Raw genomic sequence first — 56598 nt, 5'->3', positions numbered from 1 at the left:
AGTCGGCGCCGAGCAGCAGCTGCACGCCGTCGACGTCTCCGACCTGGACGACGACCTGGATGCCGAGCTCTGCGGCGAGCGCCTGCGCCGTCTGCTGGGCGTCAGGGGTGTCTGCGGCCGTGATGGTCGTGAGGTCGACCGGGTCGGCATTGGCGATGCCGGCGACGGTGTATCCGTAGCCCGTCGCGTCATCGGAGACGCGGGACGCCAGACCGCTGACACCGGCACCGTTGAGGATCTGCACGGGCGCGGTGCGCACCGGCGCCTCGGGCTGCACCTCGTCGGTGGTGAGCACGATCGGCACGTCGTCGATCAGCGCCCGGAAGATGACGTCGGCGTCCGCGGTCGGCACGACGCGATTGGGGTCCTCCGGGGCCTCGGTCGTCGGCATGGTGAGGAATGTGACGCTGCTGAGCGGAACATTCGCGACCCGCGCGGCGAGGCCGGCGAGATCGGTCAGGGCTCCGAGACCGGGGTCGACGGTCATCGACGACGTCACGGCATCGAGGAACGCGTAGAGCCGGTCGGGGCGCACGAGCACGGCGGACTTGGTGGCCTTCTGCACGATCGCCGAGAGCACCATCTGCTGGTGCCCGAGGCGGGCGATGTCGCTCTCCTGGGCGAGCGCATGGCGCGTGCGAGCGAGTGCGAGTGCCTGGTCGCCGTTGATCGACTGGGGGCCGGCGGGCAGGTCGAGGCGTGCGTGCCCGTCCTGCAGCGGCTCCGGCAGGCACACGTCGATGCCGCCCATCGCGTCGACCATGCCGATGAACCCCTCGAAGTCCATCTGCACGAAGTGGTCTATCGCGAGACCGGTCAGCTGCTCGACCGCCGCGACGGAGCAGGCCGGTCCGTACTGCAGTGCCGAGTTCAGCATCCCCCAGCCGCCGCCATACGACCCGCGCCCGTTGTCGTCGCACGCCGGCAGGTCGCCGACGGTGTCGCGCGGAAGCTGCACGGCGTCGATGCGGGTGTTGTCACTCGAGATGTGAGCGATCACCATCGCGTCGCTGCGCTCGGTGCCGTCGTCTTCGCCGAAGCCCTCGGACTCGAGAGCCCGGGAATCGGACCCGAGCAGGAGGATGTTCAGATCGCCCGTCGCGAGCTCAGGCTCGCTCTCACCGTCGTCCGAGCGGATGGGCGCCGTGGTGACGTTGCCCTGCAGCTGCCCGTAGGCGATGGCGCCCACGGCGACAAGGGCGGCCACGACGGCGACGCTGATCCAGCCGATCACTCGACCGCGCCGACGACGCGGTCGAGACGCGGGTTCGGAGCCTGACGTGACGTCGTTCTGGTCGTCGCTGTGGGGGGAAGCTGGCGATCTCACCTGCTCACACCATCACGAGTGGGGCCTGAGCGCCAACACGTGGAGGCGGCGAGTCCTGCGAGGGTGCTGTGAGCCCGGTCGCTCACACCGTGACATACCCCCGGGAGGAGTCGTCGTGGATGAGGCGGTAGTCGGGCGTGGTGCCCCGCCGGTCGGCCAGGCTCCACACCCGGGTCGCTCGCCCGTCGCCGGCGGACGACGCGCCGTACTCGAGCACGAGCGCGCTCGGCATCGCCCCGTCGCGGTACTCCCCGACGAAGTAGCGCGGGCTGCCGAGACCACCCGAGTCCACCCGCCCGACGAAACGACCCGAGTCGGTCAGTCGAGGAGGAGTGGCGAGCAGGTCGGCGGGTGTGATGCGCTGGACGGCCTCGTGCTGTGCGAAAGCAGACAGGGAGAGAGGCGTGATCGAGTCGATTCGCATCTCAGACCGCCTCCGCCTTCTGATCGCTGCGCGACGATCGTTCGCGAAGGCTCTGAGCCCAGTCCTTCGTGTCGGTGAACCGGTGCTCGTCGAGGTAGGCGCGGATGACGTCGTGCACGAGGCGGATCTGTGACTCCGTCCCCATCGCCGCCTGCATCATGTCGACCGTCGGCGCGGGCGCCCCGTCGATGCGCTCGAGCGCCTGGCGGATGATGCGCTCGCGCCCCTCCCGTCCGAGGGACTTCTCCATGGAGGGCGTCTGGCGTGGGTACTCTGGGGCGTGTTCGTGACTCATGCGAGCCTCCTCAGTCGGGGATGGTGGTGTCTCACGGACAGTGGTGCCGGGGCTGCAACCCCGGCACCACGTCGTCTCCCCACCGTATCTTATTTTTAGTCATTCAAAATAAGCGAGGGTTCTCGGCGCGTCGGCCGCACACCGTGAGTAGCCTTCATCCATGAGCTTCCACATCGAGCACACCCTCGACGGCCGTCGGGCGAGCGCCGGCGCCTACGACTCCCTCGGCGAGGCGGTGATGGCGGCGTTGGGCGTGAAGCGCCCGCCCGTTCTCGTCGTCGACGACTCCGCCGACAGTGGCGCCGACGCCGTCGCCGCCGTCCTGAAGAAGGGCGAGGTGCTCACCGCGACACCTGAGCCTGAGTGGTGGGGTCGGGTGAAGAAGGCGTCGCAGGACAAGCTGCTCGCCGGAGGCCGGCTCGACGCCGCCGTGGTGACGGATCTCACCGATGCCGGTGGTGCAGTGGCAGCGACGGCATGGGAGAGCGGCCCCGTCGAGGAGTGGGAGCTGACGCCGGCATCCGACCACGACTGGGTGCGCTTCGAAGCCGCTCGGCGGTCGATCCGAGGCTGACGCCCCGCCGACACCTCTGCCGATGCATGAGAAAGGCCCGGCTTCCTCGAAAGGAACCGGGCCTGTCTCTCATTCACTGCTCGCTGTGCGCGAGGGGGGACTTGAACCCCCACGTCCATAAGGACACTGGCACCTGAAGCCAGCGCGTCTACCATTCCGCCACTCGCGCGAGTATGTCGGGCTCCGAAGAACTCAACTTCCCAAAGATATCACGCGTTTCGCCCATCGATGAAACCGGCGCCGCCGCGGTCTGCAGGAGTCGGGCACGGATGCCGGACGAGAGGATGTTCTTCGGTCCTGCAGACGTGCCGAGGTCCTGCATCCGGCGCATCCCACTCCCCCACTCCCCCGGAATCTCGGCGTTTTCCCGCCTCGCGAGGGCGTTCACCCAGCACACCTCGCTACGATGTGCCTACCGGTCGGCATGCCAGAGGAGCCCAGTGGGACTACTTGACAGCTTTGAGAAGGGTCTCGAGCGCGCTGTGAACAGCGCCTTCGCGAAGACCTTCCGCAGCGGCATCCAGCCCGTGGAGATCGCTTCCGCCCTTCGGCGCGAAGCGGACACCAAAGCGGCTGTGGTGAGCAGGGACCGCATCATCGCGCCCAATAACTTCGTCGTGCGCCTCAGCACCGACGACGCCGAGCGCATGCAGGGGCTCGGTGGAGCCCTCACCGACGAACTGCACGCGCTTCTCACCAAGCACGCGAAGTCGCAGGGTTACAGCTTCTCCGGCCCGCTCTCGATCTCGCTCGAGGGTGACGACAAGATCGCGACCGGCACGGTCAACGTCAGCTCAGGAACCGTCGAGGGGCGCGTCGAGTGGCAGGCCGTGATCGACGTCGACGGGCGTCGCCACTCGCTCACCCGCGCACGCACCGTCATCGGCCGCGGAACGGATGCCGACATCACTATCGCCGACGCCGGATCCAGCCGTAAGCACGTCGAGGTCCTCTGGGACGGAGAGCGCGCCATGATGCGCGATCTCGGCTCGACGAACGGCACCAAGGTCGACGGCCAGAAGGTGCGCGAAGCCGCCCTCCCCTCCGACACCACCCTGACCATCGGACGCACCGACCTGGTGTTCCGCATCGTTCCCGTCGCCACCCCGTCGCGCCCGCCCCGGCCGCGCGACGACGACGCGACCCGCGCGTTCGGGGCCATCTCGTGAGCACACCCAGTGAACTCGTCCTGCTGCTGCTGCGCGTGGGCTTCCTGCTGCTGCTGTGGTTCTTCGTGTTCGGCGTCGTCTACTCGCTGCGCGCCGATCTGTTCGGCATGAAGGTCCGCAAGCTCCCGGCCGAGGTCGCCGCGGCGACGCCTGCTCCGACGCAGTCGCCCGCATCCGCCCCGGCCTCGCGCCCCGCGTCGTCGAAGCCCAGCACCGGTCCCGCCACGGTCGCGACGGCCAAGCGGCTCGTCATCACCTCCGGTCCGAAGGCGGGGCTCGAGCTCCCCCTCGGCAACGAGACGTTGACGATCGGACGCTCCAGCGAATCCGCCCTCGTGATCCGCGACGACTACACGTCCAGTCACCACGCACGTCTGATGCTGCGCGGCGACAGCTGGGCCATCCAGGACCTCGACTCGACCAACGGCACCTTCGTCGCCGGCCAGCGCGTGACCGGCGGTCCCGTCGCCCTCGCCCTCGGCACCCCCATCAAGGTGGGCGCCACGACCTTCGAGCTGCGAGCCTGACCCCGGCATGGTCTTCGAAGGCTCGAGCGCCGCGATCTCCCACACCGGGAAGGTCCGCTCCAACAACCAGGATTCCGGGTACTCCGGGGCGAATCTCTTCGTCGTCGCCGACGGCATGGGCGGTCACGCCGGCGGTGACGTCGCCTCGAGCATCGCGATCCACCGGATGGAGCCGCTCGACCAGCCGTACTCGTCGGTCGACGACGCACAGGCCTCACTGCAGGCCGCCGCGACCACCGCGGCCGGCGATCTGATCCGCGCCGCCAAGGACCGTCCCGAGCTCGCCGGCCTCGGCACCACGCTCAGCGCCGTCATCATGGTCGACGACTACGCGGTCATCGGCCACATCGGCGACTCGCGCATCTACCTCTACCGCGACGACGCGGTGACGCAGATCACGGCCGACCACACCTTCGTGCAGCGACTCGTCGACTCGGGCCGCATCACGCCCGAAGAGGCGCGATACCACCCGCGTCGCTCGGTGCTCATGCGCGTGCTGAGCGACATGGACGCCGATCCCGAGCTCGACATGTTCGTGATGCACACCCAGCCGGGCGACCGCTGGCTGCTGTGCTCCGACGGCCTCTCGGGCGTCGTCGACGAGGCGCACATCCTCAAGGCGATGCGCATGGGGATGGCGCCTGGCCGCACGGCCGACAACCTGCTCAAGCAGGCGCTCGACGGCGGAGCCCCCGACAACGTGACGATCGTCCTCGTCGAGGTCGGCGGTCAGCACGCGATGCACTCCGGCACGGCGACGATCGTCGGCTCGGCATCGAACCCCGCCAACGTGACCGTTCCTCCGGTGCGCGCGCCCCGCGGCAACTGGCTGCACCCGGTACGCCAGGCCGCGAACGAGCCCAGCCACTTCGAGCCGGCCCCCGAATACCTCGAAGAGCTCATCGAAGAGGACCGTCGACGCGCCAAGCGCCGCCGTCTCGGATGGATCGCCGGGATGCTGGTGGTCGTCGCGATGCTCGTGTTCGCCGCCTTCGCCGCCTACAGCTGGACGCAGACGCGCTACTTCGTCGGCGCCGACGACGACAGTGTCGTGATCTACCAGGGCGTGCAGCAGAACATCGGCCCGATCACCCTGTCGACTCCGCTCCGCGACACCGACATCCTGCTCGCCAACCTTCCGCCGTACCAGCGTGACTCCGTGGAGCGCACGATCACGGCGCGGTCGTTCTCGGATGCCGAGGCCATCGTCGCGCGACTCCAGGCCGGCGCCGACCGCGTGATCGGCGAGACCCCGCTGCCCACTCCCCTGCCCACCGCGACGCCGACGGAGGACGCAGGATGACCGCCGACGTCACGGCCGACACCAGCGTCATCAAGGCCCTCAAGAGAATGCGGATGCCGCAGACGCAGCGCAACCGCGAGTTCTGGCTGCTGCTCTTCGCCGTCGCTCTCAGTGGCGGCGCTCTCACGCTCGTGCAGCTCGGTGCTCTGGGTCTGATCGACCCCATGATCCTGGCGATCGGCGGTGGCCTCGCCGTGCTGGCCTTCGCCGTGCACTTCGTGCTGCGTGCCGTCGCGTCGGCCGCCGACCCGTTCCTGCTGCCGATCGCCACGCTGCTGACCGGCCTCGGCATCGCGATGATCTATCGCATCGACATCGCGAAGTCCCTCACAGGGTGGGACGCCTACTCGACGAAGCAGCTCGCGTGGACGGGCATCTCTCTCGCCGGGGCGATCGCGTGCGTGATCCTGCTGCGCAACTACCGGGTGCTGTTCCGCTACACCTACATCTTCGGCCTCTCCGGCATCCTGCTCCTGCTGCTCCCCTTCGTCCCGGGCCTGCGCATCCCCGATGCGAACGCCCAGGTCTGGGTGTCGCTCGGCGGCATGTTCGCCTTCCAGCCCGGCGAGCTCGCCAAGATCTGCCTCGCGATCTTCTTCGCGGGCTATCTCGTGCGCACGCGGGAGAGCCTGACGTCTGTCGGCACGAAGTTCCTCGGCATCATGTGGCCGCGCATGCGCGAACTCGGACCGGTTCTGGTGGTGTGGGCGATCTCGCTCGGCATCATCGTCATCCAGCGCGACCTCGGAACCGGAACCCTGATCTTCGGCATGTTCGTCGCAATGCTCTACGTCGCGACCGGCAAGACCAGCTGGGTGCTCATCGGCCTCGCCCTCGTGGCTGCGGGTGTCGCGGTGGCGACACAGATCCTCAGCTATGTGCAGGGCCGCTTCGTCAACTGGCTGTTCCTCTTCGACCCCGAGAAGGTCGACCCCGACGGCGCCGGCTTCCAGCCCATGCAGGGCCTGTTCGGGCTGGCGCACGGCGGCCTTCTCGGCACGGGCTGGGGTCAGGGACGCCCCGACGTCACGCCCCTCGCCCACAGCGACTACATCATCACGAGCCTCGGCGAGGAGATCGGCCTGATCGGGCTGTTCGCGATCCTCTGCCTCTACATGGTCTTCGTGAGCCGTGGCGTGCGCATCGGACTGGCGGGTCAGGACGACTTCGGCAAGCTGCTCGCCATCGGCCTCTCGTTCACCATCGCGCTGCAGGTGTTCATCATGGTCGGCGGCGTGACGAGGGTCATCCCGCTGACCGGTCTGACCACGCCGTTCCTCGCCGCCGGTGGATCCTCGCTCATCGCCAACTGGCTGATCGTGGCCATCCTGCTGCGCATCTCCGACGGCGTCCGCAGCCAACCCCGGGCGGTGATCGGCTGACATGACCAAAGAACTCCGCCGTCTCAGCATCGTGATGCTGTTCATGTTCCTGTCGCTGTTCGCCGCGACCAGCTGGATCCAGGTCGTCGAGGCCGACGCCCTCGGGCAGAACCCGAACAACAGGCGCACGCTCCTCGACAGCTACGAGATCCAGCGCGGGTCGATCATCGTCGACGACGTCGCGATCGCCTCCTCGACCCCCTCGGACGACCGCTACCAGTTCCAGCGCGTCTACACGGATGCCGCGATGTGGGCCCCTGTCACCGGGTACTTCAACCCGGCGCTGCAGTCAGCGACCGGCATCGAGCGGGCGATGAACGCCGACCTGTCGGGAACGGGATCGAGCGCCTTCTTCGCCGAGATCGAGCGGATCCTCTCGGGTCAGCCGCAGAGCGGATTCAGCGTCGAGCTGACCCTCGACACGGCCGCGCAGCGCGCCGCATACGACGCTCTGCAGGGCCTCAACGGCGCGGTCGTCGCGATCGAGCCGAAGACCGGGCGCATCCTCGCACTGGTGTCGACCCCCGGGTTCGACACCAACCAGCTCGCGACGCACGACGCGGATGCCGCAAACGCGACCTACGACCAGCTCGACGAAGACCCCACGAAGCCCCTCTCGAACCGAGCGATCGCCGGCGACCTCAACCCTCCCGGCTCGACGTTCAAGCTCGTCGTGGCGGCCGCGGCCTACGCGTCGGGCAACTGGACGCCCGACTCGACGCTCCCGAACCCGGCCCGCTATCAGCTGCCCGGCTCGACGAACACGGTCGCGAACGCCTGGGGCGGCACGTGCGGCAGCGGAGACACCGTGTCGATCTCCGAAGCCATCCGCCTGAGCTGCAACATCCCGATGGCCGAGCTCGCCGTCGAGCTCGGCGATGACGCGATCCGCGAGATGGCGGAGAAGTTCGGCTTCAATCGGAGCTTCTCGACGCCGCTCGAATCGACTCCGTCGAGCTACCCGCGTGCCCTCGACGACGCGCAGACCGCCCTCACCGGATTCGGCCAGGGACAGGTCACCGCGACGCCGCTGCAGATCGCGATGGTGGCGGCCGGCATCGCGAACGACGGCGTCGTGATGAACCCCCGTCTGGTCGACACGGTGATCGGCAACGACCTCTCGGTCATCCGTTCGTACGACGACACCCAGTTCGGTCAGACGACCGATGCGACGATCGCCGATCAGATCACGGCGTCGATGGTCGCGAGCGTCTCAAACGGCGCTGCGCAGGGTGCAAGAATAGACGGGGTCGATGTGGCGGGGAAGACCGGCACGACCGAGAACGATAACAAGCCGTACACGTTGTGGTTCACCGGTTTCGCGCCGGCGGACGACCCCGAGGTGGCAGTAGCGGTCCTCGTCGAAGACGGCGGTGGACAAGGGCAGTCAGGATCCGGCGACACCATCGCCGCTCCGATTGCAAAGAAGGTCATAGAGGCGGTGCTGGGCAGATGAGACCGACGCAGGGTGTGTCGTTCGGTGGTCGCTACGAGCTGCAGTCGCGTATTGCGATCGGCGGCATGGGCGAGGTGTGGGAGGCGACGGATCACGTCATCGGCCGCACCGTGGCCATCAAGATCCTCAAGGACGAGTACATGGGGGACCCCGGGTTCCTCGAGCGGTTCCGCGCTGAGGCGCGCCATGCCGCACTCGTCAACCACGAGGGCATCGCGAGCGTCTTCGACTACGGCGAGGAGAACGGCAGCGCCTACCTCGTCATGGAGCTCGTTCCCGGCGAGGCCCTCTCGACCGTGCTCGAGCGCGACGGCGCCCTGAGCGCCGACAAGACCCTCGACATCGTCGCGCAGACGGCATCCGCTCTGCAGGCCGCGCATGCGGCAGGTCTCGTGCACCGTGACATCAAGCCGGGAAACCTGCTGATCACGCCGGACGGCCGCGTCAAGATCACGGACTTCGGCATCGCCCGCATCGCCGACCAGGTGCCGCTGACGGCCACCGGCCAGGTCATGGGCACCGTGCAGTACCTCTCGCCCGAGCAGGCGTCGGGGCACCCGGCGTCACCGGCGACCGACACGTACTCGCTCGGCATCGTCGCCTACGAGTGCCTCGCAGGCAAGCGGCCCTTCACGGGTGAATCGCAGGTCGCGATCGCGATGGCGCAGATCAACGAGCAGCCTCCGCCGCTGCCGCCGACCGTGCCGATCCCGGTGCAGAACCTCGTCATGGCGATGATCGCCAAGAAGCCCGCCGACCGCCCGTCGTCGTCGGCGACCGTGGCACGCGCCGCCCAGGCTCTGCGCCGAGGCGACCTGAACTCCGCTGCCATCGCGGTGCCGGCCATCGCGACCGGTGGTGTCGCCTCCGACGACGCCACCCGGCTGCTCACCGCATCGGGCGACGACGGCACGACGCGCATCCTCCCCACGACGGCCCAGCTGCCCACCGGCGAGCAGGCCGAGGAGGAAGCCGAGAAGAAGAAGAAGCGCAGCCCCTGGACGTGGCCGCTGATCGCTCTCATCGCACTGCTCGTGATCGTGCTCGGTGGAACCGTGTTCGCCCTGATGAATCAGGGCGACCCCGATCCCGAGCCGACCCAGTCGGAGACCGTGTCGCAGACCCCGAAGCCGACACCGACCGAGACCGAGACGCCCGAGCCCGAGCTCGTGGACGTCGATGCTCTCGGTCTCGTGGGGATGCAGTGCGATGCCGCGCAGACCGCTGCCGTCAACGCCGGACTCCAGGCCGAGTGCGTGGTGGGCAACACCATCGCTCCCAACGCGAACCAGGTCGGCACGGTCGAGTCCGTGCAGCCCGGCGGCAACGTTCCCGAGGGCACGGCCATCACGCTGACGACCTTCAAGGAGCAGGTGAAGGTGGGCAAGCCCTCGGGCACCCCGACCATCGCCGGCACCGCCACCGAGGGCGAGCCCGTGACCCTCAACTGGCCGAGCTTCGAGTGCCCCTCGGGCACCCCGGCGCGATCGGCCTTCGAGGTGACGCTCACCAACGCGACGTTCTCCGGCGGCAACGCCGGCGAGTCCATCCGCAGCTTCGGACCCAGCGTGCTCTCGACGCAGATCGTGCCCGGCACGGCCGGACAGTCGATCACCGCCACGTTCCGCGTCTTCTGCGGCAGCGACATGCCGTCCGAGCAGTCGGATGCCATGCCGGGCGTCGTCATCCTGCCCGCCGCGCCGGGCGCCGATGAAGGCGACGCAGACGGCGGAGACTCAGGCGAATAACCCGCTCCCGCCGTAGGCTGGAGCATCCACAAGGTCGTATCAGGGGGTCACTACGTGTCGACAGAGCCACGCGTTCTCGCGGGTCGCTATCGCGTCGACGAGCTCATCGGGCACGGCGGCATGGCGAAGGTGTACCGCGGGTACGATCTGACGCTCGGTCGTGCGGTGGCGATCAAGATCCTCGACCCCGAGCTGGCACGCGACAACGCGTTCCGCACGCGATTCCGTCTCGAGGCCCAGTCCGCGTCGCGCATGTCGCACCCGTCGATCGTCCGCGTCTACGACGCCGGCGACCCCTCGACGACCGACAGCAGCACGGATGAGCCTCCGTACATCATCATGGAGCTGATCAGCGGCACGCTGCTGAAGGACATCATCGCCAAGGGCCCGGTGCCCGTCGACGACGCCGTGCGCTATGTCGACGGCATCCTCGAGGCACTGGACTACTCGCATCGTGCGGGTGTCGTGCACCGCGACATCAAGCCGGGCAACGTGATGGTGACCGACAAGGGCCAGGTCAAGGTCATGGACTTCGGCATCGCCCGAGCCGTGTCCGACTCGTCATCGACGGTCGCCGAGACCACCCAGATCATCGGCACCGCGGCATACTTCTCACCCGAGCAGGCCAAGGGCGAACCGGTCGACGCACGCGCCGACCTCTACTCGACCGGCGTCGTGCTCTATGAACTGCTCACCGGCCGTCAGCCGTTCCGCGGCGAATCCCCCGTGGCCGTCGCCTACCAGCACGTGAGCGAGACTCCGGTCCCTCCGACCGAGGTGAACGAGGACTCCCCCGGCGCGCTCGACCCGATCGTCCTGCGCGCGCTGGCCAAGGATCCCTACCAGCGATACCCGGATGCCGCGCACTTCCGCGCTGCGCTCGACTCGGCGGTCTCCGGCCATGCGCCGAGCCGCAAGGAGCTCGGCGCGCTCACGAGCGAGCTGTACGGACCGAATCCGCGTGCCGCGCAGGAGACCGCCCGGTCGCTCCGCCAGCTGAGCACCGACACCACCATGGCTCGCACGCAGTCGGGTCCGCCCGTCGCGTGGATCTGGGCGGGTGTGGCACTGCTTGCCGTGCTTCTCGCCTCGGTGTTGTTCTGGGTCTGGACGCTCAGCATGCGCCCGGACGACGTGCCGTCGAGCTCGCGCGTGGTGCCTGATCTCGTCAATGTCTCGTCCGAGCGCGCCCAGGATGATCTCGGCAAGCTCGATCTCACCTCGAAGCTGGTGCTCGAGTCCAGCAACGACATCGTCGAGGGCAACGTGACCCGCACAGACCCTGCGTCCGGCACCGCCGTGAGCGAGGGCGATTCCGTGACGGTCTACGTGTCCTCCGGCAAGGAGACGGTCGTCGTCCCGATGCTCGAGGGCCTGTCTCTGACGGCCGCCAAAGACGCACTCGCGGCGGCAGGGCTCGAACTGGGCACGGTCATCCAGCGCAACGACAAGGGGCTGGCGGCCGAGACGGTGATGGAGGCCAGCGAGGCGGCCGACACCGAGGTCGCACCGCAGACCATCGTGAATCTCGTCGTCGCGAGCGGCCGGGTCACCCTCACCGACGTCACCGGGTGGACGATGGAAGCGGCTCAGGCTGAGCTCGAACGCATCGGCCTCACGCCCAGTCCGGTCGAGCTGATCGACTGCACGCCGACCGAACCGCCCACCGTGTCATCGATGTCGGCCGCGCCGGGAGACGTGGCGATCGGCTCGACGGTCGAACTGCGCTACTGCGTCGCCGCCGGCTGATCCACACGAGCGTCGGGGCCCGACAGCGGGTGCAGTGCCGCTGAGCGTGCCACGGCATGTGCGTCGCCGCACAGTTCGAGCCAGTTGGCGAGCAGACGGTATCCGCCCTCGGTCAGCACGCTCTCGGGGTGGAACTGCACCCCGAGTATGGGCAGACGGATGTGCTCCAGTGCCATGACGGTGCCGCTCGCGGTGCGCGCTGTGACGGCCACGTCACCCGGAAGGTCGGTCTCCGCGAGAGCGAGGGAGTGATATCTGCCCGCGTCGAACGGCGACGGGATGCCGGCGAAGAGCGCTGATCCGTCGTGCGTGACCGGCGACACCATGCCGTGCATCAGCTCAGGCGCCTCTGAAACGGTGGTGCCGAACGCGGCGCCGATCACCTGATGCCCCAGGCAGACGCCGAGAAGCGGCATCCGGATCCTCGCGGCGAGCCGCACGGCGTCGACGGAGACGCCGGCATCGTCAGGGGTGCCCGGGCCGGGAGAGAGCAGCAGCGCGTCGAAGTCCGGCAGCATCACCGCGAGTTCAGCGGCATCGATGGTATCCGCCTCGATCAGCGCGACGTCGGCACCGAGCTCGCGCAGGTACCCCACGAGCGTGTGCACGAAGCTGTCGTGGTTGTCCACGACGAGCACGCGGGTCATTCGAGGTCGACCTCACCCGGGGTGATCAGCGGGCTCACCCAGGGGAAGACGTACCAGAAGAGCCCGTAGAGCACCGCTGCGACGAGCACGAGGAGGATGAAGAGCTTCAGCCACCACGGGCCGGGGAGGATGCGCCAGAGTGCGGCGTACATGGGTCGTCTCTTTCCGTTCGGCTAGATCGACGGCGCGGCCGGCGGAGGCGGTGGATCGGTGAGCGCGGCGGGCGGACCCTCGGCGCGGGGCTGGAAGCTCTCGTACACGCCGTAGGCGACGATGCGCTCGGCGAGGGAGTACAGCGGCGAACAGGCGGTCAGCGTGATGTACTTCTCCCCCGTCGCGACGCCGGGCATCTGCGGCACATCGAGCAGCACGTCCGTCTGCGTGGGCTTGACGTACTCCAGCGTCCGGAAGCGGTACGTGAACCATCCGTCAGGCGTCTCGACGACGATCGCGTCGCCGACCTGGAGCTTGTCGAGCTGGTTGAAGGGCTTGCCCCAGGTGGTGCGGTGGCCGGCCATCGCGAAGTTGCCGACCTCACCGGGCATCTTCGAGTCGGTGTAGACGCCGATCCCGAGCTTGTCGAGCGTGCGCGCGCGGGTCGTACCGCCGTAGATGCCGACGTTGTACTCGGCACCGAAGCGCGGCACGTGCATCTGGCCGAGAAGCTCGGTGTCGGCCGGAGCGGCGGGGATCACGGGCTCGAAGACTGTCGCTCCGTCGTCGGTCTCGACGACCGGTGGGAGCTCGGGAGCGGGTGCGTTCGCCCATTCCTGCGAGACCGCCGCACCCTCTTCGTTCTTCTGGGCCGCGATGATGATGTCGCCGATCCACATCTGCCACGCGACGAAGAGAAGCACGATCACTCCGCCCGTGAGCAGCAGCTCGCCGAGGACGCTGGTGAAGGTCGCGCGCGACCGGGGGCGGCGGCGGTGTGCACGTCGCTCCCCCGAGACGACGGATGCAGTCATGGCGACATGCTATCCGCCAGACCTGTACTCCCGCCCTGCGGCCCTGGTTTTCCGCGCGATATGACACTCTTGGGTACACTGTGGGAATGGCACGCGACCGCAAGACCGAAGAACCCGAAGCTCCGCGCAGCGAAGGCGAAGCCGCACCCAACGCCGTGTGGTTCAAGCCGGTGATGGTCGGCTTCATGCTCCTCGGTCTCGTGTGGATCCTCGTGTTCTACATCTCGGGCATGCAGTTCCCGATCCCGGGGCTCGACAACTGGAACCTTGCGATCGGCCTGGGCATCGCCCTGATCGGCTTCCTGATGACCACACGCTGGCGCTGACGCCCGCCCCACCGATTTCGAAGGAGGCCCCTCTCGCGCTGGCGAGAGGGGCCTTCTTCTGAGTTATCCACAGGTTATCCCCAACATGGGGAGAATTACACAGATGTTATTCACATCGGTCAACAAACCTGTTAACAACTTCTGATCAGGAGTAAACCGTCGTGATCAGGAACGGTACCAACAGGGCGACGATCAGGACGAGCGCGACGACGACGGCAACGAGCAGCACGATCTGTAGCGTCCGCTGCTCACGCCGTCGGGTCCTCGTGAGGATGAACGCCACGAGCGCACCGACGATCGCCCCGCCGAGGTGCGCCTGCCAGGCGATGTTCTGAGAGAACACGAAGCCGACGACGAAGTTGATGCCGAGGATCACGAGGATGCCGGTCACGTTCGCGCCGATGTGCCGTCCGATGATCAGCAGGGCGGCCATCAGGCCGAAGATCGCGCCGGAGGCGCCCACCGTCGCGGTTCCGGGCGCGAGCAGCGCGACGGCGACGGAACCGCCGAGTCCGCTGATCAGGTACAGCGACAGGAAGCGGATTCGGCCGAGCATCGGTTCGAGACTCTGACCCAGCATCCACAGCGCCAGCATGTTGAGCGCGAGATGCAGGAAACCGCCATGCACGAACACCGCCGTGAGAAGCCGCCACGGTTCGAACGGCATGAGCGACAGATCCGGATACAGATAGCCCGCCGCGAAGAGCAGCTGGCCCGTGATCGCCTGGCCCACTCCCGGGATGAGCTGAAGGAGCCCGATGAACGACGTGATCGCCAGCAGCGAGTACGTGACGACGGGCTTGCCGCTGCCACGCGAGGCGAGTGCGGCGCCGCGCCCGCCCCAGCGACGCTCGGCGCGCTTCTGGGCGGGACTGCGGTTCTTTCGCTCTGCGGCCATGCACTCGGGGCAGATGACCCCGACAGCCGCCTGCGTCTGGCATTCGGGGCAGATCGTGCGCAGGCACCGCTGACAGAGCACGAAGCTCTGCCGATCCGGATGCCGGTAGCAGAAGTTGTCGCGGTTTTCCGCGAACTCAGGCGTCGTCATCCGGATCGGCCAGCGTCGGCGTCAGGCCGCGACGATGTCGATCGACTGCAGCACGACCGGCTCGATGGGACGGTCGCCCGCAGCCGTCGGCACAGCGGCGATCGCGTCGACGACAGCCTTGGAGGCGTCATCGGCGACCTCGCCGAAGATCGTGTGCTTGCCCTGGAGCCAGGGGGTGGGGTCGGTCGTGATGAAGAACTGCGAGCCGTTGGTGCCCTCGGCCTTGCCCGTGATGGCGTTGCGACGCAGACCGGCGTTGGCCATGGCGAGGATGTAGGGCTCGTTGAAGTTGAGCTCCATGTTGATCTCGTCGTCGAAGTTGTATCCGGGGCCCCCGACGCCCTGTCCGAGCGGGTCGCCGCCCTGGATCATGAAGTTCGGGATGATGCGGTGGAAGATGACGTCCTTGTAGAGAGCACCCTCGCCCGGCTTGCCGGTGGCGGGGTGCGTCCACTCCTGGGTGCCGTCGGCGAGGCCGACGAAGTTCTTGACCGTCTTCGGGGCGTGGTCGCCGAAGAGGTTGATGACGATGTCACCGTGGTTGGTGTGCAGGGTTGCGACATGAGAAGCGTGAGCCATGGGTCCATTCTCGCAGAGCTTCCCATGAGTTGGCCCGCGTCTAGCGCTCATCGGCCTCCGACGCAAGGGTTCGGCGATTCCCTCGCCCCATACACGGTCGCGTGGCAAGATGGGGAATCCGTACTCCAATCGACAGGAGAGCATCGTGAGCATCAGCCGCAAGCGGAAGAAGGAGCTGCGTCGTCTTCAGAACGACGCCAACCAGCTCTGGGAGAACCAGCAGGTCCTCGTCGGCCACGCCGCCGACGTCGCGCGTGAAGCCGGACGTCAGCTCGGCCACTTCGGTCGCGAGCAGGTCGGTCCTGTCGTCCAGGACACCTACAACCGTCGCGTCGCACCGGTCGTCGACCGCGGCGTCCGCTTCGGTCACCACGTGGTGGACGACAAGGTCGTCCCGATCGTCGGCGGAGTCGTCGGCACCGCGCTCACCGCGTGGGATGTCGCGAACGCCAAGCGCGAAGGCGTCGTGAAGAAGGTCAGGAAGGCCACTCAGCCCGAGCCGAAGGGCCCGAGCGTCGGTTCGGTCATCGCCCTGATCCTCGGAGTCGCCGCAGCGGCCGGCGTTCTCTACGCCGCCTGGCAGGCACTGCGCGCAGACGACGAGCTCTGGGTCGCCGACGACCCGCTCTCCGCACCTGACGCGTGACCTCGACATCGGAGCCCCCGGCCACTGAGCCGGGGGATCTCCATGCCCGGGTGAGGGACGCCGCAGCGGCTCGCGGACTCGACATCGAGATCCGCGAGCGTCCTGCCGCCCGCAGTCTCTTCGAGGCGGCTGAGCTGCTCGGTATCCCTCCCTCCGGCATCGTCAAGACGCTCGTCGTCAAGCGGTCGGACGACACGTATCTCTTCGCGCTGGTTCCCGGCGGCAGGTCGATCTCGTGGCCGAAGCTGCGTGCGGTCGTCGGAGTGAACAAGCTCCGCTTGCCCGAGCCTGATCTCGCCCTCGCGGCGACCGGCTACGAGCGCGGAACAATCGTGCCCATCGGCAGCACCACGGACTGGCCGGTCTTCGCCGACGAGTCGATCGTCGGGCAGCGGATCGCCATGGGTGCCGGCGCTCACGGCTACAGCCTCTTCGTCGATGCCGATGACCTCATCGCCGCGTACGGTGCCACAGTCGCCGACATCTCGGTGCCCGAAGAGGCCCGCGACTGAGTCAGAGGATGCCGGCCATCCGCAGGGCGATGTCGACCAGCTTGACCCTCTGCAGTTCCTTCACGGCTTTCAGTGGGAACCACTCGGCCATGTCGGTCGAGCCATCGGCCTCGAATGTCAGCTTGCCGCCCGTCACCGACGCCCGGTAGACGATGCGCAGGGTGTGCAGAGGCTGATCCGACTGGTTCACCCGCTGGCTCGCCGGGATCACCCTCGAATGAATGCCCAGCAGCTCGCCGACCTTGACCGTGTAGCCGGTCTCCTCGCGCAGCTCACGCCGCACGGCGTCCTCGGGAGCCTCACCCGGTTCCAGCCCTCCGCCTGGCATCGTCCATGCCACTCGACGACCCTCGGTCCAGCGCGCGAGAAGTATGCGACCGTCGTCATCGGTGACGACCGCGTATGCCGCGACCCGCATATCCATGCGTCCACCATAGTGGCCGGGGTTCAGCCAGGGTACGCGCGTGACATCGATCACGAATCAAGAAGCACAGCAGTGCGCCGCATCCGTAGTGTGAGATTCATCGCAGATCACACAGTGAAAGGAGTCGGCCATGGCTGACAACGAGAAGAACTTCAGTGCCGAAGAGCGCGAGGCGATGAAGGAGGCCGCGGCCGACAAGCGCAAGTCTCGGTCTCGTGCCAAGAAGACCCCGGAGGAGGTGCGGGCCGAGGGTGTCGCAGACCTCGAGGCGGCGATCGCGAAGCTTCCCGATGACAACGATCGAGAGCTGTCGAAGGCGCTCCACGACCTCGTGACCGAGGTCGCTCCCGAGCTCATGCCGCGGACGTATTACGGCATGCCCGCTTGGGGCAAGGACGGCAAGGTGCTCTGCTTCTTCCAGCCGGCCAGCAAGTTCAAGGTCAGGTACGGCACGTTCGGTTTCGAGCCGATCTCGAACCTCGACGACGGCACGATGTGGCCGACCGCATACGCGCTGCTCGATCTGTCTGCCGCGAACCGCAAGGTTCTCACCGAGCGCATCCGCCTCGCCGTCAGCTGAGTCGCCGTTCCCGGGGAACGGCCGGCGCAGTAGCGTGGATGCCGTGAGCACACTGCCGTTCCCCGCCTCCGTGTACGCCGCTCGACTCGACCGCGCAGCAGCGCTTGCCGCTGACGCCGGTCTCGACGGGATAGTGGTGGGTCCGGGCCCTGATCTGGAGTATCTGGTCGGCGTCGAGGGAGACACGATCGAGCGCCTCACCGCACTCGTGCTCGGACCCGGCATCGCTCCCGCCGTCATCGTGCCGCGCATGGAGTTGGCGAAGGTCAGGACCACGGCGGTGGGTGAGCTCGGCCTCGCCGTCTCCGACTGGGTCGACGGACAGAATCCCTACGACCTCGTGGCCGCCGCCCTGGGCGCAGTCACGCGAGTGGGAGTTTCAGACGCTCTGCCGGCGTTGCACGTGATCCCGCTCGCCGACCGGATCGACGTGCGCGTCGAGCTCGCCACCCCGGTGCTGCGTGAGGGACGCATGATCAAGGATGCTGAAGAGGTCGCCGAGCTCCGGCGTGCCGGCTCCGCGATCGACGCCGTGCATCGTCGAGTGCCCGAGTGGCTGCGGGCGGGGCGCACCGAGCGCGAGGTGGCGGCCGACATCGCTGAGGCCATCGTGGCCGAGGGCCACCGCACCGTCGAGTTCGTCATCGTCGGCTCCGGGCCCAATGGCGCGGATCCCCACCACGAGGTGTCCGACCGCGTGATCGAGGACGGAGACATCGTCGTCGTCGACATCGGCGGCGCCGTGCCGAGCGGCTACAACTCCGACAGCACCCGCACCTACGTGGTCGGCACACCCGACAGTGAAGGCGCCGATAGCATCGCCGTGCTCGTCCGCGCTCAGCAGGCCGCTGTCGACGCCGTGCGCCCCGGCGCGACGGCCGAGGCTGTCGATGCCGCGGCGCGGTCCGTACTCGCCGAGGCGGGGCTCGGCGAGGCCTTCCTGCACCGCACGGGTCACGGCATCGGCGTCTCGGTACACGAAGAGCCCTACATCGCGCCCGGCAACGATCTCGTGCTGCGCGAGGGCATGGCGTTCAGCATCGAGCCCGGGATCTACTTCGCCGGCCGATGGGGCGCACGCATCGAGGACATCGTCGTCGTGACCGCCGACGGGTGCGAGCGTCTCAACGTCGCCCCGCACGACCTGCGCGCCGTCTGAACTCCGAGCGAGAGCCGTTCGAAAGGAGATCCGCACACGGGAGGGCGCTTGTCCGTCGACTCGTCCTCCGCAGCGCGGATCTCCTCCCGATCGGGGGTACCCAGGTGCGGTCAAGCCCCTGGTCGACCTGATCATGGTCGGATTGACTGGCTGCATGACCTCGGACGACAGCGCGAACGGCAGCGGTGTGAGCGGTCCGGAGCGCACGCCCGACGGTCATCACGTCGTCATCGACGGCCGGCGGTGGCGCGCGACCGACCCCTTGATCCCCGAGACATTCCGCCAGGAGCTGGTCAACGAGCTGATGGCTGCGCGGCGCGCGGTGAAGGCGCAGGAGCCGGACGCACGACGTCGGATGCAGGACGCGAAGACCGCGCTCGGGGAACGAGGGGCGCCCTGGTGGGAGGACCGCACCGGCGACGACTTCGACGAGAGGATCGCGGCCGCGATGCGCGCGCTCATCCGCAAGCGGGGCGAGTCTTCGATCTGTCCGAGTGACGTCGCCCGGACTGTGGGCGGGGACTCGTGGCGCTCGACCATGTCGGATGTCCGCCGAATCGCGGCTGCACTCGCCGAGCGCGATGAGATCGTCGTGACGCAGAAGGGCGAGAAGGTGTCCATCGACGACGCCAGAGGACCGGTGCGGATGATCCGCGGGCCGAACCTCTGATCACCCGCTCAGACGCGTGGAGTCAGAGCTCGTCGTAGAAACCGGTGTACGGGAAGTCGACGTCACCGGTATCGCGGGGGTCATATGCCACAGTCGCCACACTGATCGTCACTTGCGTCGTCGGGGTGATGAGCACGCTGACTGCCCGGTTGCCGACGACGACCATGTCGACGAAGGTGCCGGCGGTCTTCGTGGCTGACTCGATACGTTCTCGCAGATCATCGATGTTCTGATCCTGGGCGAGTAAGTAGCTCGATCCATCGAACACGATCTCGGTCTGGATCATCGTCTTCCCGTCGGTCATGCCAGCACGCTACGCCCTCGACCTGAGAATACGGAGGGGGGTTGATATCTAGGAGGTCTAGTGAGAGGCGGGTGCCGCATCGCCCTCGTTGTTAACAGGTCCATCCACAGCTGTGCACTCAGATGGCACCGCGCGAGCAGTTGTTAACAGGGTTGTTAACACCTGTGGAGACATGCGAAAACGAGAAGGCCCCGCACATGGCGGGGCCTTCTCGAACTGTCTCAACACAGTGTGGAGCCTAGGAGATTCGAACTCCTGACATCCTGCTTGCAAAGCAGGCGCTCTACCAACTGAGCTAAGGCCCCGTGAGGGTATTCATTTAGTTGAGGAGTGGGCCCACCAGGACTTGAACCTGGGACCTCTTCATTATCAGTGAAGCGCTCTAACCGCCTGAGCTATGGGCCCGTCAACCTCCGAAACTTTACCGGAGATTTCCCGAAATACCCAATCGAGGGCGAGGGCACCGGCGCGCCCTCGCCCTCGATCGGAATCAGCGGCCCGGACGGATCGTCACACTGCCTGCCGCAAGTGTGACGTCGATCGTGTTCCGGGTGCCGGATGACTGATCGACCTTCGCGTCGAGCGATCCGGCGCTGACGTCCTGGATGATCGAGTACGACTCATCCGGAACCGTGAGATCGACCGAGCCCGCGCTCACGTCGATCGTCGTCTCAGACGGTGCCCGGCCCGTCAGCTCGACGGTGAGGTCGCCCGCCGACACACTGAGATCGGCCGCGTCGACGCCGTCGAGCATCGCATCGGCACGACCCGCGCTCATGTCGATGCTGAGGCTGCTCGCCGCACCTTCGACATCGAGCGCACCGGCGTTGACCGTGACGTCGAGGGCACCGAAGTCTCCGACCACATCGAGACTGCCCGCATCGAGAGTGAGGTCGGCATCGAGCTGCGCGTCGCTCAGCTCTTCAGGCAGGGTCAGCACCGCCGACTGGTCGTCGCCGAACCACTCGCCGAACCACCATCCGAAGCGGAACTCCGGGCTGCGGACGATCAGCTCGTCGCCCTCGCGTTCGAGTCTCCAGGCAGGACCGCGAGCGTTCGTCACTGCCAGCTCGGCCTCATCGACGTCACCGAACTCGATGCGCATGTTGCCGGCATCCACGTCGAGGTCGAGCGTGTCGATGCCGGACGCATCCTCGGTCAGCACGGCGTCGCTGCCCTGAGTGGAGGCCATCATGCTGCCGGTGGCGGCGACAGCCGCCGACCCGCCCGCTCCGAGAAGCGCGATGCCTCCGACGATCGCCGTGACGATCATGATCGCCGTCGTCCCCGAAGAGCGGCCGGCATCGGCCGGTGCCGCCTGCGCCTGCGCGGGCGCCGGTGCCGGTGTGGGCTCCTGTCCCTGCGGCGCGGATGCCGGCGGGGGAGTGAGGGGCGTGTGCCCGCCCTGGTAGTCGTCGTTGTTCGTGGTCATCGTCCCAGTCCTGTCTGTCCGGTCGGCGTCGAGCCGCCCGTGTTCTCGATGTGTGCCAGGGCCGCCAGCACGCGTCGGTTGCCCGACTCGCCCTGTTCGAAGCCGAGCTTCTGGAAGATCGCGGTGATGTGCTTCTCGACGCTCGCCTCCGAGAGAAAGAGCAGACCGGCGATGGCCTGGTTCGACTTGCCCTCGGCGATCAGTGCGAGCACGGTCCGTTCGCGCTCGGTGAGACGCTGCATCCGGTCGTCGCGGTTGCGGCGGGTGAGCAGCTGAGCCACGACCTCGGGGTCGAGCACGGTGGCACCCTCGGAGATCCGCTGCACGGAGGCGAGGAACTCAGAGACGTCGGCGACCCTGTCCTTGAGCAGATATCCCAGGGGCCCGCCCTGTGCGGCGATGAGGTCCGACGCATACCGCTCCTCGACGTACTGAGAGAGCACGAGCAGCGGAAGCGCGGGGTTGGTGTCCCGGAGTCCGAGCGCCGCGCGGATGCCCTCGTCGGTGAAGGTCGGGGGGAGCCGTACGTCGAGGATGCACAGCTCGGGATCCGTCTCGATGACGGCCTCGCTGAGACCGCTGGTGTCGGGAAGAGCCGCGACCACACTGTGTCCGGCGTCCTCGAGCAGTCGCACGAGTCCCTCGCGCAGCAGGACGGAGTCCTCGCAGATCAGGATGCGCATGGCACGTTCACCTCCAGGCTGGTCGGTCCGCCGACGGGGCTCTCGAGGCGGAAGGTTCCGCCGGCTGCGAGGATGCGATTCGCGATGCCGTCGAGGCCTCCGCCGGGCTGCACCTGGGCGCCGCCCATGCCGTTGTCCTCGACGCGGGCCCAGAGCACCCCTCCGTCGCGGAGGCGGACAGTGACACGCGCCTCGCTGGCCCGCGAATGCTTCGCGGCGTTGGTGAGCGACTCGGCGATCGAGAAGTAGACAGCGGCTTCGGCCTCACGGCTGCAGCGGCCGTCCATTCGCACATCGAGATGCACGGGGATGTGCGAGCGGCCGGCGAGGGCGGACAGCGCCGCGTCCAGGCCCCGGTCGTCGAGGACCGATGCATGGATGCCACGGGCCAGCTGACGCAGCTCGGTGATCGCGGCCTTGGTCGAGGTGTGCGCCTCGGCGATCAGCTCCTTCGCGGCATCCGGGTCGTTGTCGATCTTCTGCTGGGCGAGCCCCAGGGTCATGCCGACCGATACGAGTCGCGGTTGGACGCCGTCGTGCAGGTCACGCTCGATACGTGTGCGTTCGACATCCGCGGCACGTACAGCGCCCTCACGCTGAGCAGTGCTGGTGCGCACTCGCTCGGTGAGCTCGGCCTCGCGGCTGCGAACGACGATGGCGAGTGAGAGCACGCGGTTGAGGAGCGCCAGTCCGATCATTCCGGCGAGGCATGCGGCGACTCCGAGGATCCCGATGAGCGGTGCCCACGCGGGGTCGATGCCGCCCCCGCCGAACGGACCCATCACGGCATCCGTTCCCGTGAGAGGAGCGAACGAGATGGCGATCGACCAGACGAGGCCGAAGGCGAGCCGCAGCACGATCCAGCCGAGAACGGCGGTGATCGCGAAGTTCGCGAGGGCCCTCCACATGCGGCCGTCGATGGCCTGGCGGCCGAGCGAGCGGAGCCAGCCCGCGAACCCGGGGCGATCCCGAGGGCGCCATCTGAGCGGCGTGATGGGCGACCTGTAGAGAGCGCTGACTCGCGCGACCTCGAACCAGCCGACGCCGAACAGGGCGTACACGAGCCCGACGAGCAGCACGATGCCGACGCCCGCCGCGAAGAGCAGGCCGAGGCCGGTGCCGAGGAGTCCGGAAAGAGTCGCGAAGATGAAGCCGCCGATGACTCCGATTCCCGCGAGATGCAGGATAGAGAGCACGATGCGCAACGGCGGCTTCGTGGCCGTCGCCGGTGGTGGCGTGGCAGTGTGTGTCGTCATGGTTCAAAGGTACGGCGGCCCCGATCCGGCCGACACCGAGGCAACCGGAGACCCGGGTTCGGGTTTTCCCTACTCCGTCGGAGAACAGAAGAGGGGCGGATGCTGTTCGCATCCGCCCCTCCTCGAATCCTGACGATCAGTTCGACATGAACCCGACCAGCAGTCCGCCGGTCACCTTCACGGCGACGTTGTAGATCCCGGCGATGACCGCACCCAGCACCGTGAACACGATGAGGTTGAGGATCGAGACCACCGCGGCGAATGCCATCACCTGCGGCAGGCCGGCGACCTCGGAGATCCGCACGGAGTTGTCGGTGATGGTTCCGATGAACTCATCCGCCTGCGTGAGGATGCCGGTCGCCTGCAGCACGAGGAAGATCAGGAAGAACGACACCATCGTCACGATCGCGAGCGCCACAGCGCCCAGGAACGACAGCTTCACGGCCGACCAGAAATCCACGTAGACGAGGCGCAGGCGCACCTGCTTGCCACCGGTCTTGCGCGTGGACTTCTTCGCCAGCTTGTCGGCTACTGTGCTCATGCGTCTGCTTCCTCAGGGTTCTCGTTCGTCTCGGGGGCCGTGGACTCGGAGTCCACCGCAGCCTCATCCGATTCGTCTTCTTCGGTGAGGCCCCGCTCACCGTTGCGGGCGATGGCGAGGATCCGGTCGGCTTCCGTCGTCCGTGCGAACACCACTCCCATGGTGTCTCGGCCCTTCGCGGGCACCTCGGCCACGGCAGAGCGTACCACCTTGCCGCTGGACAGAACCACAAGGACCTCGTCGTCGGAGGAGACCATCAGACCACCCGCGAGAGTGCCCCGATCGTCGTTGAGCTTGGCGACCTTGATGCCGAATCCACCACGTCCCTGGACGCGGTATTCCTCGATGGCGGTGCGCTTCGCATAGCCGCCGTCGGTCACCACGAACACGAACTGGCCGAGGGCGGCGACGGATGCCGACAGCAGGCTGTCGCCCTCACGGAACTTCATCCCCTTCACGCCGGCGGTCGCGCGTCCCATCGGTCGCAGCGCATCATCGGTCGCACTGAACCGGACGGACATGCCACGGCGGCTGATGAGCAGGATGTCATCCTCAGCGTTCACCATGAGAGCCGAGACCAGCTCGTCCTCGTCATTCAGGCGGATCGCGATGACGCCGCCCTGGCGGTTGGTGTCGTACGCGTCGAGACGCGTCTTCTTGACCAGACCGTCGCGCGTCGCGAGAACGAGATAGTCGGCGACCCCGTAGTCGCGGATGTCGAGCACCTGCGCGATGTTCTCGTCGGGCTGCAGGGCGAGGAGGTTCGCGACGTGCGTTCCCTTCGCATCGCGGCCGGCCTCGGGAACCTCGTAGGTCTTCGAACGGTAGACGCGACCCTTGTCGGTGAAGAACAGCAGCCAGTGGTGCGTCGTCGTCACGAAGAAGTGCTCGACGATGTCATCGGCCCGCAGCTGGGCGCCCTTGATGCCCTTGCCGCCGCGGTGCTGCGACCGGTAGTTGTCGCTGCGCGTGCGCTTGATGTAGCCGGCGCGGGTGATGGTGACGACCATCTCCTCTTCGGCGATGAGGTCTTCCATCGAGACGTCGCCGTCGAAGCCGTGCAGGATGTGCGTGCGACGGTCGTCTCCGAAGCGCTCGACGATGCCGGTGAGCTCTTCGCGGATGATGTCGCGCTGCAGCGACTCGTCGACGAGGATCGCCTGGTACTCGCCGATCAGCCGCTCGAGCTCCGAGGCCTCGTCGAGGATCTTCTGACGCTCGAGGGCGGCCAGTCGGCGCAGCTGCATGTCGAGGATGGCCTGGGCCTGGATGTCGTCGATGTCGAGGAGCTTCTGCAGTCCCTCGTTCGCATCCTGCGTGGTCTGCGATCGACGGATGAGAGCGATGACCTCGTCGAGAGCGTCGAGCGCCTTGAGGTAGGCGCGCAGGATGTGCATGCGAGCCTCTGCCTTGGCGAGACGGAAGCGCGTGCGTCGGACGATCACTTCGAGCTGGTGCGTGATCCAGTGGGTCACGAATCCGTCGATCGCGAGCGTGCGCGGCACGCCGTCGACGATCGCGAGCATGTTCGCGCCGAAGTTCTCCTGCAGCTGCGTGTGCTTGTACAGGTTGTTGAGCACGACCTTCGCGACCGCATCGCGCTTGAGCACGACCACGAGACGCTGACCCGTGCGGTCGGACGACTCGTCGCGGATGTCGGCGATGCCGGTGATCTTGCCGTCACGGGCGAGGTCGCCGATCTTCACGGCGACGTTGTCGGGGTTCACCTGGTACGGCAGCTCGGTGATCACGAGGCACGTGCGGCCCTGGATCTCCTCGACGTTGACGACCGCGCGCATGGTGATCGAGCCGCGACCCGTGCGGTACGCCTCGTGCACGCCCTTGGTGCCGAGGATCTGCGCGCCGGTGGGGAAGTCGGGGCCGGGGATCCGCTGGATGAGACCCTCGAGCAGCTCCTCGCGGGGGAGGCCGGGGTTGTCGAGCGCCCAGAGAGCGGCAGAAGACACCTCGCGCAGGTTGTGCGGAGGGATGTTGGTGGCCATGCCGACCGCGATACCCACCGACCCGTTGACGAGGAGGTTCGGGAAGCGGGCCGGAAGAACCGTCGGCTCCTGAGTCTGGCCGTCGTAGTTGTCGGTGAAGTCGACCGTGTCCTCTTCGATGTCCCGAACCATCTCGAGCGCGAGGGGGGCCATCTTGGTCTCGGTGTACCGGGGCGCCGCGGCACCCATGTTGCCGGGAGACCCGAAGTTGCCCTGGCCGAGGGCCAGCGGGTAGCGCAGCGACCAGGGCTGCACGAGACGCACGAGGGCGTCGTAGATCGCCGAGTCACCGTGCGGGTGGTACTGACCCATGACCTCGCCGACCACGCGAGCGCACTTCGAGAAGGACTTGTCGGGGCGGAATCCGCCGTCGTACATGCCGTAGATCACGCGTCGGTGGACGGGCTTGAGTCCATCGCGCACGTCGGGCAGCGCACGGCCGACGATCACGGCCATCGCGTAGTCGAGATAGCTGCGCTGCATCTCGGACTGCAGGTCGACCTGGTCGATCTTGCCGTGGTCGTGTGCCGGCTCGGGGCGTACTTCGTCAGTCATGTGTGTTGTCGATTCCGGTCGTTATGGGAACGAATGCAGGCGCGGGACGCGTCAGATGTCGAGGAAGCGGACATCCTTGGCGTTGCGCTGGATGAAGCTGCGTCGCGATTCGACGTCCTCACCCATCAGCACGCTGAAGATCTCGTCGGCCGCTGCGGCATCCTCGATGGTCACCTGGCGGAGCGTCCGGGTGCTGTGGTCCATCGTGGTCTCCCACAGCTCCTTGGCGTTCATCTCGCCGAGACCCTTGTAGCGCTGGATGCCGGCATCCTTCGGAATCCTCTTGCCGTTGTCGAGTCCGAACTTGAGCAGCGCGTCGCGCTCGGCGTCGCTGAACACGTACTCGTGGGGCTGGTTCGTCCACTTGAGACGGTAGAGCGGCGGCATCGCGAGGTACACGAAGCCGGCCTCGATCAGTCCGCGCATGTAGCGGAACAGCAGCGTGAGCAGCAGCGTCGTGATGTGCTGGCCGTCGACGTCGGCATCCGCCATCAGCACGATCTTGTGATAGCGCGCCTTCTCGATGTCGAACTCTTCGCCGATTCCGGTGCCGAAGGCCTGAATCATCGCCTGGACCTCTTTGTTGCCCAGGGCCTTGTCGAGACGCGCGCGCTCTACGTTGAGGATCTTGCCTCGCAGAGCGAGGATCGCCTGCGTGTGCGGATCGCGACCCTGCACAGCGGAGCCACCTGCCGAGTCACCCTCGACGAGGAAGATCTCGCTGATCGAAGGATCCTTGCTCGTGCAGTCCTTGAGCTTGTCGGGCATCGCGGCGGACTCGAAGACGCTCTTTCGACGAGCGGTCTCGCGGGCCTTGCGCGCGGCGAGACGAGCGGTGGCCGCATCGATCGCCTTGCGGATGACGTTCTTCGCCTGGATCGGGTTGCGGTCGAACCAATCGCCGAGCTGATCGCCGACGACCTTCTGCACGAACGCCTTGGCCTCGGTGTTGCCGAGCTTCGTCTTGGTCTGCCCTTCGAACTGCGGCTCGCCGAGCTTGATCGAGATGACCGCGGTCAGACCTTCACGCACGTCGTCGCCCGACAGGTTGTCGTCCTTCTCCTTGAGAAGGTTGTTCGCCCTGGCGTACTTGTTGACGAGCGTGGTGAGCGCTGCACGGAAGCCCTCTTCGTGCGTGCCACCCTCGTGGGTGTTGATCGTGTTCGCGTAGGTGAAGACGTTCTCGGTGTACGAGGTGGTCCACTGCATCGCGACCTCGAGAGAGATCTTGCGCTCGGTGTCCTCGGACTCGAACGCGATGATCTCGTCGTTGACGACCTCGGCGTGACGAACCTTGTTGAGGTATTCGACGTAGTCGACGAGACCGCGCTCGTAGAAGAAGACGTCGTTCGGCTGAGTGAGGGTCGGCTGTCCGTCGACCTCGACCTGGTAAGCCGAATCGGGACGCTCGTCGGACAGCTCGATGCGGAGGCCCTTGTTGAGGAACGCCATCTGCTGGAAGCGCGTGCGCAGGGTGTCGTACTCGAAGTTCGTGGTCTCGGTGAAGATCTCGGCGTCCGGCCAGAACGTGATGCTGGTTCCGGTGTCGTCGGACGCCTCGCCCTTCTCGAGCTGCTGCTGCGGGACGCCGCCGTTCGCGAAGCTGTGCCGCCAGACGAAGCCCTTCTGCTTGACCTCGACGTCGAACCGCGTCGACAGGGCGTTGACCACCGACGAGCCGACGCCGTGGAGACCGCCGGAGACCGCATACGCGCCGCCGCCGAACTTTCCGCCGGCGTGCAGGATGGTCAGAACGACCTCGACCGTGGACTTCGTCGGGTCGGAGGAGTGGGGATCGACCGGGATGCCGCGGCCGTTGTCGACCACGCGGACGCCGCCGTCTTCGAGCAGCGTCACGAAGATGGTGTCGGCGTAGCCGGCGAGAGCCTCATCGACCGAATTGTCGACGATCTCGTAGACGAGGTGGTGCAGACCACGCGGTCCCGTGGAACCGATGTACATACCGGGGCGCTTGCGGACGGCTTCGAGACCTTCGAGGATCTGGATCGAGTCGGCACCGTACTCACCGGGCTGCTTCACCTTGGGTGAGATCTTGCCCTCGGTCGCGGGGGTTCCCCCGTTGGTCGATTCCGTCTCGTCAGCGGGGGATTCAGGCGTCATCAGAGGGCATTCTCCACATCGATATCACGAATCCCCAGTCTAGCGGCTTTTCGTGGCGAGATGCGGCTCAGCGGCCGCGTGTGGCCCTCTGAGCGTTTCAGACCCCATCCGTGGTGTCCTACCCGTAGGTATCGCGCGGGCCCCGTCCTGGAACGACTCTGGGACCCCATTTCCAGGAGGGTACGTCCGGTCCGATGAAGCGGAGGTTCTCGACACCGGCGTCCGGATACCGTCGGCCGATCTCCGTCAGGATCGTTCCCCGCATGTACTGCAGGTTCTTCGCCCAGGCGGTCGAGTCGCACTTCACCGTGAGCACACCGCGCTCGAGGGAGACGGGTTCGGAGTGCTTGGCGGTGTCCGTGCCGGCGAGATCGGACCACTGCCTGACCAGGTCCTCACGGGCGAGAGTCTTCTGCCAGCCGGAGTCCCGCGTCAGCTTGTCGAGAACAGCTCCGAGCGGTCCGGGGTCGCGGCCGGGCGTGAACGGCGCGTTGTCGTCATCGGTGACGATGCGTCGCTTGCGCTTCCACGTCTTCGAACTCGGCGCGAGTCCGCGCAGGCGCAGATAGGTCGCGACGGTCTCGGGAGTCTCGGATGCCGGATCGGGTGCGATCTCACTCATCTGCCACCTCCCTCTCATCACTGATCGTTCCCGCCGAGATCCGCACCACGTGGGCATGGAGCACTTCGGGGATATCCTCCTCCACGGCTGCCGTCACGACCACCTGCTCATAGCCCGCGGTGAGAGCGGCCAGCCGCTGACGGCGATCGGCGTCGAGTTCGGCGAACACATCGTCGAGAATGAGGACGGGATCGCCGGCAGGAGACTCGCTGCGCAGCAGCTCGGCGGAAGCGAGGCGCAGCGCGAGGGCCACCGACCAGGATTCCCCGTGGGACGCATACCCCTTCACCGGAAGGCCACGAACGCGCAGCACGAGGTCGTCGCGATGAGGGCCGGTGAGAGTGAGACCGCGGTCGAGCTCGTTCGACCGTTTCGCGAGAAGTGCGGCGTGGAACATCTCGGCGATGTCTCCGGAGGTCTCGGCCGGCGCGTCGACACCCTCTTCGGGATCCGCTCCGCGCACCGACAGAGCCCACTCGAGCTGCGGGCGATGATCCTCGCCCGCGATCGCCGCGTACGCCTCGGCCACCGGCTGCTGGAGATCTGCGGCGAGACGCTGTCGCGCGGTGATGATCTCGGCACCGAGGGAGACCAGCTTGTCGTCCCACACATCGAGGGTGCTCAGGGCCTCGCCCTTGATGCCGCGCGCCCTGGCCGACTTCAGAAGCGCATTGCGCTGCTTGAGCACCCGGTCGTAGTCGGCGAGGACCGAAGACATGCGGGGCGTGCGCTGGATCAGCAGCTGGTCGACGAAACGACGCCGAGACGAGGGGTCGCCGCGGACGATCTGCAGATCCTCGGGAGCGAAGAGCACCACATGGGCGTAGCGAGGCAGCTCATTGGTCTTCGAGGGGGAGCCGTTGATCCGCGCCTTGTTCGAACCCTGCTTGTTGAGCTGGACCTCGATGAGCACCTTGCGTTCGCCGTGAGAGAGGCGAGCGCGGATGATCGCGAAATCCTGACCCTCGCGCACCATCGGGGCATCCGACGAGACCCGGTGCGAACCGAGAGTGGCGAGGAAGACGACAGCCTCTGCAAGGTTGGTCTTGCCCTGGCCGTTGCGCCCGACGAGGACGTTGGGACCCTTGTGCAGAGCGAGATCCGCGGTCGCGTAATTGCGGAAGTCGACCAGGCTCAGGTGTTCCACAATCACGCTGTCAGCCTACCTTCGGGCTCTGACACTGCCGTCGCCGCGCGGAGCGCGCCCGTCGCAGGATCAGCGAAGCAGCAGGTTCGGCTGCAGCAGGTACTTGAAAGAATCCAGACCGGCCTGGTCGACCGAGGTCTGGCTCGTGATCAGCACGGGGCTGAGCTTGTTCGCGTTGTCGCTCGACGTGAAGGTGACGCGGACGAACTCGCTCTTGACCGCGCCGAGCGCCTCGATGAGGTACTGCGGGTTGAGGCCGAGCGTGACGTCGTCGCCACCCGAGAGGATCGCGTCGACGGACTCGGATGCACGCGCATGCTCACTGCCCGACGCATCCATCGTCACGCTGTCGGACGTGAACGTGAAGCGCAGCGGAGCTGCTCGGTCGAGCACGAGCGACACACGGCGCACGGCCTCGACGAGGTCTGCGGTGTTCACGACCGCATAGTGCTCGGTCTGCTCCGGGAAGAGACGGCGGACCGGAGGGAAGTTTCCCTTGATCAGCAGCGAAGTGACCGTCTTGTTGCCGGCCGTGAACGCGATGATCTCGCGGTCGCCCGCTCCCGAGAACGCGATCTGGATGGTGCCTGCATGACCGAAGGTCTTTCCGACCTCGAGAAGAGTGCGTGCGGGCACCAGTGCGCTGGCTTCGACCGCTTCACCGTCCCACGGCACGTCACGGAGGGAGACTCGGTAGCGGTCGGTGGCCACGAGGCTGAGCGTCTGGCCGGAGACCTCGAGCTGCACTCCGGTCAGGACCGGGGTGACGTCGTCGCGCGAGGCGGCGAAACCCACCTGGCTGATCGCGGTGCCGAAATCGTCGGCGGGCACGACGCCGGAGGAACCGGACACTTCGGGGATCGACGGATATTCCTCGACCGGCATGGCTGCGAGGGTGAACCGCGCCGAGCCGCAGGTGACCGTGATGCTGCCGTCGTCCTCGACGGCGATCTCGATCGGCGCGTTGGGAAGGCGGCTGGCGATGTCTGAGAGCAGTCGACCGTGCACCAGGATCGTGCCCGGTGTGTCGACGGTGGCTTCGATTGTCGTGCGCGCGGATGCCTCGTAGTCGAACGCCGAGAGCGTGAGACCGGAGCCGTCTGCCTCGATCAGGACGCCGGCGAGGATCGGCTGCGGGTTGCGCTGCGGAAGCAGCTTGACCACGAACGACACGGCCTCGCTGAAGACATCGCGGTTGACCTGAAACCTCACGGGTGCTCCCTTGTCGTCGTTCTGAGACGTGTCGTCATCGGTCCTGCCAGTGCAGGGCTTCCCATGCTAGCCCCCAACTCGGGAGTATCCCTACGACCGGATCAAAGCTCGGGCCTGTCGGACTTTCCCCACCCTCTGGTGATCGGATCGCCCCTGAATTGAATTAACTCCTTAACGGTGTTAACACCTGTGGATACTGTGGATAACTCGGTGGAAAGCAGACGCGAGTAGGGAACTACACGGTTGTCAGTTGTGGAATCCCTGAGGAATCCGCGGGTGGACGGCATCCGTCGGGTCGAACCGTCTCCCACAGTTATCCACAGGTTCGACGGTTTCACACACATTCGTCCCGACCTGCAGGCGAGTCATCCACAAGTTATCCACATGTGCAAACTGGCATCGATCTGCTCCGTCGTATGCCGCTCACACGCACGCAAAGGGGGTCGCAGCCTCCTATCGGAAGCTACGACCCCCTTTTTCGAGGCGGCGCGGACTCAGCGTCGACCGAGCTGCGTGGTGATCTCGGTCACCTGGTTGTAGATCGAACGGCGCTCCTTCATGAGCTCGCTGATCTTCTTGTAGGCGTACATGACGGTGGTGTGATCGCGGTTGCCGAACAGCTGGCCGATCTTCGGCAGGGACAGACTCGTCCGCTCGCGGCACAGGTACATCGCGATCTGGCGCGATGTGGCGATCTGCTGAGATCTGCTGGAGCCGTACAGGTCGTCGACCGTCAGCTTGAAGTACTGCGCGGTCGCAGTGATGATGTCGGTCGGCGAGATGATGTTGTCCTCTGCCGTGTCGATGATGTCGCGGAGCACCGTCTGGGCGAGCGAGATGTCGAGGGCCGAACGGTTCAGGCTGGCGAATGCGGAGACGCGGATCAGCGCACCCTCGAGTTCACGGATGTTCGACGACACCACGGTGGCGATGTACTCGAGTACCTCGTCGGGAATATGAAGCGCCTCGCTCTGCGCCTTCTTGCGGAGGATCGCGATACGCGTCTCGAGGTCGGGCGCCTGCACGTCGGTGATCAGGCCCCATTCGAACCGACTGCGCATGCGATCCTCGAAGCCGGTGAGATGCTTCGGCGCGACGTCGCTCGTGATGACGACCTGTTTGTTGTGGTCGTGCAGCGTGTTGAAGGTGTGGAAGAACGCCTCCTGGGTCTCCGCGCGACCCTGTAGGAACTGGATGTCGTCGATCAGGAGGATGTCCACATCGCGGTAGCGGGCCTGGAAGGCTGCACCTCGGTTGTTCGCGATCGAGTTGATGAAGTCGTTCGTGAACTCCTCGCTGGAGACGTACCGGACCTTGACCCCTGCATAGAGGGATTGGGCGTAGTCGCCGATCGCGTGCAGCAGGTGCGTCTTGCCGAGGCCCGAGTCGCCGTAGATGAAGAGCGGGTTGTACGCCTTGGCCGGCGCTTCGGCGACGGCGACGGCAGCGGCATGGGCGAACCGGTTGGACTGCCCGATGACGAAGTTGTCGAAGGTGTACTTCGGGTTCAGGCGGGACTCGTGGCGCAGCTGCGTCGGCTGCTCCATCGGGGATTCGACGCGGATCTGCTCCTGGCGGCCGTAATCGGCGACCGCGATGGGCGCCGTCGGCTGCTCGGCGAGCTCATGATTCACGACCACGCGGTACGACGTCACCTCATCGCCGATGTGGGAGAGGGCCTCCATGATCGGAAGCCGCAGCCTCTTGTTGATCTGCGCGGCGGTGAGATCGTTCGGGACCTCGAGATAGAGGGTGGCCGCCATCACGCCGGCCGGAACCGCGAGGCTGAGGAATCCCTGGAGCTGAGGAGTGACTCGGTCGTCCGCCTCGAGGAGCTCCTGCACCGTGGTCCAGATCGGAACGTCGGGCTGGGCAGGTGATGACATGACGCTCCGTGCTGAGGGGACGACGGGCCGTCTGGATGACGCGGCCCGCCTGTGGATAACTTCGGATGCCACGGTAGTCACCACGGCTGGGAACGGCAACCTGCCTACGGGAATCCGCGCGCGTGTTGCTCATACGTGCACGCCGCAGGGTTGTGGATAATAGCTGTGCGGATCGTGCCTGAGCTGGCGGTCGAAGCGCGCAGATTTGCTCTGCGCGCCGTCAAGACGTACCCTTAATCGGTTGACTTATGCCTGAACGGCAGATCCCTATGTCTCCGGTCAAAATGATCCCGGTGGCAGCATTCCCGGAGTGATTCCATGAGCAAGCGCACCTTCCAGCCCAACAACCGTCGTCGCGCCAAGAAGCACGGCTTCCGTCTTCGTATGCGTACCCGCGCCGGCCGCGCGATCCTTTCGGCTCGTCGCGCGAAGGGCCGCACCGAGCTCTCCGCGTAGATCGCTGTGCTCGCCCGCCCGTATCGTGTGACCCGCGGGAGCGACTATCGACTGGTCGTTCGACGCGGATCCCGTTGTGGCGGAGCCAAGGTCGTCACCTCGATGCTGACGACGGGCGAGAGCAGAGCCGCGAGGTTCGGATTCATCATCAGCAAGCAGGTGGGCACCGCTGTGGTGCGCAACACCGTGCGCCGGCGACTCAAAGCCGTGTGTGCGGACGCGCTGACGCGGGTCCCCGAGGGCACGGATGTCGTCATCCGTGCCCTTCCTGCATCCGCGACCGCGACCTACGCCGAGCTGAGTGCGGACGTGAACCGGTGTCTGGATCGTCTCGGACAGCGGCCATGACCGCTCTTCCGGCATCCTCGATCGGCTCCGCTCAGCTTCATGCCGGTGACGCGATCCGCAGCATCCCGCTGATCCCCCGGAATCTCGTCCTGGGGTTCCTCGCCGGGTACCGCAAGGTGATCTCCCCGATGTATGGAGATGTCTGCGCCTATTACCCATCTTGTTCCGCTTACGCTGTAGGTGCGGTGCAACAGCACGGCGCAGTGCGGGGAGCGGCGCTCTCGGCGTGGCGCATCGTTCGTTGCAATCCCTGGAGCCACGGCGGCGTCGATGACGTCCGTCCGCACGAACACTTCCGTTATGACCTGACCGCTCACGGTTTCGTCGTCCCTGCCCGAAAGGATTGATCGGTGGGTCTTGACCTTCTGCTCGCCAGCGCAACACCCTCGCCGGAGCCTGCCTCCGGCGGCTTCGATCTGATCGGAACCATCCTCTGGCCCCTCAAGTGGGTCGTCGAGCTCGTGCTCGTCGCCTGGCACTGGCTGTTCACGGCCGTCGGTCTTCCTGCCGCATCCGGTCTGACCTGGGTGCTGTCGATCGTCGGTCTCGTGATCGTGGTCCGTGCTGCCCTGATCCCGCTCTTCGTGAAGCAGATCAAGAGCCAGCGAAAGATGATGGAAATTGCTCCTGAGCTGCGAAAAGTTCAGGAGAAGTACCGGGGTAAGAAGGATCAGCTCTCTCGCGAGGCCATGAGCCGCGAGACCATGGCGCTCTACAAGAAGCACGGCACGACGCCGATGTCGAGCTGTCTTCCGCTTCTTGTGCAGATGCCCATCTTCTTCTCGCTGTTCAGCGTTCTGAGCGACGTCTCGAAGCACCACAACCTGGGTGTCGGCGGCGTCGGTCTGCTGAACGCCGAGCTCACCGAGCAGTTCTACAACGCCGAGCTCTTCGGTGTCGCATCGCTGCACGAGACGCTGGGGAACGCGGTCGACGCGGGGAACACCACAGCGATCATCATCCTGGTCACGCTCGTCGTGCTCATGATCGCGTCGCAGTTCTTCACGCAGCTGCAGATCATTTCGAAGAACCTGTCGCCCGAAGCCAAGACCGGCCAGGCGTACCAGATGCAGAAGATCATGCTCTACGTGCTGCCTCTCGGCTTCATCTTCTCGGGCATCTTCTTCCCGCTCGGCGTGGTCGTCTACTGGTTCATCTCGAACCTCTGGACCATGGGACAGCAGTTCCTCGTCATCCGTGAGATGCCGACTCCCGGATCTGAGGCGGCGAAGGCTCGTGAAGAGCGTCTTGCTCGCAAGGGCAAGGCGATCGACGCCTCGGGCAAGGTCGTCCCGATGGCGGCATACGAAGCAGAGCAGCAGCGTCTGCTCGAAGAGGCGGAGCGCGCGAAGGCGCAGGCCCCCAAGCGTCAGCAGCCGGTGGGCAAGAAGCGTTCGAAGAAGAAGGGGAGCGGTTCGTGACGACCGACAACGTGACCGAGACCGTGGAGCCCACGGTCGCAGAACTCGAGAACGAGGGCGACGTCGCCGCTGACTACCTCGAAGAGCTGCTCGACATCGCCGACATCGATGGGGACCTCAACCTCGACGTGCGCCAGGGTCGCGCATATGTCTCGGTCGAGGCTGAGGGAGACGGACTGGCGCTCCTGTCTGCACCCGACACGGTGCAGGCGCTTCAGGAGCTCACGCGTCTTGCGGTCCAGAGCAAGACGGGTTCGTTCTCGCGATTGATCCTCGATGTGGGCGGATCGCGCGATGCGCGCCGCCGTCAGCTCGAGACGCTCGTGAACGCCGCCGCCGCCAAGCTCGACGATGGAGCGACCCAGGCGTCGCTGCCCGCCATGTCCAGCTATGAGCGCAAGCTGGTGCACGACATCGCGGCTGATCAGGGTCTCGTGTCCGAGTCCTACGGCGAGGGTGCCGACCGCCACACTGTTCTGCGTCGTCGTTGACGTTTCACATGCGACGTCAGGCCAGCGGGATGCTGTCGTGAGTGACCTGGAGATCGAACCGTCGGTGGCGGTCGATCTTTTCGGCGATCGGATCGAGTTGGCCCGGCAGTTCACGGCGGCTCTCGCGCAGCATGGCGAGGAGCGAGGACTCATCGGTCCTCTCGAGCTCCCGCGTTTGTGGTCCCGGCACATCTTGAACAGTGTCATCGCCGCCCCGTTGTTCCACGGTTCGGTCGCGGACATCGGTTCGGGTGCGGGGCTGCCCGGTATCGTCCTCGCGATCGCGCGACCCGATGTGCACTGGACGCTCGTCGAGCCGATGGAGCGCCGGGTGATCTGGCTGAACGATCAGGTCGCCGAGCTGAAGCTCACGAATGTCGAAGTTCTGCGCGCGCGTGCCGAGGAGGTGACTCCTGCGAGCTTCGACGTCGTGACAGCTCGTGCGGTGAGTGCTCTGAAGACGCTGATCCCGCTCACCGCGCCGCTCGTGCGCGATGGAGGCGAACTCACCCTTCTCAAGGGAATGAATGCCGCCAACGAGATCGAAGCAGCGCAGAAGCAGATCAAGAAGTTCCGCCTGTCGGACGTCCGCGTCGAGACTCTCGGCGAGAACGTACTGCCCGAGACGACCCGCGTGGTGAGGGCAGTCGTCCGCTGACGGGTCGATGCCGCGGCTTAGGAAGCTGACCTTCGTCGGGAGATGGACCTACATTCCGCGTTCGAGATGTACCCGCGCGCTAGAGCGCAGGTGGTGGGTGACTTGGCCACGCACGGTGGTCATGGGCCAGGCACTGTTGTGATCTGCCGCTGCAGCATATGAGATCTACTGTCGGGGCTCGTCCGGTTGAGCCAGACCTGGTCACCGCGCGAGGCCGGTAGAGTCCCTCGACGATCGTGCCACGATTCGAGTTTATGGCTGATGAGAAGGGTTTTCTTCCGACCCTGGTCGTGCACCTGTGTGGGAGCTCCGTTGCGACGTGACGAGGCACTCAAGCGCTGCTGGATACGGTCAGCAGTGCCGGATAGCCGCCGGCACTCTGCCCTCGCCGTCAAAGACTGTCCCGGGATCACGGTCGGTGGTAACGGAACGTGGGCGTGTGGCACGACAGATCAGGCTTCACCGCAGACGTGTCCGGTGTCGGAATCCGGAATGGGTCTGTCCCCGTGTGCTCGTAAGCGAGAGTGTTCGCCCCTCGGGGAAGGAGCGGGGGTCCTAACCATGTTTCACGTGAAACATGGATGGACGACTGCCATGCGGGGGCAAGTCGAGGCGGGCCGAGGTGGGGTGAAGGGATTCCGCCGACAACTTGCGGTGGTCCGGGTCACGAGGGCGTTGCGCTCGCTGGTCTGATCTGTGCCACTCAGCCGCACTTCGAGGCACTGCGGACGGCTGCTGTGCGCTGCGATGCTCGTCGCTGCGCTGGGGAGCAGTGCTGCGAGCATCCCTTCTTCTTAGCGCCGGGTCTGGATCTTTGCTTTTCGACCCACGTCACTTCACAGCAGCGGACTTCACCTCACTGAACTGCCCTAGACCGCACTACACCGTGCGGTCTGCAGTGATCTCTCCTGTTCTGATCTGCGCTCTCGTGATCTGACCTGCGCTACTCGGACGTGTGCCGTGTGCCGTGTGCCGTGTGCCGTCTGTTGGGCGTTCTGACTACTGAGTGGGGTCCGCGCGTGGTGGAGCGCACGTGTGGCGCTCAGAGCTCGTGGACCGGGGCGCGGGTCCACCGGGAGTCGTATGTTTCACGTGAAACAATCGTTGTGTCGCTGCCACGGAACGGATCGCGGTGCCCTTGGCGTGGCTACGGGTGTCATCCCGGTCCACACCATCCGCCGGGGGAGCGTTGCGAGCTGACAACCAGATCATGGCGCCGAGGAGCGGGACCGTCTGCTCCAGGCATGGTGGGGCGGCCGAACATAACTGGAACTTTCATTCGGGGCATCGCGGCGGAACCGGTCAGGCGGCTGTTCTGACCCGCTGCCGCTGACAACATTCGGGCGACAGGGTGACCTGGCAACACCCTGCTCAGCCTCACCGGGATTGTTGCGGCGTGCGGGAGTGAACGACCAGCCTACGACGGCACGAATGGACACCTATCCTCGGACTGACCGCGTCGCGTTATGCGGCAGGCACAAGTGTTTCACGTGAAACATTGAGCGGCGGGTGGTGATGGCTTTGGATGATTGCGACCGCGCGAAGGCAGGAACAGGGGAGGGCCTCGGGGGTCAGCCGCGACGTGGCGATCGAAGGCACGCTAGTGGCGCAACGTTACTGCCTGCCGGAAACAGACGGATGGACGGCCCAAAAGACTAGTGATCGTCTGACGATCCCAGTGAGTAGATTCGCGAAGGCCCGCCCGCAGTCCAGTCGCTAGCGCACTGATGTGACAAGGCATCGGGGGTATTGATTGTGCGGGGATTCTTTGGCCGGGGAGCGGCCGTCACCAGTATGAACGACAGAAGCCCCTGAACTGGCGCGAGGCTCGGTGTCGAGCCCGAGCAGCAGCGGGCCGGAGAGTGCAGCGCAATGGCACGCCGCAGTCGTCGCTGGCGCCCCTGCCGCCGATGTCGGTGAGGTGCATCCCGACGTTGGGTGCGGCGGTCTCGCGCAGGTATCCCGGATAAATCCCAGTTCAGCGGCGGATCCTTGCACCATACGAGCTCGGCAGCTGTGCCCAGGCGGCACGCGTGGCTCGTGCTGACTTGCCGTCAGTATGACGCAAGGGAAGAGCAGACGGGACTCTGTAGACGAACGTTTCACGTGAAACACCGTGAGTGTTGTTTCGCGCCTGCGGTTTCCTTCGTGGGTCGACGCCACTCACTAGATCCTCATCGGACCCAAGGTGGGCGAGCTGACTCTAGAGCGATGCTTGCAGCGAAGAGCGGGGGCCGTCGACGCGCGTCGTCCCAGTCCTTGACGAGTGTGCAGCACGCGCACGACGTAATTCTGTCGGGTCCGTCTGAGGAGATGTTTCACGTGAAACGCCGCTGAGGTCGCGATGAGATGGGTGGGGCTCCGCCCCGAATGGTCGGTCTCACGCGATCACGGCGCTACCCTTTGTCAATCGACGTGGCTGGGCTGTCTGAAGCCGTGCGTGGCGTGCGCGATGCGTCTGTGACGACTAGGTGATTCGCGCGTGGGTGACCTCGGGGGTGAGGTTCACTGGTGACACCACCCCGATGCGATGAGGGCAGGCGCTCACGCAGCGGAGTGAAACCCGTCGCGGCTCACAGTCATGCGCCGGCTGGAGCCAGCGTAGAACCCGAAGCAAGAGTGGGTGCCTGCTACCGCTCGGCTAGCCGGAGCAGCTCTGGACGCGGAGGCAATTTCGTCCGCCTGCACGCGGTCCGGGTAGAACGCTCCTGTCACTCACGTCGGCGATGTTCCACGTGAAACATCGATATGGTGAATGCATGGTGCGCATGCTCATCACTGGGATGTCTGGCGTCGGCAAGTCCAGCGCGCTGCAGGTACTGGGGGAGCGGGGATACTCCGTCGTCGACACCGATTATGGACCATGGACAACCGAGTCGGGACTGTGGGACGAGGTCTTGATGGGTGCGCTACTCGGGGAGAGCACCGAAGTCATCGTGTCTGGCACGGTGTCGAATCAGGGTGCCTTCTACGACCGCTTCGACCACGTGGTCCTCCTGTCAGCGCCGATTTCGGTGATGCTCGATCGTGTTCGTCGGCGATCTTCGAATCCCTACGGCTCGACGACGGTGCAGCAAGACGAGATTCGCACGAACCTCGAAACCGTGGAGCCGCTACTGCGGGCGACATGCACGTCCGAGATCGACGCAACTCAACCGCTGACCGCCGTCGTCGACCGGATCGAGCAGCTCCTACGATCTTGATCGAGGCCGATATGCGTCAGATGTTTCACGTGAAACTATGCGGCTGTCGACCGTCACCACGGACCTCGGCGCACAGGGGAGGATCCGGTTCCACGCGATAGTGGTGTGAAGGATGCTGACGAGTCCTTTGTGACCGGTCGGTCTCCCCGAAACGAGGGGCGTCAGCGACGGAGGCTCGTTGAGTCCCGTAAGCCGCTAGCGGGCAGCCTCTTTCACAGAGGGCGCGACATCCGTGTGGGCCGAGGACAGAGACACCTGCTCTCCTCACGCCCGTGCAACCACCGACACGAACTGGTCGCCGGCGCGACAGATGGTGCAGTGCGTGGACGTCGTCCCTCCATGCGTGTAGCCCTATCTCCGGTGCGTCAGGACGTTCGACGGCACAATGAACACCCAGGCCAGAAGGCAAAAGTGCCATTCTCTCCGCAACGGCACGTCCGGACGAGTTATCACCGGCCTGCACGACTCAGTAAGGATTTGAGAAGGCAACGTCTGCCGCAGCGATTAGAGTGGAACACGGCCCCGAAAGGAGTGGATGTTTCACGTGAAACAGCCCGAAAAGGCATCACCGAAGGACTCTTTCGGGATGGATACGCCCCTCGCGCGGGAACTCGCCGATCTCTCCGCACGACGCAGAGCACTCGAGACCGTGTCCATCGACTTCGCCGGCGACACCCGCATCCTGACGGTCTCCAACCAGAAGGGCGGCGTAGGTAAGACCACGAGCGCCGTCAATGTCGCCTCTGCACTCGCGGGTCTTGGCGCACGGGTCCTTGTGATCGATCTGGACCCTCAGGGCAACGCCTCGACCGCGCTCGGAGTGCCGCACAACGCCGAGACTCCGAGCGTCTATGACGTCCTGATCGAAGACACCCCGCTCGCTGACATCGTGCAGCAGAGTCCCGAGGACGAGAACCTCTTCTGCGCACCGAGCACCATCCATCTCGCCGGCGCAGAGATCGAACTCGTCGCGCAGGTCGCACGGGAGCATCGACTGCGACGGGCGCTCGAGGAGTATCTCGTCGACAACCGTATGGACTTCGTCATCATCGACTGCCCTCCGTCGCTCGGGCTGCTCACGATCAACGCCTTCACCGCGGCGAACGAGGTCTTCATCCCCATCCAGTGCGAGTACTACGCGCTCGAGGGTCTGAGTCAACTGCTCGGCAGCATCCAGATGATCCAGAAGCACCTGAATCCCGGACTGCACCTCTCCACGATCCTGCTGACGATGTTCGACGGACGCACGCGACTCGCGCAGCAGGTGGCGGACGAGGTCCGCACACACTTCCCCGAACAGGTGCTCGACACCGTCATCCCGCGTTCCGTGCGGGTGTCGGAGGCACCGAGTTTCGGTCAGACCGTGATCGCCTACGATGGGCAATCCGCCGGCGCCGTCGCGTATCGCGAGGCCGCTGTCGAGATCGCGTCGCGGACGGCGACGCAGAGCAAGGAGAAATGATGGCGAAGCGCACTGGACTGGGTCGGGGCATCGGAGCCCTCATCCCGACGGCTGATCAGTCCGAGCGTCCCGTGGATGTGTTCTTCCCCGGAGCCAACCTGCGTCCGGCGACGGAGCAGACCAGTGACCAGCCCGCAGCAGAAGGCGATCTCGAGGTCGTTCCCGGCATCCACCTCGTCGAGGTCGATCCGCAGAAGATCGTGCCGAACCCGCGTCAGCCGCGCACGCACTTCAATCCCGAGGACCTCGCAGAGCTCGTGCACAGCGTGCGTGAGTTCGGCGTTCTGCAGCCGGTGGTCGTTCGCAAGAACAGCGACGGCGAGTATGAGCTGATCATGGGGGAGCGGCGCACCCGCGCCGCGCGGGAGGCGGGCCTCGAGAAGATCCCGGCGATCGTCCGCGAGACTGCCGACGAAGATCTCCTGCGCGATGCTCTGCTCGAGAACCTGCACCGCTCCGAGCTGAATCCGCTCGAAGAGGCCTCGGCATACCAGCAGCTGCTCGAGGACTTCGGGATCACCCAGGAAGAGCTCGCCACGCGGATCGGTCGGTCGCGCCCTCAGATCAGCAATACGATCCGTCTGCTCAAGCTCCCCGTTCCCGTGCAGCAGCGTGTGGCGGCGGGGGTGCTGACGGCTGGACACGCTCGCGCGATCCTCAGCCTGGACTCACCCGAGGCCATGCAGCGTCTCGCCGACAAGGTCGTGAACGAGGACCTGTCGGTGCGCGCGACCGAGGTCGCTGCGAAGACGGAGCCGGCAGCACCCGGCCGGACGGCGAAGCCGACTCCGGGCGCTCGACGGGCATACCTCGACGAGGTGGCCGGCAACCTCGGCGATCGGCTCAACACTCGCGTCAAGGTGTCGCTGGGCGCTCGAAAAGGCCAGGTCATCATTGATTTCGCATCGATTCAGGATCTGAACCGCATCCTCGGTGAATTGGGCGAATCGGGGTACGGTCCGGCGTGATTCCGCCGCTCGACCCCTGAGCGGTCGTAGACTCTCGACATCTCGTCGATGAGGGGGAGTCATGTCCGGAGCAGCGAGTCCAGTGAAGTTCCAACGCCGCGTCATCGCGGTGAGTATCGCCGCAGCACTCGGTGGCTTCCTCTTCGGATTCGATACCGCCGTGATCAACGGCGCCGTCGATGCTCTCGCGGGGAACGTCTCGGGCTTCGACCTCGGGGTCGGGCTCAAGGGCTTCGCGGTGTCGTCGGCCCTGATCGGGTGTGCCGTCGGTGCGTGGTTCGCAGGACCGATTGCGAACAAACGCGGGCGAATCCCCGTGATGGTCTTCGCGGCGGCGATGTTCTTCGTCTCCGCCATCGGCTCGGGACTCGCGTTCAGTGTCGTCGACCTCATCATCTGGCGAGTGGTGGGCGGTCTCGGTGTCGGTGCGGCATCCGTCATCGCTCCCGCATACATCGCCGAGGTCTCGCCTGCCCGGGTGCGAGGTCGACTGGGCTCTCTGCAGCAGCTCGCCATCGTCACCGGAATCTTCGCCGCTCTGCTCTCCGACGCGTGGCTGGCGGGCCTCGCGGGTGCCGCAGACCAGCCTCTGTGGGGACTCACCGCCTGGAGATGGATGTTCATCATCGCGGCGGTGCCCGCACTCGTCTACGGGATCATGTCGTTCCGTCTGCCCGAATCGCCGCGATATCTCGTGCGCAAGGGCGATCTGAAAGGCGCGTCCCAGGTGCTCGAGACGGTCACGGGGGCCGTTGACGTCGACGCGAAGATCCAGGAGATCACCAGCACCATCGACACCGAGCGCAAGGAGTCGCTGAGCGACCTGCGGGGCAGTCGTCTGGGGCTCAAGCCGATCGTGTGGGTCGGCATCCTGCTCTCCGTGTTCCAGCAGTTCGTCGGCATCAACGTCATCTTCTACTACTCGACGACACTGTGGCAGTCCGTCGGCTTCGATGAGTCGAGTGCCCTGCTGACCTCCGTCATCACGTCGGTGACGAACATCGTGGTGACCATCATCGCGATCCTGCTGGTCGACAAGGTCGGCCGACGCATCATGCTTCTCGTCGGCTCTGTGGGTATGACGGTGACGCTGGGCCTGATGGCGCTCGCCTTCTCGTTCGGTGAGCTGAACGCCGAGGGCACAGCGACCCTGCCTGACCCGTGGGCGACCGTCGCCCTCATCTGCGCGAACGGCTTCGTGGTCTTCTTCGGTGCCACCTGGGGTCCGCTCGTCTGGGTTCTTCTGGGAGAGATCTTCCCGAACTCGATCCGCGCCGGCGCACTCGCGGTCGCGGCAGCAGCCCAGTGGGCAGCGAACTTCTTCATCTCGACCACCTTCCCTGTGTTCGCCGAGATCGGCCTCACATTCGCCTACGGCTTCTACGCGTTCTTCGCGCTGCTGTCGTTCTTCTTCGTGTACTTCAAGGTGCCCGAGACCAAGGGTCGCGAGCTCGAGGAGATGACGGACGAGCTGAAGGTGGAGCGCCGGGGCACCCGCAGGGCGACGTAGGCTGGAAGCATGACCGAGTCAGTTCCGCGCCGCGCCAGCCTCGAAGTGCTGAGAGCAGAAGCGTCGGACGAACTCGCCGTGCTGATCCAGGAGAGGCTCCTCGGCGGGGAAGACCCATGGGAGTTCATGGAGGAGCTGCCGAGCGTCGATGAGCTCGTCGTCTACCTGCTGCGAGCCGACAACATCACCGCGAACGACGGTGTGCGACCGAACGCGGCTCGGCACTACCGGGTGCTGCGTCAGATCGCGCTGGAGTACCCCGAGCTCACGCCGGCGGTCTGGGGCCTTCTCGACGAGAAGCAGCGGCACCGACGCTGGGACCCGTCCGTGGCCGACGCCTCCTAGGCTCCCACCGTGCCGCGGATGCTCGTCTCCTACGACCCGGAGTGGCCGAAGCAGTTCGAGGCGTTCGCCGCTGAGATTCACGCGGTCGCGGACGCGGATTGGCTGATCGAGCACATCGGATCGACGGCAGTCCCCGGCATGCGCGCGAAGCCGATCATCGACCTGGCCGTCCGCATCGTCGATCGCAGCGACTTCGACGCGCGCAGGGCCGCTCTGGAAGCCGCAGGATGGCGCCTGGGCAGCGCTGTGCGCACGCACCCGGTCATGATCCGTGAATCTGATGGCGTGCGGATCGCGATCGCGCACTTCTTCGTCGAGGAGGAGTGGGATGCGGTGCACCAGCGCATCCTGCGGGACTGGCTTCTGGAGCATCCGGAGGATGCCGATCGCTACTCGCATGCGAAGTGCGACGCCGTCGCGGCCCAGGCGAGGGGGAGGACGACCTACAACGCCGCGAAGTCCCCCATCATCCAGGAGCTCGTCGACCGCGCTCGAGCGTCTCGAGGACTTCCTCCGGTGCGGATCTCCGACAAGTAGTCGGCTCTCGTCTCAGGAATGGGGACGGAAGCGGCTGGGTACGAGAAAGGGCCGCCACCCGGAGGGGTGACGGCCCTGAAGACTGCAGGATCAGCCGATGAAAGCCGCGAGGTCCTGCTCGAGGGCCGGCTTCGGCTTGGCGCCGATGATGGTCGTCTTGACCTCACCGCCCTGGAACACCTTCATCGCGGGGATCGAGGTGATCTGGTACTTCATCGCCAGCTGCGGGTTCTCGTCCACGTTCAGCTTGAGGATAGTGATCTTGTCGGGGTTGTCCGCCTGGATCTGGTCCAGAACGGGGGCGACCATACGACACGGTCCGCACCACTCGGCCCAGAAGTCCACGAGGACGGGACCTTCGGCCTGCAGAACGTCCTGCTCCCAGGTCGCCTGGCTCGTAGCCTTTGCACTCATCAGAGTTCTCCTTGATTCGAGGTTCGCCTGCTACAACAGCGGGCGAGGTGAAAGTGTTCCCGTCCGCTCAGGCGGTGATGATCTCAGCGGCTTCGGCGGCCGGGAACTCGACCGAGGCGTCTTCGAGGTCCGCCAGGAAGTGCTCGGCGTCGAGAGCGGCGACCGTGCCCGAGCCAGCGGCCGTGATGGCCTGACGGTAGGTGGGGTCGATCACGTCGCCGGCGGCGAACACACCGGGGACCGAGGTGACGGACGAACGGCCGTCGACCCAGATGGTGCCCTCGGCGGTCAGCTCGAGCTTGTCGTGCACGAGGTGCGTGCGCGGGTCGTTGCCGATCGCGATGAACAGGCCGTCGAGCGCGAGGTCGCTCAGCGTGCCGTCGACCGTGTTGCGCAGCTGCACGCCCGTGACGGAATCGCCACCGAGGATCTCGGCGACCTCGCTGTTCCAGACGAACTCGATCTTCTCGTTCGCGAAGGCCCGCTCCTGCATGATCTTCGAGGCGCGCAGGGTGTCCTTGCGGTGGATGACGTAGACCTTCTCGGCGAAGCGGGTGAGGAACGTGGCCTCTTCCATCGCCGAGTCGCCGCCGCCGACGACGGCGATCGTCTTCTCGCGGAAGAAGAAGCCGTCGCAGGTGGCGCACCACGAGACGCCGTAGCCCGACAGGCGCTCTTCGCCCTCGATGCCGAGCTTGCGATAGGCGGAGCCGGTCGCGTAGATCAGCGACTGGGCCTCGTGCACCGTCCCGCTGCCGAGGGTGACCTTCTTGACGGGGCCGGCGAGGTCGAGCTCGGTGACGTCGTCGTAGACGACCTCGGTGCCGAACTTCTCAGCCTGCTCCTGGAACTTCGCCATGAGCTCGGGGCCCTGGATCCCCTCGGGGAAGCCGGGGTAGTTCTCGACCTCGGTGGTGTTCATCAGCTCTCCGCCGACCTCGACCGTGCTCGCGATGAGCAGCGGCTTGAGGTTCGCGCGCGCCGCATAGATGGCGGCGGTGAATCCGGCGGGACCGGAACCGATGATGATGACCTGACGCATGTGCTCTCCGTCGTAGATGCTGAGACGCCGAAAGACGTTCGACTGCTTCAACCAATGGTAACCGCGCGACATTCCCGCGCGAGGGGGCTCAGCGGCCCGGCAGGAAACGCCGCAGCATGCCGCTCGCGACCTTGAGCTCCGGAGCGCGCAGGACAGCCAGGATGCCGATGTAGACGACCACGACGGCGAGGCCGATGATGCAGGTGCCGATGGCTCCCTGGATCTTGTCGGACGTGGTCCACCCGGTCGGGCCGCCGAGCAGGAGGAAGACGCCCCACCCGGCGAACCCGGCAGGGACGGCAGCGACGGCGTAGCGGACGACAGCGGTCATCCAGGTGCGGATCTGGAGTCCGCCGATCTTGCGGTGCAGCAGCCAGCTGGCCACGATCATCTGCAGGGTGCTCGCGATCGACTGGCCCAGCGCGATGGCTGCGGCCAGCATGGTCACCTCGATGATCTCGGCGGCGAGCAGCCACTGCGCGACCAGAGCGGTGACGACCACGAGACCGCACTGGAACAGCGTGAACCAGAAGGGCGTGCGGGTGTCGCCGTAGGCGTAGAAGGTGCGTTGCACGATGAAGAGGATCGTCAGCGGAACCAGGCACACGAGGAAGGCGAGCAGCACCAGCGCCGCTTCTTCGGCGTGCGACGCCTGATTGGTGAAGACTCGCGACGCCGGAATCGCTGCCGCGGCGACCGCGGCGACGGCGACGGCGATGAAGAAGAGCAGGGTGCGGATGCTCTGGGCGATGTCTGCGCGGACCTCGGCATGTCTGCCGGCCGCCGCGTGCTCGCTGATCTGCGTGAAGTAGGGCGTGCCGATCGACAGCACGATGATCGAGTACGGGAGCATGAAGATCAGCCAGGCGTACTGGAAGGTGGCGACGGACGCGCCTCGTCCGGAGGCTTCGGTGAGGATCTGGGTCTGCACGAGTCCGGCGCCGAGGCTCGTCAGCGCCATGAGGAACGTCCATCCGGCGAGCCGTCCGACGTTGCCGAGTCCGACGCCGCGCCAACGGAAGTCGGGGCGGAGCGCAAGACCCGTGCGGCGCCAGAAGATCAGCAGGATCGCGGCCTGGATCACGATGCCGAGCGTGGCCGTTCCACCGAGCGCGGCGATCATCTCGGGAGTCCAGTCGGAGACGCGGGTGAGCGGGCCGCCGAACAGCGCGCCCGCGACGAGGAAGCCTGCGATCGACACGATGTTGTTGACGACCGGCGCCCAGGTGAAGGGCCCGAAGATCCGCCGTGCGTTGAGCGCCTCGCCCAGCAGCGCGTAGAGCCCGTAGAAGAGGATCTGCGGCATGCACCAGTACGCGAACGCCGTCGCGAGCGCGAGGAACTCCGCGGAACCCTCCTTGCCGGCGTAGAGCCACACGAGCCAGGGCGCGGCGATCGTGGCGATACCCGTGATGACGACCAGCACGACGGTGCCGAGCGTGAAGAGCTTCGAGATGAAGGCGTTGCCACCGTCGGCATCCGCTGTCGCCTTGACGATCTGCGGGATGATCACGGCCGTCAGCACGCCCACCGAGATGAGCGAGAAGACGTTGTTCGGCAGTTGATTCGCGATTGCGAAGGCGTCTGCGGCGCCCGCACCGACCGAGCCGATCACGCCGACGAGGACGATGGTTCGCAGGAGCCCGGTGACGCGCGAGATGAGCGTTCCGGCCCCGATCAGTGCGCTGGCGCGGCCGAGACTACTCATTCAGCTCCTCGACGGCATCCGGTGAGGAGGTCGTCTGTTCTTCGTCGCCGGCGAGGGCTTCACGCCGCCGGCGTCGGACGGTGCGGATGATGCCGAGACCGAGCAGCAGCACGATCAGACCGCCGAATGCGGCGAGCCCGATGGTCTCCCATTCGGCCCGCACCGAGACGCGCACGCGCTCGGGCTGGCTGATCGGCACACCGGTGGGGCTCGAGAGCGACAGCGTCAGGGTGACCTCGCCACTGCCCACTCGGGCCGACACGGGGACCTTCACCCTCGTCGTCGTGCCGGGCTGGATCGTCCACGGCGTGACGGACTGCACCTCGAGGCGCGGGTCGCTCGGCTTCACCGTGAGCTCGATGTTCACCGGCCACGGCAGGTCGTTGCGCACCGAGAACGGGAGGTCGGCGTTGGCGGAGAGCAGCTGGATGGTGCTCGCCGGAGGGATGTCGACCGCGTTCAGCGTCTCGGTCGTCTGCTCGTTCACGTCGGCGACGGCCTCTGAGAAGCCCTTGTCCGTCAGGCCGACCGCGGTCGCCCGCATGATCTGGATGCGCTTGGGGCTCAGCAGAAGCTGGCTGTCGTCGAGGATCGTGGAGAACTCGCCGAGCACGACCTCGCTGTCGAGCATCCCCTGCAGGGCCGTGGCTCGTGCCGGGTCGGGCTCGGTCGAGAGGGTCGACGGTGTCGCCGGGATCGCGAGAACCTCCGAGAGACCGAACCCGAGGGAGTCGACCGATGAGACGGCCTCTCTGAGCGCATCAGCGGTGCGGGTCTCGTCGCGGTCGAGTCCGATCAGAAGCGGCGTCGTCGGACTCGCCTGAGCCGACAGGGCGAGATAAGCGCTCGCCTCGGCCAGCGACTGCTGACGGGCGGCGTCGTCGTCTTCGCTCGCCGCCTGCGACAGAGCATCCGATGCGGCATCCACGGCGACCAGCACGCTGTGCGAATCGATCGCGACGTGCGCGCCGACCACACCGCCGACCGCTGCAGAGGAGAGGACAGTGACCGCGCCGCCGCTCAGGTACGTCGAGAACGTGTCGAGATCGGCGGCGGAGACATCGCTGCGGGGCCACAGAATGCCGGGGGTCGACCCCTCGACGGTCGTGAGCTGCGCATCGTCGGGCAGCACCGGACCGTCGGTGGGCTGAGGGCTCGGCTCATCACTCGGTGTCGGCACGGGAGTCGGTGCGCTGCCATCCGTCGGCAGCGAGGCGGGAGTCGGCGCAGGAGTCGCGGTGGGGGTCTCGTCCGGAGGCTCGGTGAAGCTGCTGAGGGTGAGGAACGGCGCGAGCGTCGTGGGCTGCAGCAGTCCCGGAAGACCCGCCTGTGCCTGTGTGGTGGCGTCGGCATCGCCGAACTGCAGAGAGAACCGCTCGTTGGGCAGAGCGTCGAGAAGTCGCAGCCACTCGCGCGCGCTCTGCGGCGCCGAAGAGCCGAGCACGCGGATGGCGGCGGGGATCGCCGGGTCGATCGCCAGGGTCGCGGACGTCCCTCGGACACCCTCGATCGTCGCGGTGAGTGCGCCGTCGGGCGCGGTGAGAGCGCTGAGCTCGTCCGCGGTGAGAAGGGCGCCGTCGGAGGGCGTCGCCGTGATCGGCACCATCACGGCGACGGGCGGATTCGCAGCAGCGGTCACCACGAGCACGGATGTCGACGTCACCGTTCGCGCGGCATCCTGACCCTCGTTCTGCGCCCCGCTGAGCGTCGCGCGCAGCGGGTACACACCCGGTGCGAGGTCGCCGAGAACTTCGGGAGGCAGGAAGAGGCTCGTGGTCGCGGAGGTCTCGGCGTCGACCGGTGCGACGGTGTCGGTTCCGAGTTGGTCGAAACCCCCTGTGGCGTCGGAGTCATTCAGCCACGTCGTGACCGAGGCTTCGTCCGCGAGCGGAGTGCGGTTGATCTCCAGAGTGACTCGTCCGGCGGAGAGTTCGGACTTCGCGTCGTTCTGCACGGTGATCGAGGCCGTCGTCGCTGTGCCAGGGGCGACCGTTCCGCGCACCCCCGCCGACAACAGGAGCTCGACGGAGGACGCCTCTGACTCGTCATCGGCGGCTGCGACCGCGCTGCCTGCGCCCGTGCTGACCAGGCCGAGTACGATCGCCGAGATGACGGACCCGCGCGCCAGGCGCTGCAGGCGCGTGCGGAGGCCGTTCTCGAAGATGGTCGCGGTCATGAAGGTCTTCCTCGAACGCCGGGATCCCAGGCTGCTCGTGAGTGGTGACCTTGTGATTCTAGGCCGCTGGCTGAATGAGAACCCTGAAGACGCGTAGAGTGACGGCCGTGTCTGACACCCTCGCCCCCACGCCCGATCCGCTCCGCAGCACCGCGCTCGCCGCAGATCTCGACGCCGCGGATCTCCGCTCGGAGCCGCTCCGTCGCCTGTGGGGCGAGGAGGAGGACGACGCGCTGGCCAGAGGCATGCGCGAGCCGATCCTGCGCGCGATCGCCGGTGACGACGGTGTGCTCGCGACTCTCGGCAGGCTGTTGGTGCTCGGGATGCCGCAGCCGATCGCCGCGGTGACGACGGCTCTCCCGAGACTCGGAGCGGACGGCCTCGTGGCCCTCGGCCTCGCGAGGATCGAGGGCGACGAGGTGATCCCCACTGCGCTGCTGCGTCCCCAGTCGTTCGTCGACGCCGACGGGATCGGCGAATGGTGGATCGCCAGCGACCTCGACGAGGTGGCGCTCGACGGAGCGCTGCCCGCGGATCACGTGCTCGGAGTCGGCGGCGCCTCCCGCACGCTCGCCGAGGTCATCATGCCGATCGAGGTCGACCGTGCCCTCGATCTCGGCACCGGATGCGGCATCCAGGCACTGCTCGTCGCTCGTCACGCAGGATCCGTCGTCGCCACGGACATCTCGGCGCGAGCGCTCGCCTATGCCGAGTTGAATGCCCAGCTGAACGGCGTCTCGAACATCGAGTTCCGATTGGGCAGCATGTTCGAGCCGGTCGGGGGAGAGGCGTTCGACCTGATCGTGTCGAACCCGCCTTTCGTGATCACCCCGCGCGCGGAAGGGGTCCCCGAGTACGAGTATCGCGACGGGGGACTCGTCGGTGACGCGCTCGTCGAGCAGTTCCTCCGTGCGGTTCCGTCTTTCCTGACCCCGGGAGGCGTGGCACAGCTGCTCGGCAACTGGGAGTCGCGCGGTGGCCAGGCATCGCTGAGTGGACGCGCGGGTCTCGATCGCCTCTCGTCGTGGGTTCCTGGCGACCTCGATCTGTGGGTCATCCAGCGCGAAGAGCTGTCGCCGCTGGGCTACGCAGAGCTGTGGATCCGAGACGGAGGCACGACGCCCCGCGATGCCGCGTTCACCCCGCTGCTCACCGCATGGCTCGATGACTTCGCCGCGCGTGGCGTCACCGCCGTCGGATTCGGCTACATCCTGGTGCGGCGGCCGGCAGGCGGCGGAGCGCCCCTGCGTCGTCTCGAGCGCGTCGCACAGCCCGTCTCGAACGTGGGCGGGGCGCTGCGTTCGGGTCTCGCGGCGCACGACGTGCTCGCAGAAGGACTGCCTACGACGCTGATCGTCGCTCCGGATGTCACCGAGGCACGACATCTGCTTCCGGGCAACGACGATCCGAGCATCATCGAACTGCGTCAGGGCGGTGGCTTCGCACGGACCATCGCGGTCGACCCGGCGCTCGCCGCTCTCGTCGGGGCCTGCGACGGCGAGCTCACGGTGATGCAGATCGTCGCAGCTCTGGCCGACCTGTTCGAGGTGCCGCTCGTCGACCTGTGGGCCGACCTCGAGCCCCGCATCCGCCAGCTCGTGCTCGACGGTCTGCTGATCCCGGGGGAGTGATGCAGGAATACCCGCTCGCATATATGCGTTCGAATACACCATGAAGGCTTTCGGATTCCTCTCCTTCGGGCACTATGCAGACGTGCCCGGTTCGGCGACCCGCACCGCGGGGGACATGCTGAAGCAGACCATCGAGATCGCGGAGGGTGCCGACGAGATCGGCGTGAACGGCGCCTCTGTGCGCGTGCACCACTGGGCTCGCCAGGCGGCGTCGCCCATGCCGCTGCTGTCAGCCATGGCTGCGCGTACGAAGCGCATCGAGGTCGGCACCGGCGTGATCGACATGCGGTACGAGAACCCGTTCCAGTTCGCTGAGGAGGCGGCGGCACTCGACCTGATCGCCGACGGTCGCATCGCGCTCGGCGTGAGCCGCGGGTCACCCGAGACGGCTCTGCGCGGATACGAGACCTTCGGCTTCCACGACGAGGAGGACCCCGAGCGCGGAAGTGTCATCGCTCGCGAGAAGTTCGACCTCTTCCTCCGTGCGATCGACGGCGAGGGTCTCGCCCCCGGCGACCCCCGCATGGTGGGAGCCGGCCGATACCTCGCGATCGAGCCCCAGTCGCCCACCCTGCGCGACCACATCTGGTGGGGCTCGGGTTCCCGCGCCACCGCGGAGGAGACCGGCCGCAAGGGTCTCAACATGATGAGTTCGACCCTGCTCACCGAGGCGACCGGTGTGCCGTTCCATCAGCTGCAGCGCGAGCAGATCGACCTGTTCCGTTCCGCCTACAAGGAGGCAGGACACACCGGAGCACCTCGCGTCTCGGTGAGCCGCAGCGTGTTCCCGCTCGTCTCGGACATGGACAGGGCGTACTTCGGTCTGCGCAGCGAGGAGAACGCCGACCAGATCGGCATCATCGACGGCTTCCGCTCGACGTTCGGCAAGACGTATGCGGCCGAGCCCGACGTGCTGATCCAGCAGCTCTTGGCTGACGAGGCCGTCATGTCGGCAGACACTCTGTTGCTGACGATCCCTAACCAGCTGGGCCCGGCATACAACCTCCACGTGCTCGAGGCGTTCGCGACCCATGTCGCCCCGGCGCTCGGCTGGAAGCCGAACACCGAGGGTCCCGTGCAGGGAGATCCGGTCTGACGATCGACCGCAACGGCGGATGAAGGGGCGGATGCGAACTGCATCCGCCCTTCTTTTTCCTCGACCGGCGAGCCGATATATCGTTCCTGGCCGCATGCGAGCGCCCAGGAGCGGATTCCTGGCCGGAGCCATCGTCCTCGTCGCAGTGCTTGTCGGCGCGATGCCGGCGGCCGCAGCCACCCCCCGGGGGTCAGGAGCCCTTCGCGGGCCCGAACAGCTCGTCGCCGTGCTCGTGCAGCAGGCGATAGGCGTCGGCGAACGTCTCGGGCTCCGGCTCACCCGGCTTGCCGTACTTGGCGAGGAGCAGCCCGAGCAGCCCGCGGGCGGGTGGGGTGAGCGGCTTCATCTGGTCGGCCTCACCGGGCTTCGGCTCGCGCTGCTCGGGATTCGGCGGCGTGTAGGCGGGCGTGGTCACGGGCCAGTCGGCCGGATGCCGGGGTGCGTCGAGGTTCACAGCGGTGAACAGTGTGTTCGCCGACTGGTCGCGGTCGTTGAGCGGCTTCAATCCGTGCAGCCGCGAGAGGGTGGCCGTGACGGATCCGTGGTGCATCTCGTCGTGGACGATCGTGCCGCGCTTCGTATAGGCCGACACGGCGATGGCGGGCACTCGGCATCCGAGTCGATCGAACGTGAAGCCCATCTCACCCGCCCCGGTGTCTTTCGTGGGCTTCGTCGCCGCGGGCGGAGGCACGTGGTCGTAGCATCCGCCGTGCTCGTCGAACGTGATGAGCAGCAGGGTGTTGACGGCGTTCGACCCCTGCGGCGACGCACTCGTGCGCACCGCCTCGTAGATGTCGTGGATCAGCCGATCGCCGGCCCGGACGTCCGAGATGGCGCTGTCGTAGACCGCTTCGCCGTCGACCTCGCTCTCACGGGGCGACCCGAACGGCGGGTGGAAGTCGTTGTGGTCGTAGACCATGCGCGGCTCGATGAACGCATACGCCGGAAGGGTGCCGTTCTTCGCATCGGCGTAGAAGTCCTCCATCGTGCCGAAGTGCTCGGTGCGCCAGTACTTCTCCAGCACGGCAGCGTGCAGCATCCCGGTGAACGACACCAGCTGGAGCTTGTCGATGTAGATCTTCCAGCTGACCTTCTCGTCTTCCAGACGGTTGAACACCGTCGGGGCCGCGGGCGCATCGAGCCACTTGCGGTACCCGCCGCCGGCCTGGTTCGTGACGAAGCCGTGCGACGTCGACGCGTGGAAGAACGACCGGTTGCAGAACGTCTGCGACGGCACCCCGGCGTACCAGTGGTCGAACACCGCGAACTCCGCTGCGAGGGTCGAGAGCACGGGGAGCATCTCGGGCGAGAAGGACCCCATGATGTGCGCGGCCTCGTCGGGGGCCGGCTCGACGCCCTTGCGCAGACGGCGGAAGTTGATGATGTAGTCCTCGAGGAACCCCGACATCGTCGCCTTCTCGCCGTGGGTGGGTGCGTTGAAGGGGGCCGTCATCTGGTCGACGAACAGGTCGGCGTTGTCCTTCGGGTCGACGGTGCCGAAGATCTGCGTGTTGACGTGAGGGTACTCCTCGCCCGGATCGGGATCGGGCAGGCTCATGATCCGGTCGGTGTCGCCGGTGTAGACGTGCGCGTCGACGACCGTGCCGTCGGATGCCGTGTTGCTGTGCGTCCCGAACGCGAGACCCTCGAACTTCTCGCCTGTCGGAAGCGACTCCTTCGAGTAGAGGTACCCGAGCAGGTTGTCGAACGAGCGGTTCTCACCCATCACCACGACGAGATGATCGAATCCGGGTTCGCTGCGGGGAGTCAGTGCGGCGAACGGATCAGGTTCAGTGGCGAAACCCTTCCGCTGGTTCGCGACGTTCGCGCCGATCGCAGCGCCAGCCGCGCCGCCGACCACGACGCCGGCCAGTGCGGCGCCGCCCATCTTGAGGAACCCGCGCCGGGACGTGTCAGGCGCTGAGGGGGACTCGTTCGCTTCTGCGGCCACGTGCCGATCCTAGGACTCGGGCGATGCCGAGCACGAGAGCGGGGACTGTGAGGCGATTCGACGCCGGTAGCGTGGGGGCATGAGCTACGCAGGTGAGTCGTCGATCGAATCGCGCGTCCGTGCCGTGAACGCCGATTTCGGCCGCCGTCAGACGCGGCTGTTCGTGACATTCGCGCTGATCGAGGGGCCGGTGCTGCTTCTGCTCGTTGTCGCGATCTACGGCTTCGAGCTGATCGATCCCGAGATCGGGATCTGGTTCATCGTCGCTGTCGCCGTCGTCGGCGGGTTCCTGTTGAGCACGCTCCTCGTGCGGCTCGTGCAGGCGCGAGTTCGCGCCGTCGCGCAGGCCAAGGGTGAGAACCCGCTGTTCTGACGTCCGCTCGACGGGGACTGCGGCCCGCGGGTGCCACCCGTACCCCGGTACGCTGGAACCCATGCTCAACATGGCTGACGGCCTCGCCCGTCTCGGCGCGCTCGCCGAGAATCCGGTCGTCCGCACCCTCGCGGAGGCTTTCGAGAAGGCGGGCTTCGACCTCGCTGTCGTCGGGGGGCCCGTGCGCGATGCGCTGCTCGGCAGGCCGACCCACGACCTCGACTTCACGACGAATGCGATGCCGGACGACATCCTGCGCATCGTCAAGCCGATCTCGACGGCCCAGTGGGACATCGGTCGGGCGTTCGGCACGATCGGCGCGCGTGTGCAGGGTGAGCAGGTCGAGGTCACGACCTATCGCGCAGACAGCTACGACGGTGTGACCCGCAAGCCCACCGTCGAGTTCGGCGACACGATCGACGCGGATCTGCACCGACGCGACTTCACCGTCAACGCCATGGCTCTGCTGGTGCCGGCCATCACGCTCGTCGACCCCACCGGGGGAGTCGAAGACCTCGTCGCCGGGGTACTGCGCACCCCGGCCGACCCTCAGGTCTCGTTCGGCGATGACCCGCTGCGCATGCTCCGCGCCGCGCGCTTCAGCGCCCAGCTCGGCTTCCGGATCGACGATGACACCGCCGACGCGATCACGCAGCTGCGCGCCACCCTCGAGATCGTGAGTCCCGAGCGCATCCAATCGGAGCTCGTGCGGCTGATGCAGACGGATGACCCGGTGCGCGGCATCCGCGTGCTGGTCGACACCGGTCTGATGGAGGAGTTCCTGCCAGAGGTGAGTGCGCTGCGACTAGAGGTCGACGAGCATCATCATCACAAGGATGTCTACGAGCACTCCCTCACGGTCCTCCGCCAGGCGATCTCGCTCGAGCACTCGCGTCACCCCGGTGCCGAGCCCGATGTGGCCCTGCGGATCGCGGCGCTGCTGCACGACATCGGCAAGCCCCGCACCCGCAAGCTGGAGGACGGCGGAGTCGTCACCTTCCACCATCACGACGTCGTCGGGGCGCGCATGGCACGCAAGCGCCTGCAGTCGTTGCGCTTCGACACCGACACGACCGAGTCGGTATCGACGCTGATCGAGCTGCATCTGCGGTTCTTCGGATACGCCGAGGGCGCGTGGACGGATGCCGCGGTGCGGCGCTACGTGCGCGACGCCGGCGACCTGCTCGAGCGGCTGCACATCCTCACCCGCGCCGACGTCACGACGCGCAACAAGCGCAAGGCCGGACGACTGGCATCCGCCTACGACGACATCGAATCGCGCATCGCGGCGTTGCGCGAGCAGGAGGAGCTCGACTCCATCCGGCCCGAGCTCGACGGCAACCAGATCCAGAAGATCCTCGGCATCTCGCCCGGTCGTGAGGTCGGCGAGGCCTACAAGTTCCTGCTCGAGCTGCGCCTCGACGAAGGCGTCATCGGAGCGGATGCCGCCGAGCAGCGGCTCCGTGAATGGTGGGCAGCCCGGGTCTGAGCCGATCGAGCCGCATCGACAGCGATGCGGCGGTCGGGCGCGGG

Annotated in this window: 55 protein-coding genes and 3 tRNA genes (1 of these 58 running past the window's edge); 30 read left to right on the top strand and 28 right to left on the bottom strand. The window is 66.5% G+C overall.

What is annotated here, in order from left to right; genetic code table 11:
• The 3 genes from QRN21_RS07775 to QRN21_RS07765 all read right to left on the bottom strand — a co-directional run.
• Positions 1-1327 carry the 5' portion of an LCP family protein gene (locus tag QRN21_RS07775; RefSeq protein WP_162253841.1) on the bottom strand. The gene continues 98 nt to the left of window position 1, outside the view, so 1327 of the gene's 1425 nt are visible here — the first part of the coding sequence; its start codon is at positions 1325-1327; its stop codon lies beyond the left edge, outside the window.
• An 82-nt stretch (positions 1328-1409) separates the two neighbouring features.
• Positions 1410-1751: a hypothetical protein gene (locus QRN21_RS07770; protein ID WP_053098276.1), complete on the bottom strand. Its 342-nt coding sequence runs from the start codon at positions 1749-1751 to the stop codon at positions 1410-1412.
• A gap of 1 nt (position 1752) precedes the next feature.
• Positions 1753-2046 (bottom strand): hypothetical protein, encoded by a 294-nt coding sequence (locus QRN21_RS07765; protein WP_053098275.1) that lies wholly within the window; start codon positions 2044-2046, stop codon positions 1753-1755.
• Positions 2047-2206: 160 nt separating this feature from the next.
• Here QRN21_RS07765 and QRN21_RS07760 point away from each other — a divergent pair, with 160 nt between their 5' ends.
• Positions 2207-2620: a hypothetical protein gene (locus QRN21_RS07760; protein WP_056275727.1), complete on the top strand. Its 414-nt coding sequence runs from the start codon at positions 2207-2209 to the stop codon at positions 2618-2620.
• Positions 2621-2706: 86 nt separating this feature from the next.
• Here the strand turns inward: QRN21_RS07760 and QRN21_RS07755 are convergent.
• Positions 2707-2789 (bottom strand) — tRNA-Leu (locus tag QRN21_RS07755).
• A 271-nt stretch (positions 2790-3060) separates the two neighbouring features.
• Between QRN21_RS07755 and QRN21_RS07750 the strand changes: the two genes are divergently transcribed.
• From QRN21_RS07750 to pknB, 7 genes are read left to right on the top strand one after another with little or no spacing between them, the layout of a single operon-like run.
• Positions 3061-3789 carry an FHA domain-containing protein gene (locus QRN21_RS07750; protein WP_053098273.1) on the top strand — a complete coding sequence of 243 codons (729 nt, stop codon included), beginning with the start codon at positions 3061-3063 and terminating at the stop codon, positions 3787-3789.
• On the top strand, positions 3786-4316 hold the full coding sequence (locus QRN21_RS07745; RefSeq protein WP_053098272.1) for an FHA domain-containing protein FhaB/FipA: 531 nt from the start codon (positions 3786-3788) through the stop codon (positions 4314-4316). The genes QRN21_RS07750 and QRN21_RS07745 overlap by 4 nt, the downstream gene beginning before the upstream one ends.
• 7 nt (positions 4317-4323) lie before the next feature.
• Positions 4324-5619 (top strand): PP2C family protein-serine/threonine phosphatase, encoded by a 1296-nt coding sequence (locus QRN21_RS07740; protein ID WP_053098271.1) that lies wholly within the window; start codon positions 4324-4326, stop codon positions 5617-5619.
• Positions 5616-7001: an FtsW/RodA/SpoVE family cell cycle protein gene (locus tag QRN21_RS07735; RefSeq protein WP_053098270.1), complete on the top strand. Its 1386-nt coding sequence runs from the start codon at positions 5616-5618 to the stop codon at positions 6999-7001. The genes QRN21_RS07740 and QRN21_RS07735 overlap by 4 nt, the downstream gene beginning before the upstream one ends.
• A gap of 1 nt (position 7002) precedes the next feature.
• Positions 7003-8457: a peptidoglycan D,D-transpeptidase FtsI family protein gene (locus QRN21_RS07730; protein WP_056275724.1), complete on the top strand. Its 1455-nt coding sequence runs from the start codon at positions 7003-7005 to the stop codon at positions 8455-8457.
• Positions 8454-10205 carry a protein kinase domain-containing protein gene (locus QRN21_RS07725; RefSeq protein ID WP_083569241.1) on the top strand — a complete coding sequence of 584 codons (1752 nt, stop codon included), beginning with the start codon at positions 8454-8456 and terminating at the stop codon, positions 10203-10205. The genes QRN21_RS07730 and QRN21_RS07725 overlap by 4 nt, the downstream gene beginning before the upstream one ends.
• A 54-nt stretch (positions 10206-10259) precedes the next feature.
• Positions 10260-11954: a Stk1 family PASTA domain-containing Ser/Thr kinase gene (gene pknB / locus QRN21_RS07720; protein ID WP_053098267.1), complete on the top strand. Its 1695-nt coding sequence runs from the start codon at positions 10260-10262 to the stop codon at positions 11952-11954.
• Here pknB and QRN21_RS07715 read toward each other — a convergent pair.
• From QRN21_RS07715 to QRN21_RS07705, 3 genes are read right to left on the bottom strand one after another with little or no spacing between them, the layout of a single operon-like run.
• Positions 11933-12601, bottom strand: a complete 669-nt coding sequence (locus tag QRN21_RS07715; protein WP_053098266.1) for an anthranilate synthase component II — start codon at positions 12599-12601, stop codon at positions 11933-11935. The genes pknB and QRN21_RS07715 overlap by 22 nt on opposite strands.
• On the bottom strand, positions 12598-12753 hold the full coding sequence (locus QRN21_RS07710; RefSeq protein WP_167947501.1) for a hypothetical protein: 156 nt from the start codon (positions 12751-12753) through the stop codon (positions 12598-12600). Before QRN21_RS07710 ends, QRN21_RS07715 begins: the two co-directional genes overlap by 4 nt.
• A 21-nt stretch (positions 12754-12774) precedes the next feature.
• A complete protein-coding gene (locus QRN21_RS07705; protein ID WP_285363569.1) occupies positions 12775-13569 on the bottom strand; it encodes a class E sortase in 795 nt (264 codons plus the stop codon).
• 86 nt (positions 13570-13655) lie between these two features.
• On the opposite strand from QRN21_RS07705, the gene QRN21_RS07700 reads away from it, so the two are divergent.
• On the top strand, positions 13656-13895 hold the full coding sequence (locus tag QRN21_RS07700) for a cell division protein CrgA (RefSeq protein ID WP_042541028.1): 240 nt from the start codon (positions 13656-13658) through the stop codon (positions 13893-13895).
• 145 nt (positions 13896-14040) lie between these two features.
• On the opposite strand, the gene QRN21_RS07695 is transcribed toward QRN21_RS07700, so the two are convergent.
• Complete coding sequence (locus QRN21_RS07695; protein ID WP_285363567.1) at positions 14041-14943, bottom strand: rhomboid family intramembrane serine protease; 903 nt, start codon at positions 14941-14943, stop codon at positions 14041-14043.
• Between the two features lie 21 nt (positions 14944-14964).
• Positions 14965-15522, bottom strand: coding sequence for a peptidylprolyl isomerase (locus tag QRN21_RS07690; RefSeq protein WP_053098262.1), 558 nt, complete (start codon positions 15520-15522; stop codon positions 14965-14967).
• A gap of 145 nt (positions 15523-15667) precedes the next feature.
• Here QRN21_RS07690 and QRN21_RS07685 point away from each other — a divergent pair, with 145 nt between their 5' ends.
• Together QRN21_RS07685 and QRN21_RS07680 are read left to right on the top strand one after the other, a co-directional pair.
• Positions 15668-16168, top strand: coding sequence for a hypothetical protein (locus QRN21_RS07685; protein ID WP_053098260.1), 501 nt, complete (start codon positions 15668-15670; stop codon positions 16166-16168).
• A 50-nt stretch (positions 16169-16218) separates the two neighbouring features.
• A complete protein-coding gene (locus QRN21_RS07680; RefSeq protein WP_053098258.1) occupies positions 16219-16680 on the top strand; it encodes an aminoacyl-tRNA deacylase in 462 nt (153 codons plus the stop codon).
• A gap of 1 nt (position 16681) precedes the next feature.
• Here QRN21_RS07680 and QRN21_RS07675 read toward each other — a convergent pair whose 3' ends face one another.
• Positions 16682-17104 (bottom strand): NUDIX hydrolase, encoded by a 423-nt coding sequence (locus tag QRN21_RS07675; RefSeq protein WP_053098257.1) that lies wholly within the window; start codon positions 17102-17104, stop codon positions 16682-16684.
• Positions 17105-17234: 130 nt separating this feature from the next.
• On the opposite strand from QRN21_RS07675, the gene QRN21_RS07670 reads away from it, so the two are divergent.
• From QRN21_RS07670 to QRN21_RS07660, 3 genes are all read left to right on the top strand, one after another.
• A complete protein-coding gene (locus QRN21_RS07670) occupies positions 17235-17684 on the top strand; it encodes a DUF1801 domain-containing protein (protein ID WP_056275709.1) in 450 nt (149 codons plus the stop codon).
• Between the two features lie 43 nt (positions 17685-17727).
• The gene (locus QRN21_RS07665; RefSeq protein ID WP_285363565.1) at positions 17728-18843 is read left to right on the top strand and encodes a M24 family metallopeptidase; all 1116 of its coding nucleotides are present in this window, start codon (positions 17728-17730) and stop codon (positions 18841-18843) included.
• A 154-nt stretch (positions 18844-18997) separates the two neighbouring features.
• A complete protein-coding gene (locus tag QRN21_RS07660) occupies positions 18998-19513 on the top strand; it encodes a DUF3253 domain-containing protein (protein ID WP_285363563.1) in 516 nt (171 codons plus the stop codon).
• A 22-nt stretch (positions 19514-19535) separates the two neighbouring features.
• Here QRN21_RS07660 and QRN21_RS07655 read toward each other — a convergent pair whose 3' ends face one another.
• From QRN21_RS07655 to dnaA, 13 genes are all read right to left on the bottom strand, one after another.
• Complete coding sequence (locus QRN21_RS07655) at positions 19536-19817, bottom strand: hypothetical protein (RefSeq protein ID WP_056275701.1); 282 nt, start codon at positions 19815-19817, stop codon at positions 19536-19538.
• A 232-nt stretch (positions 19818-20049) separates the two neighbouring features.
• A tRNA-Ala gene (locus tag QRN21_RS07650) sits at positions 20050-20122 on the bottom strand.
• Positions 20123-20148: 26 nt separating this feature from the next.
• A tRNA-Ile gene (locus tag QRN21_RS07645) sits at positions 20149-20222 on the bottom strand.
• Positions 20223-20307: 85 nt separating this feature from the next.
• Positions 20308-21249: a DUF4097 family beta strand repeat-containing protein gene (locus QRN21_RS07640; RefSeq protein ID WP_285363562.1), complete on the bottom strand. Its 942-nt coding sequence runs from the start codon at positions 21247-21249 to the stop codon at positions 20308-20310.
• Positions 21246-21932: a LuxR C-terminal-related transcriptional regulator gene (locus QRN21_RS07635; protein WP_056275698.1), complete on the bottom strand. Its 687-nt coding sequence runs from the start codon at positions 21930-21932 to the stop codon at positions 21246-21248. Before QRN21_RS07635 ends, QRN21_RS07640 begins: the two co-directional genes overlap by 4 nt.
• Positions 21920-23188, bottom strand: coding sequence for a sensor histidine kinase (locus tag QRN21_RS07630; RefSeq protein ID WP_053098246.1), 1269 nt, complete (start codon positions 23186-23188; stop codon positions 21920-21922). The genes QRN21_RS07635 and QRN21_RS07630 overlap by 13 nt, the downstream gene beginning before the upstream one ends.
• A gap of 136 nt (positions 23189-23324) precedes the next feature.
• Positions 23325-23729 carry a DUF3566 domain-containing protein gene (locus QRN21_RS07625; protein ID WP_053098244.1) on the bottom strand — a complete coding sequence of 135 codons (405 nt, stop codon included), beginning with the start codon at positions 23727-23729 and terminating at the stop codon, positions 23325-23327.
• Entirely contained in the window at positions 23726-26287 is a 2562-nt protein-coding gene (gene gyrA / locus QRN21_RS07620) for a DNA gyrase subunit A (RefSeq protein WP_053098243.1), read from the bottom strand. Before gyrA ends, QRN21_RS07625 begins: the two co-directional genes overlap by 4 nt.
• A gap of 51 nt (positions 26288-26338) precedes the next feature.
• Positions 26339-28408: a DNA topoisomerase (ATP-hydrolyzing) subunit B gene (gene gyrB / locus QRN21_RS07615; RefSeq protein ID WP_171821963.1), complete on the bottom strand. Its 2070-nt coding sequence runs from the start codon at positions 28406-28408 to the stop codon at positions 26339-26341.
• A 118-nt stretch (positions 28409-28526) separates the two neighbouring features.
• Positions 28527-29030, bottom strand: coding sequence for a DciA family protein (locus QRN21_RS07610; RefSeq protein ID WP_056275693.1), 504 nt, complete (start codon positions 29028-29030; stop codon positions 28527-28529).
• Complete coding sequence (recF, locus tag QRN21_RS07605) at positions 29023-30183, bottom strand: DNA replication/repair protein RecF (RefSeq protein WP_072590396.1); 1161 nt, start codon at positions 30181-30183, stop codon at positions 29023-29025. The genes QRN21_RS07610 and recF overlap by 8 nt, the downstream gene beginning before the upstream one ends.
• Before the next feature lie 63 nt (positions 30184-30246).
• Positions 30247-31389 (bottom strand): DNA polymerase III subunit beta, encoded by a 1143-nt coding sequence (gene dnaN, locus QRN21_RS07600; protein WP_053098240.1) that lies wholly within the window; start codon positions 31387-31389, stop codon positions 30247-30249.
• Between the two features lie 494 nt (positions 31390-31883).
• Positions 31884-33275 carry a chromosomal replication initiator protein DnaA gene (dnaA, locus tag QRN21_RS07595; RefSeq protein WP_053098239.1) on the bottom strand — a complete coding sequence of 464 codons (1392 nt, stop codon included), beginning with the start codon at positions 33273-33275 and terminating at the stop codon, positions 31884-31886.
• A 318-nt stretch (positions 33276-33593) separates the two neighbouring features.
• On the opposite strand from dnaA, the gene rpmH reads away from it, so the two are divergent.
• The 12 genes from rpmH (at position 33594) to QRN21_RS07535 (ending at position 44674) form a co-directional block, all read left to right on the top strand.
• Positions 33594-33731: a 50S ribosomal protein L34 gene (gene rpmH / locus QRN21_RS07590; RefSeq protein ID WP_022889115.1), complete on the top strand. Its 138-nt coding sequence runs from the start codon at positions 33594-33596 to the stop codon at positions 33729-33731.
• Positions 33732-33737: 6 nt separating this feature from the next.
• Complete coding sequence (gene rnpA, locus QRN21_RS07585) at positions 33738-34079, top strand: ribonuclease P protein component (protein WP_072592158.1); 342 nt, start codon at positions 33738-33740, stop codon at positions 34077-34079.
• Complete coding sequence (gene yidD / locus QRN21_RS07580) at positions 34076-34426, top strand: membrane protein insertion efficiency factor YidD (RefSeq protein ID WP_053098237.1); 351 nt, start codon at positions 34076-34078, stop codon at positions 34424-34426. The genes rnpA and yidD overlap by 4 nt, the downstream gene beginning before the upstream one ends.
• A gap of 3 nt (positions 34427-34429) precedes the next feature.
• The gene (yidC, locus tag QRN21_RS07575) at positions 34430-35500 is read left to right on the top strand and encodes a membrane protein insertase YidC (protein ID WP_056275685.1); all 1071 of its coding nucleotides are present in this window, start codon (positions 34430-34432) and stop codon (positions 35498-35500) included.
• A complete protein-coding gene (locus tag QRN21_RS07570) occupies positions 35497-35991 on the top strand; it encodes a Jag family protein (RefSeq protein ID WP_056275682.1) in 495 nt (164 codons plus the stop codon). The genes yidC and QRN21_RS07570 overlap by 4 nt, the downstream gene beginning before the upstream one ends.
• Positions 35992-36028: 37 nt before the next feature.
• Positions 36029-36649 (top strand): 16S rRNA (guanine(527)-N(7))-methyltransferase RsmG, encoded by a 621-nt coding sequence (gene rsmG, locus QRN21_RS07565; protein WP_056275678.1) that lies wholly within the window; start codon positions 36029-36031, stop codon positions 36647-36649.
• A 2759-nt stretch (positions 36650-39408) separates the two neighbouring features.
• Entirely contained in the window at positions 39409-39852 is a 444-nt protein-coding gene (locus QRN21_RS07560; protein ID WP_230101142.1) for an ATP-binding protein, read from the top strand.
• A 586-nt stretch (positions 39853-40438) separates the two neighbouring features.
• The gene (locus QRN21_RS07555) at positions 40439-41314 is read left to right on the top strand and encodes a ParA family protein (RefSeq protein ID WP_269464941.1); all 876 of its coding nucleotides are present in this window, start codon (positions 40439-40441) and stop codon (positions 41312-41314) included.
• Positions 41314-42282: a ParB/RepB/Spo0J family partition protein gene (locus QRN21_RS07550; protein ID WP_082586457.1), complete on the top strand. Its 969-nt coding sequence runs from the start codon at positions 41314-41316 to the stop codon at positions 42280-42282. Before QRN21_RS07555 ends, QRN21_RS07550 begins: the two co-directional genes overlap by 1 nt.
• 61 nt (positions 42283-42343) lie before the next feature.
• Positions 42344-43792 carry a sugar porter family MFS transporter gene (locus QRN21_RS07545; protein ID WP_502883094.1) on the top strand — a complete coding sequence of 483 codons (1449 nt, stop codon included), beginning with the start codon at positions 42344-42346 and terminating at the stop codon, positions 43790-43792.
• Positions 43793-43801: 9 nt separating this feature from the next.
• The gene (locus tag QRN21_RS07540; RefSeq protein WP_053098229.1) at positions 43802-44137 is read left to right on the top strand and encodes a hypothetical protein; all 336 of its coding nucleotides are present in this window, start codon (positions 43802-43804) and stop codon (positions 44135-44137) included.
• 18 nt (positions 44138-44155) lie between these two features.
• Positions 44156-44674: a GrpB family protein gene (locus tag QRN21_RS07535; protein ID WP_285363899.1), complete on the top strand. Its 519-nt coding sequence runs from the start codon at positions 44156-44158 to the stop codon at positions 44672-44674.
• A 90-nt stretch (positions 44675-44764) separates the two neighbouring features.
• On the opposite strand, the gene trxA is transcribed toward QRN21_RS07535, so the two are convergent.
• The 4 genes from trxA to QRN21_RS07515 form a co-directional block, all read right to left on the bottom strand.
• Positions 44765-45088: a thioredoxin gene (trxA, locus tag QRN21_RS07530; RefSeq protein WP_042541543.1), complete on the bottom strand. Its 324-nt coding sequence runs from the start codon at positions 45086-45088 to the stop codon at positions 44765-44767.
• Between the two features lie 67 nt (positions 45089-45155).
• Positions 45156-46130, bottom strand: coding sequence for a thioredoxin-disulfide reductase (gene trxB, locus QRN21_RS07525; RefSeq protein WP_056277582.1), 975 nt, complete (start codon positions 46128-46130; stop codon positions 45156-45158).
• Between the two features lie 88 nt (positions 46131-46218).
• Positions 46219-47838 (bottom strand): murein biosynthesis integral membrane protein MurJ, encoded by a 1620-nt coding sequence (gene murJ, locus QRN21_RS07520; protein ID WP_285363556.1) that lies wholly within the window; start codon positions 47836-47838, stop codon positions 46219-46221.
• A complete protein-coding gene (locus tag QRN21_RS07515) occupies positions 47831-50014 on the bottom strand; it encodes a DUF6049 family protein (protein ID WP_285363555.1) in 2184 nt (727 codons plus the stop codon). Before QRN21_RS07515 ends, murJ begins: the two co-directional genes overlap by 8 nt.
• A 74-nt stretch (positions 50015-50088) precedes the next feature.
• On the opposite strand from QRN21_RS07515, the gene QRN21_RS07510 reads away from it, so the two are divergent.
• Together QRN21_RS07510 and QRN21_RS07505 are read left to right on the top strand one after the other, a co-directional pair.
• The gene (locus QRN21_RS07510; protein WP_502883093.1) at positions 50089-51645 is read left to right on the top strand and encodes a class I SAM-dependent methyltransferase; all 1557 of its coding nucleotides are present in this window, start codon (positions 50089-50091) and stop codon (positions 51643-51645) included.
• A gap of 40 nt (positions 51646-51685) precedes the next feature.
• Positions 51686-52741 (top strand): LLM class flavin-dependent oxidoreductase, encoded by a 1056-nt coding sequence (locus QRN21_RS07505; protein WP_053098225.1) that lies wholly within the window; start codon positions 51686-51688, stop codon positions 52739-52741.
• Positions 52742-52931: 190 nt separating this feature from the next.
• Here QRN21_RS07505 and QRN21_RS07500 read toward each other — a convergent pair whose 3' ends face one another.
• Positions 52932-54692, bottom strand: coding sequence for an alkaline phosphatase family protein (locus QRN21_RS07500; protein WP_056275647.1), 1761 nt, complete (start codon positions 54690-54692; stop codon positions 52932-52934).
• A gap of 79 nt (positions 54693-54771) precedes the next feature.
• Between QRN21_RS07500 and QRN21_RS07495 the strand changes: the two genes are divergently transcribed.
• Together QRN21_RS07495 and QRN21_RS07490 are read left to right on the top strand one after the other, a co-directional pair.
• The gene (locus QRN21_RS07495) at positions 54772-55065 is read left to right on the top strand and encodes a hypothetical protein (RefSeq protein WP_056275643.1); all 294 of its coding nucleotides are present in this window, start codon (positions 54772-54774) and stop codon (positions 55063-55065) included.
• A 61-nt stretch (positions 55066-55126) separates the two neighbouring features.
• Complete coding sequence (locus tag QRN21_RS07490) at positions 55127-56554, top strand: CCA tRNA nucleotidyltransferase (protein WP_056275640.1); 1428 nt, start codon at positions 55127-55129, stop codon at positions 56552-56554.
• The last annotated feature ends 44 nt before the right edge of the window (positions 56555-56598 follow it).

It is taken from the genome of Microbacterium sp. LMC-P-041 (assembly GCF_030209555.1).
GTDB lineage: Bacteria > Actinomycetota > Actinomycetes > Actinomycetales > Microbacteriaceae > Microbacterium.
Note: the sequence above shows the minus strand (reverse complement) of the source record. Positions and strands in the feature narration are given on the sequence as shown.

Excerpts from the sequence above, each read along its gene's own strand:
- QRN21_RS07635 (WP_056275698.1), bottom strand. The coding sequence starts at position 21,932 with ATGCGCATCCTGATCTGCGAGGACTCCGTCCTGCTGCGCGAGGGACTC.
- QRN21_RS07690 (WP_053098262.1), bottom strand. The coding sequence starts at position 15,522 with ATGGCTCACGCTTCTCATGTCGCAACCCTGCACACCAACCACGGTGAC.
- QRN21_RS07540 (WP_053098229.1), top strand. The coding sequence starts at position 43,802 with ATGACCGAGTCAGTTCCGCGCCGCGCCAGCCTCGAAGTGCTGAGAGCA.
- QRN21_RS07660 (WP_285363563.1), top strand. The coding sequence starts at position 18,998 with ATGACCTCGGACGACAGCGCGAACGGCAGCGGTGTGAGCGGTCCGGAG.
- QRN21_RS07505 (WP_053098225.1), top strand. The coding sequence starts at position 51,686 with ATGAAGGCTTTCGGATTCCTCTCCTTCGGGCACTATGCAGACGTGCCC.
- rpmH (WP_022889115.1), top strand. The coding sequence starts at position 33,594 with ATGAGCAAGCGCACCTTCCAGCCCAACAACCGTCGTCGCGCCAAGAAG.
- QRN21_RS07535 (WP_285363899.1), top strand. The coding sequence starts at position 44,156 with ATGCTCGTCTCCTACGACCCGGAGTGGCCGAAGCAGTTCGAGGCGTTC.
- gyrB (WP_171821963.1), bottom strand. The coding sequence starts at position 28,408 with ATGACGCCTGAATCCCCCGCTGACGAGACGGAATCGACCAACGGGGGA.
- QRN21_RS07765 (WP_053098275.1), bottom strand. The coding sequence starts at position 2,046 with ATGAGTCACGAACACGCCCCAGAGTACCCACGCCAGACGCCCTCCATG.
- QRN21_RS07715 (WP_053098266.1), bottom strand. The coding sequence starts at position 12,601 with ATGACCCGCGTGCTCGTCGTGGACAACCACGACAGCTTCGTGCACACG.
- dnaA (WP_053098239.1), bottom strand. The coding sequence starts at position 33,275 with ATGTCATCACCTGCCCAGCCCGACGTTCCGATCTGGACCACGGTGCAG.
- gyrA (WP_053098243.1), bottom strand. The coding sequence starts at position 26,287 with ATGACTGACGAAGTACGCCCCGAGCCGGCACACGACCACGGCAAGATC.
- QRN21_RS07545 (WP_502883094.1), top strand. The coding sequence starts at position 42,344 with ATGTCCGGAGCAGCGAGTCCAGTGAAGTTCCAACGCCGCGTCATCGCG.
- QRN21_RS07610 (WP_056275693.1), bottom strand. The coding sequence starts at position 29,030 with ATGAGTGAGATCGCACCCGATCCGGCATCCGAGACTCCCGAGACCGTC.
- QRN21_RS07510 (WP_502883093.1), top strand. The coding sequence starts at position 50,089 with ATGAGAACCCTGAAGACGCGTAGAGTGACGGCCGTGTCTGACACCCTC.
- QRN21_RS07655 (WP_056275701.1), bottom strand. The coding sequence starts at position 19,817 with ATGACCGACGGGAAGACGATGATCCAGACCGAGATCGTGTTCGATGGA.
- QRN21_RS07670 (WP_056275709.1), top strand. The coding sequence starts at position 17,235 with ATGGCTGACAACGAGAAGAACTTCAGTGCCGAAGAGCGCGAGGCGATG.
- QRN21_RS07675 (WP_053098257.1), bottom strand. The coding sequence starts at position 17,104 with ATGGATATGCGGGTCGCGGCATACGCGGTCGTCACCGATGACGACGGT.
- QRN21_RS07625 (WP_053098244.1), bottom strand. The coding sequence starts at position 23,729 with ATGAGCACAGTAGCCGACAAGCTGGCGAAGAAGTCCACGCGCAAGACC.
- QRN21_RS07490 (WP_056275640.1), top strand. The coding sequence starts at position 55,127 with ATGCTCAACATGGCTGACGGCCTCGCCCGTCTCGGCGCGCTCGCCGAG.
- QRN21_RS07695 (WP_285363567.1), bottom strand. The coding sequence starts at position 14,943 with ATGACGACGCCTGAGTTCGCGGAAAACCGCGACAACTTCTGCTACCGG.
- QRN21_RS07760 (WP_056275727.1), top strand. The coding sequence starts at position 2,207 with ATGAGCTTCCACATCGAGCACACCCTCGACGGCCGTCGGGCGAGCGCC.
- QRN21_RS07740 (WP_053098271.1), top strand. The coding sequence starts at position 4,324 with ATGGTCTTCGAAGGCTCGAGCGCCGCGATCTCCCACACCGGGAAGGTC.
- QRN21_RS07700 (WP_042541028.1), top strand. The coding sequence starts at position 13,656 with ATGGCACGCGACCGCAAGACCGAAGAACCCGAAGCTCCGCGCAGCGAA.
- QRN21_RS07735 (WP_053098270.1), top strand. The coding sequence starts at position 5,616 with ATGACCGCCGACGTCACGGCCGACACCAGCGTCATCAAGGCCCTCAAG.
- trxB (WP_056277582.1), bottom strand. The coding sequence starts at position 46,130 with ATGCGTCAGGTCATCATCATCGGTTCCGGTCCCGCCGGATTCACCGCC.
- QRN21_RS07710 (WP_167947501.1), bottom strand. The coding sequence starts at position 12,753 with ATGTACGCCGCACTCTGGCGCATCCTCCCCGGCCCGTGGTGGCTGAAG.
- QRN21_RS07705 (WP_285363569.1), bottom strand. The coding sequence starts at position 13,569 with ATGACTGCATCCGTCGTCTCGGGGGAGCGACGTGCACACCGCCGCCGC.
- QRN21_RS07770 (WP_053098276.1), bottom strand. The coding sequence starts at position 1,751 with ATGCGAATCGACTCGATCACGCCTCTCTCCCTGTCTGCTTTCGCACAG.
- QRN21_RS07495 (WP_056275643.1), top strand. The coding sequence starts at position 54,772 with ATGAGCTACGCAGGTGAGTCGTCGATCGAATCGCGCGTCCGTGCCGTG.
- murJ (WP_285363556.1), bottom strand. The coding sequence starts at position 47,838 with ATGAGTAGTCTCGGCCGCGCCAGCGCACTGATCGGGGCCGGAACGCTC.
- QRN21_RS07555 (WP_269464941.1), top strand. The coding sequence starts at position 40,439 with ATGGATACGCCCCTCGCGCGGGAACTCGCCGATCTCTCCGCACGACGC.
- yidD (WP_053098237.1), top strand. The coding sequence starts at position 34,076 with ATGACCGCTCTTCCGGCATCCTCGATCGGCTCCGCTCAGCTTCATGCC.
- QRN21_RS07725 (WP_083569241.1), top strand. The coding sequence starts at position 8,454 with ATGAGACCGACGCAGGGTGTGTCGTTCGGTGGTCGCTACGAGCTGCAG.
- QRN21_RS07550 (WP_082586457.1), top strand. The coding sequence starts at position 41,314 with ATGGCGAAGCGCACTGGACTGGGTCGGGGCATCGGAGCCCTCATCCCG.
- QRN21_RS07630 (WP_053098246.1), bottom strand. The coding sequence starts at position 23,188 with ATGACGACACACACTGCCACGCCACCACCGGCGACGGCCACGAAGCCG.
- trxA (WP_042541543.1), bottom strand. The coding sequence starts at position 45,088 with ATGAGTGCAAAGGCTACGAGCCAGGCGACCTGGGAGCAGGACGTTCTG.
- QRN21_RS07560 (WP_230101142.1), top strand. The coding sequence starts at position 39,409 with ATGGTGCGCATGCTCATCACTGGGATGTCTGGCGTCGGCAAGTCCAGC.
- QRN21_RS07730 (WP_056275724.1), top strand. The coding sequence starts at position 7,003 with ATGACCAAAGAACTCCGCCGTCTCAGCATCGTGATGCTGTTCATGTTC.
- QRN21_RS07515 (WP_285363555.1), bottom strand. The coding sequence starts at position 50,014 with ATGACCGCGACCATCTTCGAGAACGGCCTCCGCACGCGCCTGCAGCGC.
- QRN21_RS07640 (WP_285363562.1), bottom strand. The coding sequence starts at position 21,249 with ATGACCACGAACAACGACGACTACCAGGGCGGGCACACGCCCCTCACT.